Annotated in this window: 53 protein-coding genes, 2 tRNA genes and 9 pseudogenes (2 of these 64 cut by a window edge); 31 read left to right on the plus strand and 33 right to left on the minus strand. The window is 58.5% G+C overall.

Annotation, left to right across the window (positions count from 1 at the left end; all coding sequences use genetic code 11):
- Together JWR98_RS10355 and JWR98_RS10360 are read left to right on the plus strand one after the other, a co-directional pair.
- Window positions 1-171, plus strand: a pseudogene (locus tag JWR98_RS10355) (LysE family translocator) (it extends 470 nt beyond the left edge of the window).
- Window positions 172-290: 119 nt separating this feature from the next.
- Window positions 291-818, plus strand: a complete 528-nt coding sequence (locus tag JWR98_RS10360; protein WP_042944321.1) for a DUF4142 domain-containing protein — start codon at window positions 291-293, stop codon at window positions 816-818.
- A gap of 52 nt (window positions 819-870) precedes the next feature.
- On the opposite strand, the gene JWR98_RS10365 is transcribed toward JWR98_RS10360, so the two are convergent.
- The 11 genes and pseudogenes from JWR98_RS10365 to JWR98_RS10415 all read right to left on the minus strand — a co-directional run bounded on the left by JWR98_RS10365 (window position 871) and on the right by JWR98_RS10415 (window position 7,978).
- Window positions 871-1,278: a low affinity iron permease family protein gene (locus tag JWR98_RS10365; protein ID WP_078731966.1), complete on the minus strand. Its 408-nt coding sequence runs from the start codon at window positions 1,276-1,278 to the stop codon at window positions 871-873.
- A 273-nt stretch (window positions 1,279-1,551) separates the two neighbouring features.
- Entirely contained in the window at window positions 1,552-2,052 is a 501-nt protein-coding gene (locus tag JWR98_RS10370) for a methylated-DNA--[protein]-cysteine S-methyltransferase (protein ID WP_205489956.1), read from the minus strand.
- 101 nt (window positions 2,053-2,153) lie between these two features.
- Window positions 2,154-2,399, minus strand: a complete 246-nt coding sequence (locus JWR98_RS10375; RefSeq protein WP_341869742.1) for a hypothetical protein — start codon at window positions 2,397-2,399, stop codon at window positions 2,154-2,156.
- Between the two features lie 171 nt (window positions 2,400-2,570).
- Window positions 2,571-2,933: pseudogene (locus tag JWR98_RS10380) on the minus strand (type II toxin-antitoxin system HicB family antitoxin).
- Between the two features lie 33 nt (window positions 2,934-2,966).
- Window positions 2,967-3,272, minus strand: coding sequence for a DUF6482 family protein (locus JWR98_RS10385; RefSeq protein ID WP_205489957.1), 306 nt, complete (start codon window positions 3,270-3,272; stop codon window positions 2,967-2,969).
- 21 nt (window positions 3,273-3,293) lie between these two features.
- Window positions 3,294-3,818, minus strand: coding sequence for a DUF3833 domain-containing protein (locus JWR98_RS10390; protein ID WP_205489958.1), 525 nt, complete (start codon window positions 3,816-3,818; stop codon window positions 3,294-3,296).
- Between the two features lie 199 nt (window positions 3,819-4,017).
- Window positions 4,018-4,091: transfer RNA gene (locus JWR98_RS10395), tRNA-Gly, on the minus strand.
- Between the two features lie 112 nt (window positions 4,092-4,203).
- A pseudogene (locus JWR98_RS10400) lies at window positions 4,204-5,087 on the minus strand (alpha/beta fold hydrolase).
- A 305-nt stretch (window positions 5,088-5,392) separates the two neighbouring features.
- A complete protein-coding gene (locus JWR98_RS10405; RefSeq protein ID WP_205489986.1) occupies window positions 5,393-6,085 on the minus strand; it encodes a pseudouridine synthase in 693 nt (230 codons plus the stop codon).
- A complete protein-coding gene (locus tag JWR98_RS10410; protein WP_042944323.1) occupies window positions 6,075-6,287 on the minus strand; it encodes a cysteine-rich CWC family protein in 213 nt (70 codons plus the stop codon). Before JWR98_RS10410 ends, JWR98_RS10405 begins: the two co-directional genes overlap by 11 nt.
- 68 nt (window positions 6,288-6,355) lie before the next feature.
- Complete coding sequence (locus tag JWR98_RS10415) at window positions 6,356-7,978, minus strand: methyl-accepting chemotaxis protein (protein WP_078731973.1); 1,623 nt, start codon at window positions 7,976-7,978, stop codon at window positions 6,356-6,358.
- A gap of 318 nt (window positions 7,979-8,296) precedes the next feature.
- On the opposite strand from JWR98_RS10415, the gene JWR98_RS29370 reads away from it, so the two are divergent.
- A complete protein-coding gene (locus JWR98_RS29370) occupies window positions 8,297-8,683 on the plus strand; it encodes a hypothetical protein (RefSeq protein WP_078731974.1) in 387 nt (128 codons plus the stop codon).
- Between the two features lie 55 nt (window positions 8,684-8,738).
- Here the strand turns inward: JWR98_RS29370 and JWR98_RS10420 are convergent, their stop codons facing one another.
- Complete coding sequence (locus tag JWR98_RS10420; RefSeq protein ID WP_205489959.1) at window positions 8,739-9,851, minus strand: enoyl-CoA hydratase/isomerase family protein; 1,113 nt, start codon at window positions 9,849-9,851, stop codon at window positions 8,739-8,741.
- A 136-nt stretch (window positions 9,852-9,987) separates the two neighbouring features.
- Between JWR98_RS10420 and ung the strand changes: the two genes are divergently transcribed.
- Window positions 9,988-10,680 carry a uracil-DNA glycosylase gene (gene ung / locus JWR98_RS10425; RefSeq protein WP_078731976.1) on the plus strand — a complete coding sequence of 231 codons (693 nt, stop codon included), beginning with the start codon at window positions 9,988-9,990 and terminating at the stop codon, window positions 10,678-10,680.
- Between the two features lie 61 nt (window positions 10,681-10,741).
- Here ung and JWR98_RS10430 read toward each other — a convergent pair.
- The 5 genes and pseudogenes from JWR98_RS10430 to JWR98_RS10450 all read right to left on the minus strand — a co-directional run bounded on the left by JWR98_RS10430 (window position 10,742) and on the right by JWR98_RS10450 (window position 16,114).
- Window positions 10,742-11,778 (minus strand): annotated as a pseudogene (locus tag JWR98_RS10430) (AbrB family transcriptional regulator).
- The gene (locus tag JWR98_RS10435; protein ID WP_078731977.1) at window positions 11,771-13,285 is read right to left on the minus strand and encodes a tripartite tricarboxylate transporter permease; all 1,515 of its coding nucleotides are present in this window, start codon (window positions 13,283-13,285) and stop codon (window positions 11,771-11,773) included. Before JWR98_RS10435 ends, JWR98_RS10430 begins: the two are co-directional and overlap by 8 nt.
- Before the next feature lies 1 nt (window position 13,286).
- Complete coding sequence (locus tag JWR98_RS10440) at window positions 13,287-13,745, minus strand: tripartite tricarboxylate transporter TctB family protein (protein ID WP_078731978.1); 459 nt, start codon at window positions 13,743-13,745, stop codon at window positions 13,287-13,289.
- Between the two features lie 59 nt (window positions 13,746-13,804).
- Entirely contained in the window at window positions 13,805-14,788 is a 984-nt protein-coding gene (locus JWR98_RS10445) for a Bug family tripartite tricarboxylate transporter substrate binding protein (RefSeq protein WP_078731979.1), read from the minus strand.
- 33 nt (window positions 14,789-14,821) lie between these two features.
- A complete protein-coding gene (locus tag JWR98_RS10450) occupies window positions 14,822-16,114 on the minus strand; it encodes an OprD family porin (protein WP_205489960.1) in 1,293 nt (430 codons plus the stop codon).
- Between the two features lie 235 nt (window positions 16,115-16,349).
- On the opposite strand from JWR98_RS10450, the pseudogene JWR98_RS10455 reads away from it, so the two are divergent.
- Together JWR98_RS10455 and JWR98_RS10460 are read left to right on the plus strand one after the other, a co-directional pair.
- Window positions 16,350-17,022, plus strand: a pseudogene (locus tag JWR98_RS10455) (response regulator).
- Window positions 17,015-18,400: a sensor histidine kinase gene (locus JWR98_RS10460; RefSeq protein WP_003172470.1), complete on the plus strand. Its 1,386-nt coding sequence runs from the start codon at window positions 17,015-17,017 to the stop codon at window positions 18,398-18,400. The pseudogene JWR98_RS10455 and the gene JWR98_RS10460 overlap by 8 nt, the downstream one beginning before the upstream one ends.
- On the opposite strand, the gene JWR98_RS10465 is transcribed toward JWR98_RS10460, so the two are convergent.
- Window positions 18,401-19,222, minus strand: a complete 822-nt coding sequence (locus tag JWR98_RS10465; protein WP_078731980.1) for an HDOD domain-containing protein — start codon at window positions 19,220-19,222, stop codon at window positions 18,401-18,403. It abuts the gene before it with no gap.
- 37 nt (window positions 19,223-19,259) lie between these two features.
- Window positions 19,260-20,201 (minus strand): CAF17-like 4Fe-4S cluster assembly/insertion protein YgfZ, encoded by a 942-nt coding sequence (gene ygfZ, locus JWR98_RS10470; RefSeq protein WP_205489961.1) that lies wholly within the window; start codon window positions 20,199-20,201, stop codon window positions 19,260-19,262.
- A gap of 140 nt (window positions 20,202-20,341) precedes the next feature.
- On the opposite strand from ygfZ, the gene JWR98_RS10475 reads away from it, so the two are divergent.
- Window positions 20,342-20,596: an FAD assembly factor SdhE gene (locus tag JWR98_RS10475; RefSeq protein ID WP_078731982.1), complete on the plus strand. Its 255-nt coding sequence runs from the start codon at window positions 20,342-20,344 to the stop codon at window positions 20,594-20,596.
- Window positions 20,580-21,026, plus strand: coding sequence for a protein YgfX (locus JWR98_RS10480; protein ID WP_078731983.1), 447 nt, complete (start codon window positions 20,580-20,582; stop codon window positions 21,024-21,026). Before JWR98_RS10475 ends, JWR98_RS10480 begins: the two co-directional genes overlap by 17 nt.
- Here the strand turns inward: JWR98_RS10480 and nadB are convergent.
- Window positions 20,995-22,610 (minus strand): annotated as a pseudogene (gene nadB / locus JWR98_RS10485) (L-aspartate oxidase). The gene JWR98_RS10480 and the pseudogene nadB sit on opposite strands and share 32 nt — an antisense overlap.
- A 460-nt stretch (window positions 22,611-23,070) precedes the next feature.
- On the opposite strand from nadB, the gene rpoE reads away from it, so the two are divergent.
- From rpoE to JWR98_RS10505, 4 genes and pseudogenes are all read left to right on the plus strand, one after another.
- Entirely contained in the window at window positions 23,071-23,652 is a 582-nt protein-coding gene (rpoE, locus tag JWR98_RS10490) for an RNA polymerase sigma factor RpoE/AlgU (protein WP_003172477.1), read from the plus strand.
- Between the two features lie 32 nt (window positions 23,653-23,684).
- Window positions 23,685-24,272, plus strand: a complete 588-nt coding sequence (locus tag JWR98_RS10495; protein WP_003172479.1) for a sigma-E factor negative regulatory protein — start codon at window positions 23,685-23,687, stop codon at window positions 24,270-24,272.
- 16 nt (window positions 24,273-24,288) lie between these two features.
- Window positions 24,289-25,250 (plus strand): annotated as a pseudogene (locus tag JWR98_RS10500) (MucB/RseB C-terminal domain-containing protein).
- A 234-nt stretch (window positions 25,251-25,484) separates the two neighbouring features.
- Entirely contained in the window at window positions 25,485-26,924 is a 1,440-nt protein-coding gene (locus JWR98_RS10505) for a DegQ family serine endoprotease (RefSeq protein WP_078731986.1), read from the plus strand.
- A gap of 67 nt (window positions 26,925-26,991) precedes the next feature.
- On the opposite strand, the gene JWR98_RS10510 is transcribed toward JWR98_RS10505, so the two are convergent.
- Window positions 26,992-28,425 (minus strand): M48 family metalloprotease, encoded by a 1,434-nt coding sequence (locus JWR98_RS10510; protein WP_205489962.1) that lies wholly within the window; start codon window positions 28,423-28,425, stop codon window positions 26,992-26,994.
- 96 nt (window positions 28,426-28,521) lie between these two features.
- Here JWR98_RS10510 and JWR98_RS10515 point away from each other — a divergent pair, with 96 nt between their 5' ends.
- Together JWR98_RS10515 and JWR98_RS10520 are read left to right on the plus strand one after the other, a co-directional pair.
- On the plus strand, window positions 28,522-28,761 hold the full coding sequence (locus tag JWR98_RS10515) for a sulfurtransferase TusA family protein (protein WP_003172483.1): 240 nt from the start codon (window positions 28,522-28,524) through the stop codon (window positions 28,759-28,761).
- Between the two features lie 31 nt (window positions 28,762-28,792).
- Window positions 28,793-29,863 (plus strand): AI-2E family transporter, encoded by a 1,071-nt coding sequence (locus JWR98_RS10520; protein WP_003172484.1) that lies wholly within the window; start codon window positions 28,793-28,795, stop codon window positions 29,861-29,863.
- Window positions 29,864-29,908: 45 nt separating this feature from the next.
- Here the strand turns inward: JWR98_RS10520 and JWR98_RS10525 are convergent, their stop codons facing one another.
- A complete protein-coding gene (locus JWR98_RS10525) occupies window positions 29,909-30,382 on the minus strand; it encodes a peroxiredoxin (protein WP_078731987.1) in 474 nt (157 codons plus the stop codon).
- A gap of 10 nt (window positions 30,383-30,392) precedes the next feature.
- Window positions 30,393-30,953: a glycine cleavage system transcriptional repressor gene (locus tag JWR98_RS10530; RefSeq protein ID WP_003172487.1), complete on the minus strand. Its 561-nt coding sequence runs from the start codon at window positions 30,951-30,953 to the stop codon at window positions 30,393-30,395.
- 272 nt (window positions 30,954-31,225) lie between these two features.
- Between JWR98_RS10530 and dapA the strand changes: the two genes are divergently transcribed.
- From dapA to JWR98_RS10565, 7 genes are all read left to right on the plus strand, one after another.
- Window positions 31,226-32,104 carry a 4-hydroxy-tetrahydrodipicolinate synthase gene (gene dapA, locus JWR98_RS10535; protein WP_003172489.1) on the plus strand — a complete coding sequence of 293 codons (879 nt, stop codon included), beginning with the start codon at window positions 31,226-31,228 and terminating at the stop codon, window positions 32,102-32,104.
- A 17-nt stretch (window positions 32,105-32,121) separates the two neighbouring features.
- Window positions 32,122-33,237 carry an outer membrane protein assembly factor BamC gene (gene bamC / locus JWR98_RS10540; protein ID WP_078731988.1) on the plus strand — a complete coding sequence of 372 codons (1,116 nt, stop codon included), beginning with the start codon at window positions 32,122-32,124 and terminating at the stop codon, window positions 33,235-33,237.
- Between the two features lie 4 nt (window positions 33,238-33,241).
- A complete protein-coding gene (locus JWR98_RS10545; RefSeq protein ID WP_078731989.1) occupies window positions 33,242-34,000 on the plus strand; it encodes an MBL fold metallo-hydrolase in 759 nt (252 codons plus the stop codon).
- 27 nt (window positions 34,001-34,027) lie between these two features.
- Window positions 34,028-34,741 (plus strand): phosphoribosylaminoimidazolesuccinocarboxamide synthase, encoded by a 714-nt coding sequence (gene purC / locus JWR98_RS10550; RefSeq protein WP_003172493.1) that lies wholly within the window; start codon window positions 34,028-34,030, stop codon window positions 34,739-34,741.
- Window positions 34,742-34,824: 83 nt separating this feature from the next.
- Window positions 34,825-34,914: transfer RNA gene (locus JWR98_RS10555), tRNA-Ser, on the plus strand.
- A 416-nt stretch (window positions 34,915-35,330) separates the two neighbouring features.
- The gene (locus JWR98_RS10560) at window positions 35,331-36,194 is read left to right on the plus strand and encodes a hypothetical protein (RefSeq protein ID WP_205489963.1); all 864 of its coding nucleotides are present in this window, start codon (window positions 35,331-35,333) and stop codon (window positions 36,192-36,194) included.
- 20 nt (window positions 36,195-36,214) lie between these two features.
- Window positions 36,215-36,565, plus strand: coding sequence for a hypothetical protein (locus JWR98_RS10565; RefSeq protein ID WP_225908662.1), 351 nt, complete (start codon window positions 36,215-36,217; stop codon window positions 36,563-36,565).
- Window positions 36,566-37,155: 590 nt separating this feature from the next.
- Here JWR98_RS10565 and JWR98_RS10570 read toward each other — a convergent pair.
- On the minus strand, window positions 37,156-37,770 hold the full coding sequence (locus JWR98_RS10570; RefSeq protein WP_205489965.1) for a recombinase family protein: 615 nt from the start codon (window positions 37,768-37,770) through the stop codon (window positions 37,156-37,158).
- Window positions 37,771-37,960: 190 nt separating this feature from the next.
- Here JWR98_RS10570 and JWR98_RS10575 point away from each other — a divergent pair, with 190 nt between their 5' ends.
- Entirely contained in the window at window positions 37,961-38,347 is a 387-nt protein-coding gene (locus JWR98_RS10575) for a hypothetical protein (RefSeq protein WP_205489967.1), read from the plus strand.
- 508 nt (window positions 38,348-38,855) lie between these two features.
- Here JWR98_RS10575 and JWR98_RS10580 read toward each other — a convergent pair.
- A complete protein-coding gene (locus JWR98_RS10580; RefSeq protein WP_205489968.1) occupies window positions 38,856-39,146 on the minus strand; it encodes a helix-turn-helix domain-containing protein in 291 nt (96 codons plus the stop codon).
- Between the two features lie 103 nt (window positions 39,147-39,249).
- On the opposite strand from JWR98_RS10580, the gene JWR98_RS10585 reads away from it, so the two are divergent.
- Complete coding sequence (locus tag JWR98_RS10585; RefSeq protein WP_205489969.1) at window positions 39,250-39,570, plus strand: hypothetical protein; 321 nt, start codon at window positions 39,250-39,252, stop codon at window positions 39,568-39,570.
- 702 nt (window positions 39,571-40,272) lie between these two features.
- Here the strand turns inward: JWR98_RS10585 and JWR98_RS10590 are convergent.
- Window positions 40,273-40,821, minus strand: coding sequence for a hypothetical protein (locus JWR98_RS10590; protein ID WP_205489970.1), 549 nt, complete (start codon window positions 40,819-40,821; stop codon window positions 40,273-40,275).
- Window positions 40,822-41,057: 236 nt separating this feature from the next.
- Between JWR98_RS10590 and JWR98_RS10595 the strand changes: the two genes are divergently transcribed.
- The 3 genes from JWR98_RS10595 to JWR98_RS10605 all read left to right on the plus strand — a co-directional run bounded on the left by JWR98_RS10595 (window position 41,058) and on the right by JWR98_RS10605 (window position 42,879).
- Window positions 41,058-41,987: an FRG domain-containing protein gene (locus JWR98_RS10595; RefSeq protein ID WP_205489971.1), complete on the plus strand. Its 930-nt coding sequence runs from the start codon at window positions 41,058-41,060 to the stop codon at window positions 41,985-41,987.
- 68 nt (window positions 41,988-42,055) lie between these two features.
- The gene (locus JWR98_RS10600; RefSeq protein WP_205489972.1) at window positions 42,056-42,397 is read left to right on the plus strand and encodes a hypothetical protein; all 342 of its coding nucleotides are present in this window, start codon (window positions 42,056-42,058) and stop codon (window positions 42,395-42,397) included.
- Window positions 42,398-42,549: 152 nt separating this feature from the next.
- On the plus strand, window positions 42,550-42,879 hold the full coding sequence (locus JWR98_RS10605; protein ID WP_205489973.1) for a hypothetical protein: 330 nt from the start codon (window positions 42,550-42,552) through the stop codon (window positions 42,877-42,879).
- 515 nt (window positions 42,880-43,394) lie between these two features.
- Here JWR98_RS10605 and JWR98_RS10610 read toward each other — a convergent pair.
- From JWR98_RS10610 to JWR98_RS10625, 4 genes are all read right to left on the minus strand, one after another.
- Entirely contained in the window at window positions 43,395-44,879 is a 1,485-nt protein-coding gene (locus tag JWR98_RS10610) for a tyrosine-type recombinase/integrase (protein WP_205489974.1), read from the minus strand.
- A gap of 343 nt (window positions 44,880-45,222) precedes the next feature.
- Window positions 45,223-46,449, minus strand: a complete 1,227-nt coding sequence (locus tag JWR98_RS10615; protein WP_078731990.1) for an MFS transporter — start codon at window positions 46,447-46,449, stop codon at window positions 45,223-45,225.
- 458 nt (window positions 46,450-46,907) lie between these two features.
- A complete protein-coding gene (locus tag JWR98_RS10620; RefSeq protein WP_078731991.1) occupies window positions 46,908-47,279 on the minus strand; it encodes a helix-turn-helix domain-containing protein in 372 nt (123 codons plus the stop codon).
- 3 nt (window positions 47,280-47,282) lie between these two features.
- The gene (locus tag JWR98_RS10625; RefSeq protein WP_078731992.1) at window positions 47,283-47,585 is read right to left on the minus strand and encodes a type II toxin-antitoxin system HigB family toxin; all 303 of its coding nucleotides are present in this window, start codon (window positions 47,583-47,585) and stop codon (window positions 47,283-47,285) included.
- 308 nt (window positions 47,586-47,893) lie between these two features.
- Between JWR98_RS10625 and JWR98_RS30160 the strand changes: the two are divergent.
- The 3 genes and pseudogenes from JWR98_RS30160 to JWR98_RS10635 form a co-directional block, all read left to right on the plus strand.
- Window positions 47,894-48,661 (plus strand): annotated as a pseudogene (locus JWR98_RS30160) (MCP four helix bundle domain-containing protein); the annotation flags it as partial.
- A gap of 48 nt (window positions 48,662-48,709) precedes the next feature.
- Window positions 48,710-49,519 (plus strand): methyl-accepting chemotaxis protein, encoded by an 810-nt coding sequence (locus JWR98_RS30165; protein WP_425273178.1) that lies wholly within the window; start codon window positions 48,710-48,712, stop codon window positions 49,517-49,519.
- Between the two features lie 82 nt (window positions 49,520-49,601).
- Window positions 49,602-50,503 (plus strand): annotated as a pseudogene (locus JWR98_RS10635) (LysR family transcriptional regulator).
- Here the strand turns inward: JWR98_RS10635 and JWR98_RS10640 are convergent.
- Window positions 50,495-51,253, minus strand: a complete 759-nt coding sequence (locus tag JWR98_RS10640; RefSeq protein ID WP_205489976.1) for a substrate-binding domain-containing protein — start codon at window positions 51,251-51,253, stop codon at window positions 50,495-50,497. The pseudogene JWR98_RS10635 and the gene JWR98_RS10640 overlap by 9 nt on opposite strands.
- Window positions 51,250-52,557, minus strand: coding sequence for an MFS transporter (gene tcuC / locus JWR98_RS10645; protein WP_205489978.1), 1,308 nt, complete (start codon window positions 52,555-52,557; stop codon window positions 51,250-51,252). The genes JWR98_RS10640 and tcuC overlap by 4 nt, the downstream gene beginning before the upstream one ends.
- A gap of 254 nt (window positions 52,558-52,811) precedes the next feature.
- On the opposite strand from tcuC, the gene JWR98_RS10650 reads away from it, so the two are divergent.
- On the plus strand, window positions 52,812-53,735 hold the full coding sequence (locus JWR98_RS10650; protein ID WP_078731997.1) for a LysR substrate-binding domain-containing protein: 924 nt from the start codon (window positions 52,812-52,814) through the stop codon (window positions 53,733-53,735).
- Between the two features lie 55 nt (window positions 53,736-53,790).
- The gene (locus tag JWR98_RS10655; protein ID WP_078731998.1) at window positions 53,791-54,156 is read left to right on the plus strand and encodes a 5-carboxymethyl-2-hydroxymuconate Delta-isomerase; all 366 of its coding nucleotides are present in this window, start codon (window positions 53,791-53,793) and stop codon (window positions 54,154-54,156) included.
- Window positions 54,157-54,168: 12 nt separating this feature from the next.
- Here JWR98_RS10655 and JWR98_RS10660 read toward each other — a convergent pair whose 3' ends face one another.
- Window positions 54,169-55,121 carry the 3' portion of a LysR family transcriptional regulator gene (locus JWR98_RS10660; RefSeq protein ID WP_205489980.1) on the minus strand. It continues 28 nt past the right edge of the window, so 953 of the gene's 981 nt are visible here — the last part of the coding sequence; its start codon lies off the right edge, out of view; its stop codon occupies window positions 54,169-54,171.

A 55,121-nucleotide genomic window follows, 5' to 3' on the forward strand; every position in this document is an offset into this window, starting at 1 on the left:
CCTGCTGGCCTACGCCATTCTGATCGGTGTGGTGGGTGCCCAGCGGGTGCGGACGTGTACCAGCGCAATGAAATCCTCATCACTCGGCTGTGCGGCGTGATGTTTATCGGCTTCGCCATCAATGCCCTGGCCCACGCATTACCAGGCCTGTTTGGCAGCAAACCCGCCTGAGGAGTCGATGACCGTTCGTCGTACTGGCAAGTTTTTTCTAAACCTTTAGCGTCCTGAAAATTCGAATTCAGGGCGGGGTGTGTTCCCCCGCGCCAATTTTTGCCCTGGAGGAACCCATCATGAGCCGCATGGCTATCCGGTTACGCACCGCCAGCTTCGCGATGCTGCTGGGCCTCGGCGCCAGCAATGCTTTCGCCCAGTCGCCTGCTGAATTCATCGAGCAGGCCTCGGCCAAAGGCATGGCCGATATCGAAACCAGTCGCATGGCTCACGCCAAGACCTCATCCAAGGAAATCAAGGACTACACCATCGAGGTGATCAACGAGCGCACCCTGGCCAACCAGCACTTGGCGGCCATCGCCAAGAAGCTCGACCTGCCTGTGGCTCCGCGCGAAAAGATCGTCGACAAGGCCGAAACGCTGATGCCTGAACTCAAGGACGGCGACTCCTTTGACGCGGCCTACACCGCGCAACAGGTCAAGGAAAACGAAGACGCCATCGCGCTGTTCAAGCAGGAAGGCGCGGCATCGGACGTTCCGGAAATAAAGGCCCTGGTGGATGAGACCCTGCCCAAGCTGGAAGAGCGCCTGCAGAAGGCGCGTGCCTTGGCATCGACCTACGGTAAAGGTCATCAAGGCGACGGTTGATCCTTGAGTACAAATACAAAACGCGGTTGGAGCCTCTCCAACCGCCGTTTTTTTAAGCCTGGTTCAGGTCGGTCTTGGCGGGCGTTGCGTCGTTGCCGTTAAGACTCAACGTGTCGGTCTTGCCGATTTCACGGTATTCCTCACGCAGTTTTTCCAGGGTCTTGCGGTCCAGGCCGTCTAGGCTCAGCACTGCGTTCTGGGCATCCTTGGTGACGCGCAGCAGCTCGTCGATCTTGATGTGCAGAATGTCGTTATCGCGGTTCTGTGTGTTCTGGATCAGGAACACCATGAGGAAGGTGATGATGGTGGTCGAGGTGTTGATGATCAGCTGCCAGGTGTCGTTGTAGTGAAAATACGGCCCGCTCAGGCTCCACGCCAGAATCAACCCCACCGCCGTGTAGAACGTCCGGGGGCTGCCCGCCCAGCGCGACAGCTTTTGTGAGACTGCGGAGAATTTCATGACCGGTTTCCTCAAAAGTGGTTGATGAAAATACTGACCGCAGTCCTGGGCTGAAATTTCTTTTTACAAATAGCCAGCTCACTGACGCTGTAATTCTTTCTCCTTGGAACCTGTTAATGGTGCGTATGGGTAGAGCCTGTCGGGATGACGCAAGGGGTGCGACGTTGGACCAGATTCGCCGTACCTTGCTGCCGGTCCAGGTAGTGGTTCATCGGGTTTGAGCGTTTGTTCGATGACCAATCGTTTACTCGCGGTCCGATCGCGGCTGCATGATCAGAAGGGCAGTTTTACCTGGCCGCGCTCCTCGAGCGTTAACAGATACTGCTTGGCCTCAAGCCCTCCGGCAAAGCCGGTCAAGGTGCCCGAGGCCCCTATTACCCGATGGCAAGGTGCAATGATCGAGATTGGATTGCGCCCATTGGCGGCGCCGACTGCACGCACGGCTTTGGGGTTGCCGATCTGCTGGGCGATCTGGGTGTAGCTGCGGGTTTCGCCAAACGGGATGGTCAGCAGTGCTTGCCAGACTTGCTTCTGAAAATCGGTACCGGCGAAGTCCAGTTCCAGCTCGAACCGGTTGCGCGTGCCAGCGAAGTATTCGTTCAATTGGCGCTGCGCTTCCAGCAGTACCGGACTGTCGTTGGCTTCATGCAATGGGCCCAGGCGTACGCGGTTGGCGCGTTCTGTTTCCCACAAGATGGCGCAAAGTTTGCTATCGCGCGCCACCAGCGTGAGTTGGCCGACGGGGGAGGGCATGAGCGTGTATTCGCAGGGCATGGGCGGCTCCTCAAAAGGCTGGTGCGAAAGCTGATGTCGCCACTGTAGTTGCATTCCCTCGGTGGGAAACTACGTTTCTTGCGATCAAATTCCCTTTGCGCTTAGAAATTCCAGTAAACCCAACTGGAGAAAGGCGGGTACCAATAAAGCCGGGAAATATAATACAGACCCATCGGCAGTGACGCGGTGCCCATCCCGGCGAACGAGAAGGTATTGAGTAGGGTGGCAATCAGTGCCAGCCAACTCACGCGGCGGCTTGCGAAACGCCCGGCGAACCACACGCCATAGGCCGATGCTGCGAGGGATGCCAGGGACAGTAGCAGACCCAGTGGGTAAGGTAACCTCACCAAGGCGACCAAAAAAGGTAAACCAGCACCCAGCCCACCACCTGGCGCAGTATGGGTTTTGCCGTGTGTTGTTCAGGTTCGAGCATTGCAGTCGTCCCGTTCTATGGGCTGATAAGCCGGCATTATCGGGGTACCGGCTGTTTGCTGCTGTCGGATTTTGCTGGCGAGGTGTTACCTGTCCTGTTGCAATGCCTTGAGCGCGGCCGACGCCAGAAAACCCGAGCGGCTTTTTTCTTCAGGGTGGTGCATCACGTATTCATCGATACGGTTCAACAGATAGCCCGGCAAGGTGATGTTGAGTTTCTGCGCCTTGCCCAGGTACTTGGTGACATCGATATCGACGATCGCCCAGGTGCAGCCGGCGTAGTGCGGGTTGGCGGCATGCACGGTGACTTTTTGCGCGCCTGGAATCGGCGCGCCGTCTTCCGCCAGAATCTCGAAGTGCCCTTCGATCGCCTCACGGGCCATGGCCATGGCGTCGTCAAGATCGTCGCCAGCCTAGTAGCAGCCCGGAATGCTTCCCAGGCCGCCCATACCAAGGGGAAGGGGAGCCGATACGCAACGATCTTAAAAGGGCGCCGCCAGCGAAAACGGAATGCGCAGCGCACCAATAGCCCCGTCACGCACACCGCACATTTCATCATGCACGCACTGCTGCACCAACACACAGGGAAACGCTGGAACATGCTGCAACAGGTCGCGTAGATGAGTGCTGGAGCGCAGACGCAGGGTCTTGCCGTTATGATCCAGCAGAGTCTTTTCGCCGTGCTCCAACTTCACCCGCGCAATATAGAAACCGCCCTCCAGCGATAGCAATTGCAACTCTTGTATTTCGCCTTTTTCGGCCAGTTCGCTCAGCGTCTGCACATTCATCTTTCACCCTCGCTTCGCACGTTATTGGCGACGAAAGAACAACGTGACCTGACCCCATTCCACGCCGAACTTGGACATGCTCGAACGGTTGATCATCGTGTCCTCGTCCATCAGGTACATCCAGTCGTCGAAGCTCACCTCGTACACCGAGCCATCCACCGGCAGGTTCAGACGATAGCGCCAACGCAGCGCATTACCGGCCACCTCGCCGCGGGCTTCGCCGACCACATCACCCGCCCGTCCGCGCCAGCGCCCCGGGCCATCGGGGGTGAGCGTCCATACACGCTGCTGGCGCGTGCCGTCGCTGTACAGGAAGCGTTCGTCGAGAATCAGCGTGTTACCTTCGCGTCGGCTGGCAATCTCCACCTCGAAGCGCTTGGCCACTTCTCCCGAGCGCTTCTCGAAGATGCCCCAGGCCTTGACGGGTTTGCTGAAGAAGCGCTCCAGGTCCAACGTCGGTCGCTGGTCGGCATAGTGTTCCACCCCAACGCCTGTGCAGCTGCACAGGCCGAGTAGCAGCAACAGTGAAACCAGAAGACGTGGCATGGCCGGGCTCCTTGATCACGCGACGGGATGCCGGTGTTCAAGGCTTGATGGTTGTACAAAAATATAATTTTGTATAGGTTTTGCTCCGAAAAAACCAGGCCAATGGTCTGAACTCAGATTTTGCCCATAAAAAACCGACCATCAGGTCGTTTTTTATGCGTCCCCGTCAAGAAAATCAAGACGCGAAAGCGAAATGGAGTGGAGCGGGTAGAGGGAATCGAACCCTCAACTAAAGCTTGGGAAGCTTTCGTTTTGCCACTAAACTATACCCGCTCAGAGCGGCTGACTTTGTACCAGATGTTCGCCAGAATTTGAAGTTTTTCTTTGAAAATGTGCAGGTTGCGGCGAAGGCGCTCGTACCGTTGCTCCCTCGCCACATGCCCTCTCACATCGCAAACGCATGCTGCGTCTGGCCTTGGCTGTAGCGCAATCGGCTGACCTGCCGTTCTGACTTCAAGAAGCCCACCACCGCGTCTCGACTGTCCCGGCACGCCGCCTTATGCTCCATATCCAGAAAATGCCCCGTCGCCGCTATGGTGCTGAAGCTGCTGTTGGCCACATGCTGGCCAAACAACTTGGCGTCCTGAGCGCTGGTGTATTCGTCCCATTCGCCGTTGAGGAACAGCACCGGAATGTCGATGGCCTTGGCCGCCTTCAGATAGCACAACCGATCGCTGTTGAGCACTTGGCTGATATGGAAGTGCATCTGCCCGTATTCGTGCTCGGCCAGGCTGCTCACATGCTTGTAATTGAAGCGCTTGAACAGCGAAGGCAGGTGCTTGCCGATGGTGCTGTTGACCAAGTGGCCGACGCGGTCGCGGTCGAGGTTGCCGAGGTAATCGACGCCGCGCTCCAAGTAGTCGCGCATGGGCGCGTTGATCACTGGCGAGAACGAGCTGATCACGGCCTTCTCTACACGTCGCGGACGCTGGGCGAGCGCGATCAGGGTGCGGCGCCGCCCCAGGAGAACGACAGCACGTGTTCGGCGGCGAAGTGCTCGATCAGCTCCAGGAGGACCTGGCCTTCGACTTCTTTCGTCAGCATGTGCTCATGACGGTTATGGATTTTGGAACGCCCAGCGTAAGGCTGGTCATACAAAACCACATTGAATTGCGGGTGCAGGCTTTTCACGGTTTGGGCGAAGGAGGCCGTGGTGGCCATCGAGCCGTTGACCAGGATAATGGTCTTGGCCGCTGCGTCCGCGCGATAGAACTCCGTGTAAACCCGATACTGACCCTGTATATCCAACACAGCGATTTCTGGCCTCATGTCGTAAGACTCCTGGCAAGCGGGTAGGGCGCGCAGAACACTCTGCACGAGCTTTGTGACAGGTAGGCATACGCCTGGAAGATGAGGGCCCATGCCGGTCCGATGAAGGCTGGCCGACGGGTGTTGTTATGGCGGGCTGTTTGCCTGGAAGGCCCGTGGATCAAGCGCGGGCGAGGGCAAGGTGTTTCTTGGAGGTTATAGGTGACTCGCCAGTCATGTCATGGCGGCTGATTGGGAGTCAAGCACAGGCTCGGGATGTCGCAAGTCGCACAAATGGTTTTTTGCCATCGGCGGCCGAACGGTCGTCAGATCCGTCTGATTTCCTCAAGACTCAACGCTCGATATTCACCCGGCGCAAGCGCACTGTCCAACTCAAGCGGCCCCATGCGTTCGCGATGCAGGCCGATCACTTTGTTGTTGAAGTGTCCGAACATGCGCTTTACCTGGTGATAGCGACCTTCGATGATGCTCAAGCGCGCGGTCGTCGGCCCCAGCAAGGCCAGTTCGGCGGGTTGGGTGGTGAGGTCTTCAAACGCGAAGTACAGGCCGGCGGCAAACGTCGGCGCGTATTCGGGGCCGATAGTGTCCTCGGTGTGCACCCGGTAAACCTTGGGCAGTTTGGTCGTCGGTTGCGTGAGGCGCCGCGACCACTGGCCGTCGTTGGTGATCAGCATCAGGCCGGTGGTGTTGAAGTCCAGACGGCCGGCGATATGCAGCTCGTCTTTATCCGGCTCATCCAGCAAGTCCAATACGGTCGGGTGCTGCGGGTCCGACGTCGCACTCACGCAACCCTGCGGTTTATGCAACATGAAGTAACGCGCCGGTTTACCCGCCTGAATGACCTCATCGTCCACGCGCACACAACTGAAATCACGAACGTCGTGGTGCGGATCGCTGACCGCCACGCCATCGACGCTCACCCGCCGTTCAACCAACAGGAGGCGCACTTGCCGACGATTGAACCGGGGCAAGTTGCTCAGGAAGCGATCAATCCGCATTGCGGCCACGCAGCTGTTCGTCCACCTGGGCGCAGCGCGGGCACAGGCAGGCGCTGTTGCGCAACTCATCGGGCAGCGCCTGGAGCACCGCCGGGTCGATAGTGACGCTGTAGCACCAGCAGGCCTGGTCGGCGGTGCGCGGGTCGGCCAGGGTACAGTCGTTACGGGCGCCGCAGGCGGGGCAAAGGCTTGGCGTGGTCATGGGGCGGGCGGCATCGGGCAGGGTTCACTCGGACCTGCACGATACAGCGCCAACCCACAACAGGCTACTTACAGCTGGAACTTGCTGACCAGCACGTTGAACGAGGTGGCCAGGCGCGACAGGTCCTGGCTGGAGGCGTTGGTCTGGTGGGCGCCGGCGGCAGTCTGGGTGGACAGGTCCTGAATGTTCAGTAGGTTACGGTCCACTTCACGGGCGACCTGAGCCTGTTCCTCGGAGGCGGACGCGATCACCAGGTTACGCTCGTTGATCTTCGCCACGCTGGCGGTGATGCGCTGCAACGCCTCGCCGGCATTTTGCGCCAGGCTCTGGGTATTGTTGGCCCAGCTCAGGCTTTTGTTCATCGCCGCCACGGCGCCATCTGCACCGACCTGGACGGCACCGATCATTTTCTCGATGTCGACCGTAGACACCTGGGTGCGATGGGCCAATGCCCGCACTTCGTCGGCGACCACCGCAAAACCACGACCTTGCTCACCGGCGCGGGCCGCTTCAATCGCCGCGTTGAGCGCCAGCAGGTTGGTCTGGTCGGCGATGGCGCGGATCACATCGATGACTTTGCCGATCTCGCGGACCTGATTGGCGAGGTCCTCGACCGATTGCGTCGATTCATTGATCTCCACCACCATCGAACGCATGCCGGACACGGCCTGTGCCACCTGCTCGCGGCCGTCCTCGGCTTCGGTGGTGGCCTGGCGCGAGGCTTCGGAAGTAGACACCGCGTTGCTCGCGACTTCGTCCACCGCCGCAGTCATCTGGTTCACCGCGGTCGCCGCTTGTTGAATTTCATCGTTCTGGCGGGTCAGGCCACGGCTGCTCTCATCGGTGACCGCGCTGAGTTCTTCGGCGGCCGATGCCAATTGGTCGGAGGCATTGGCGATTTCCATCAGGGTGCTTTTCAATCCGCTCTGCATGTCGGACAGCGCCATCAGCAGTTGCCCGGCTTCGTCGGTGCGCTCGGTGATGATCGCTTGGGTGAGATCGCCCTTGGCAATGCGCTGTGCGCTCTGCACCGCCTGAGCGATAGGGCGGGTGATCAGCCGCGTAATCAGCACACCAATGATGATCGCGATAATGAACGCCAGCACGATACCGCTGATCATCCAGGTCAATGCGCTGTTGCGCAGTTCATCGGCGGCGATGGCCCCTTCCTTGATCTGCCGATTGTTGGACTCGATCATCACGCGGATCAGCTCGCGCGCCTGGCGAAACAGTTCATTGTTGGTGGTATTGAGCTGTGTGCGTGCCTGTTCGAGCTGACCGCTTTCCAGCATTGACATGATGCGATCCGAGCTGCTGATGTAGGCCGGCCAGATCTGGTCGAGCGTGTCACCCGCTGCCCGTTCGTCATCTTCCAACGAGGTGGCGCGGTAGGTGGCAAAAGCCGCCTGGCTGCGTTTGAGTTCGTTGGCGATGTCCTGGCGAACGCGGTCGCGGTCCTGCTGGGGCACATCGCCCTTGCTGGCATCCATCAATCGGTACAAACCACGGTTATGGGCGACCAGGCCATTGAGGGTCGCGGCGGTATTGCTGACCGACAATAAATTGTTCGAAAACGTCTTTTCCAGAGCGTTGGCGAGGCGCACGACGCCCTTGATACCCAAAAGACCAACCCCGAGGGTGACCAGGGCGCACAGTAAAAATGAAAGCAGCAGTTTGGTTGAGATCTTCATGAATCGAATCCGGCCAGGTTAGCGAAGGGCTTACGCTAGAGCCTCCCTGGTCTTGCGTAGCATCATAATGACATCATCGCAATCCGATTAGTTTCGATCCAGAAAAATTTACTTAATCGTTAAAGCAGCAGGTTAGTTGGGCGCTATAGGCTGCGCATGCTTCGTGCGGGGAAATCAACGTTCTGCATTGATGTATCAAGTTGTTACCAGAACGCACCAGATTCGGTTTTTGATGTCAGATATTTCGTCATTCAGTGAAAGCTGAATGCCGCCCTCCCGCGTCGCTGGAGGTGCTCTTCCGCGGTCCAGGAGGCCGCCATGTATCGACGACTGCTGCTCAGCGCTTTACTCGGTCTAACCCTTTCAGCTTGTGTGCCCTATTACGATGGAGGCGATGGAGGTCGCAGTTACTACCGTTCCGAGGTCTACACGTCGCCGGCACCGGCCTATTACTACGGCGGTGGCTCAGCGTATCAATATCGCCGGGACTATTACCCGTCGCCGCGCTATTACGCGCCTGCGCCACGTTACTATTCGGCGCCGCGTTATTACCAGCCGGCACCACGCTACTATCCGTCGGGACCCCGAGTCGGTTACCGGCCTTATCCGAACCAGGGCTGGGGGGATCGCTGGGGCAACGGCGGGCATGGACGCGGGGGCGATCGTGGTGATCGTGGCGATCATGGTCGGGGCGGCCATCGTTGACAGGTCTTGAATGCAAAGCGGCGCATGAAGCGCCGCTTTTTTATGCGCCAAGGTTTCAGTAGTCGGACAGATCCGCCAGCGGGTGCCGGCCCTCCCAGGCTTTGTTGAAGTGCGCCTGCACCACTGCATCCGGGAGCGTATGAATATCCGGCCAATGCCAACGGGGCGTCTGGTCCTTGTCGATCAACCGCGCACGCACCCCTTCGCTGAACTCCGGGTGACGGCAGCAATTGAGGCTCAGGGTGTATTCCATCTGGAACACCTGCGCCAGTGACAAATGACGGGCGCGCTGGATCTGTTCCCACACCAGGTGCGCGGTCAGCGGGCAGCCTTCGCTGAGTGTCTTGCCGGCGCGGCTGAACAGCGGGTCGGCGTGATCGCGCAATTGGCTCAAGGCGCGCCAGGCGGAGCGCACGTCACCCACGTCCAGCCACTCGTCGATCTGTGCCCGGCGCGGCAGCCATTGGGCCTCGGGTCGTTGATCGACGGCTTCCTGGGCCATGGCCTTGAACAGGCTGTTGAGCTGCATCGCGGTCTGTTCCTGCCAGTTCAATTGCAGCAGGCCTTCGATCAGTTCGTCTTGTTGGTCGTCGCGCAGGAAGCGGTCGGCCAGGCCCAGGTCCAGGGCGTCACGGCCGTTGACATGGGCACCGGTGAGGCCCAGGAACAAGCCGAGTTTGCCCGGCAGGCGTGAGAGGAACCAACTGGCACCCACGTCCGGGTAGAGGCCGATGCTGATCTCGGGCATGGCCAAGCGGCTGCTCGGCGTGACGATACGCACCGCGGCGCTTTGCAGCAGGCCCATGCCGCCGCCCAATACGTAACCGTGGCCCCAGCAGATCAGCGGTTTGGGGAAGGTATGCAGGCGGTAATCGAGACGGTATTCCGCCGCGAAGAACTGCGCGGCCAGGGCGGGCACCTCGCCGGGTTGTTCGCGGCAGGCCAGGGCCAGGCTGCGCACTTCGCCACCGGCGCAAAAGGCCTTGGGGCCGTTGCCGCGCAATAGCACGCAGGCGATGTTAGGGTCTTTGGCCCAGGCATCCAGGCGGTCGCCCAGGGCCAGGATCATCGGCAGGGACAGGGCATTGAGGGACTTTTCAGCGTCGAGGCTGGCGATGCCGACACGGGCACCGTCGCTGCCGGTCAGCTCTTCGAAGTGCAGGTTCATCGTGACCTCAATCGGGAAGGTGAAGGATGAGTATGATCGCTTGGCAGGAAAGTGCCGGTGGTGTGTCAGATCAATTGACAACCGGGGCCGGCTTTCCTAGGGTTCGCCTCATTATTTTTTACAAGACAACTCGATCATGACCGAAGGCGACCGTATCAAACTCGAACCCAGCTGGAAACACGCCCTGCGCGATGAGTTCGACAAGCCCTACATGAGTGAGCTGCGCGAATTCCTGCGCCAGGAACATGCCGCCGGCAAAGAGATCTACCCGCCGGGCCCGCTGATCTTCAACGCGCTCAATTCCACTCCGCTGGACAAGGTCAAGGTGGTGATCCTCGGCCAGGACCCTTACCACGGTCCCGGGCAGGCCCACGGCCTGTGTTTCTCGGTACAACCGGGTGTGCCGGCACCGCCGTCGCTGGTCAATATCTATAAAGAACTCAAGCGCGACCTGAACATCGACATCCCCAACCACGGCTACTTGCAAAGCTGGGCCGACCAGGGCGTGTTGATGCTCAACACCACCATGACCGTGGAACGCGCCAACGCCAATGCCCATGCGGGCAAGGGCTGGCAGTTCTTTACCGATCGGATTATCGAAGTGGTCAGCGCGCATCAACCACATTTGGTATTTTTGCTGTGGGGCGCCCATGCGCAGAGCAAGCAGAAGCTGATCGATGCCACCAAGCACCTGGTACTGACGTCGGTGCACCCGTCCCCGTTGTCGGCGTATCGCGGGTTTTTGGGCTGCGGGCATTTCAGCCGCGCCAACAAGTTTCTTGAGCAGAATGGCGAGACGCCGATTGAGTGGCGGTTGCCGGCGCTCTAAGGCCAGGCACATTCAAATGTGGGAGGGGCAAGCCCTCTCATATTTGAACTGCCTTGAGGGGCTAGAATTTTTCTGGCTGGCGATTCCAGTGCCGGAACAACGGCTCCGCCAGAAACAACACAAACAACAAGCGCATCACCTGCATCGCCGTCACTAATGGCACCGACAGTTGCAGGGTCTCGGCCGTGAGGCTCATCTCGGCAATCCCGCCGGGCATCATGCCCAAGGTCAACGAGCGCAGGTCCAGGTGGGTGAGGGCGCTCAAGCCCACCGCCGCCAACGTCGCCAGCGCCATGGTCAAGGCCGTGCCGATCAAGGTGCGCCCCAGAAACGACGGTGCGCTGCGAAAGAACTGACGATTGAAGTGGCAACCCAGGCCGCTGCCGATCAGCCATTGGCCGATCTGGCTGCCGCCGTCGGGCAGGCCGATGTGCAGGTCCCACACCACACTGGCGGTGGCGCTGACCAACAACGGTCCGAACAACCACGGGTTTGGCTGACGCAAACGCTGCCAGCCCCACGCCACCAGCGCGCCGACGGGAAACAGCAAGGCCAGCCAGGCCCAGCTCACCGGCGCCGGATGAAACTGCGGTGCACGCCCCCCAGCAAATACTTGAAGATCGCCGGCACACACAGCACCACCACCAGCACCCGCAAACTCTGGCCCGCCGCGACACGGCTGAGCACTGCGCCATTGCGCGCGCCGAGGTTGACCATCTCACCGGAACCGCCCGGCATGCTGGAAAAAAACGCGGTGGCGCGGTCCTCACCGCTGCGGCGCATCAGCCACACACCGACCACGCTCGACAGGCTGGTGACCAGCGCGCCGAAGAAGATCAGACCGAAGTGGCTCATCACCTGCTCGATCACCAGCGGCGTGAAGTGCAGGCCAATGCCGATGCCCACCACCCATTGGCCGCATTTGCGCCCGCCGGGTATCTCGGCCAACTGCCAGGGTGTGAGGCAACGCACTAGAATGATCGCCAGCAACGAGCCGACCATATACGGCAACGGCCAGCCGACGAGACTGGCCAGGTAACCGCCGGCCAGGCCGACCAGCGGTGTTGCCCACCAATGTTTAAAGGTGACTTCAGACATCGGCCAGGGCACGACGCTGTTGCGCACGTTTACGCCAGATACGCAGCAGCGGCACCAACAGCATGATCGCGGTCAGCACCCAGACGCCAAAGGTGATCGGGCTCGACCAGAGGATTTCCAGCGCACCGTTGGAGATCGACAGCGCCCGGCGCAGGTTCTGTTCCATCAGGCCGCCGAGGATAAAGCCCAGCAACAGCGGCGACAGCGGGAAGTCGAGCTTGCGCAGGATGTAGCCGAAGATGCCGATGGCGATCATCAGGAACAGATCGAAAGTGGTGGCGTGCACGGCGTACACACCGATCGCGGTGATGATGGCGATCACCGGTACCAGTGCCCAATTCGGCACGGCGAGGATGCGCGTAAAGATGCGAATCATCGGGATGTTGAGGATCACCAGCATGATGTTGGCGATGAACAACGACGCGATCAGGCCCCAGACGATGTCCGGTTGCTGTTGGAACAGCAGCGGGCCGGGGGTGATGTTATACAGCGACAGTGCGCCGATCATCACCGCCGTGGTACCCGAACCGGGTACGCCGAGGGTCAGCATCGGCACCATGGCGCCGCAGACCGACGCGCCGATGGCGGTTTCTGGCGCGGCCAGGCCACGCATGTCGCCTTGGCCGAACTTGCCGCTGGCACCCGCGATACGTTTCTCGGTCATGTAGGCCACGGCCGAAGCCATGGTCGCACCGGCACCCGGCAAGACGCCGATGATGAAGCCTGACACGCCGCAACGGATATTCACGGTCAACACCGACAAGGCTTCCTTGACGTTGAACATCATGCGTCCGGTGGCTTTCACCGCTTCCTGGCCGCGATGGGTTTTTTCCAACAGCAGCAGAATTTCACTGATCGAGAAGAGGCCCAGTACCAACACCACGAACTGGATGCCGTCGGTCAGGTGGATGTTGTCACCGGTAAAACGGTACACGCCACTGTTGGCATCGATGCCGACGCACGCGAGAAACAGGCCGATCAGCGCCGATAGAAAGGTCTTCAGCGGTTTGTCACCGGCCATGCCGCCCAGGCAGACAATCGCAAACACCATCAGTACGAAATATTCCGCCGGGCCGAAAGCAATCGCCCATTTGGCCAGCAGTGGGGCGAACAGCACCATGCCGCAGGTGGCGATGAACGCGCCGATGAAAGAGCTCCAGGCCGACAACGACAGTGCCACGCCGGCCATGCCTTTGCGGGCCATCGGGTAGCCGTCGAGGGTGGTCATTACGGTGGAGGCTTCACCCGGGATGTTCAGCAGGATCGAGCTGATGCGGCCGCCATATTCGCAGCCCAGGTACACCGCTGCCAGCAGGATCAGTGCCGACTCCGGCGGCAGGCCCAGGGCGAAGGCGATCGGGATCAACAGCGCCACGCCGTTGATCGGGCCCAGGCCCGGCAACAGGCCGACCACGGTGCCGATCAGTGTGCCGCACAGCGCGGTCACCAGATTGTAGGGGCTCAGCGCGATGCCGAAACCCTGGCCCAAATAGCCAAAAGTATCCATATCAGTTCTCCAGAACGTCGAGCAGACCGAGGGGCAGCGGTACGTCCATGGTTTTATCGAACAGCAGATAAAGACCGACGCTCATCAAGGTGATGATCACCGCACCGGGCAACCAGCGGCCGCCGTACAGCCGTGCCATCGGAATGCCGATCAGCATGCTGCTGAGAATGAAACCCAGGGATTCGAAAGTGCCGGCAAACACCAGCAACAACGCTACACAGATCGCGATCTTGATCAGCGTCGGTCGATCCAGCGCGGGTTCATCGTCGGTGTGTTTGGTCGGTTGCGGGCGAATCAGCATATAAACAAGCGCCAGACCCATCAGCCCGAGCAGCAGCAATGGGAAAGCCCTGGGGCCTACGGGTTCGTAGGAAAAGGCCGCTTGATAGGGCCAAGCCATCAGTGCCAGTCCGGCACAGGCCAGTAACAGCACGGCCGCGAAAATGCGTTGGAAGAGCATGGGAAACTCCTGGGCCACGTCTTCGCTGTGCAAAGACGTGGCGCGCGAACAGGGGGCGATTACTGGATCAGACCGAACTCTTTGGCCAGCACTTTGTAGTCAGCCACCTGTTTCTTCACGTAGGTGTCCAGCTCCGGACCGGTCATGGCAAACGGGAACAGCTCGCGCTGGTCACGCAGCTTGTCGAACTCGTCGGAGGCCAGCAGTTTGTCGAAAGCGGCTTTCCACCAGGCGTAGTCTTCATCGCTGACTTTTGGCCCGAGGTAGAAACCGCGCACCACCGGCCAGACGATGTCGTAGCCTTGCTCCCTGGCGGTCGGAATATCTTTCATTTCCGGCTCGTCCAGGCGCTTCTCGGCGAACACCGCCAGCAGGCGCATGTCGCCGCTCTGGATGTGCGGCATGGAGTCGGAGATGTCGGTACTGCCCACCTGGATATGCCCACCCAGCAGGGCCGTGGCGATTTCGCCGCCGCCTTCGAGCGCCACGTAGCGCAAGTCACGCGGGTTGATCCCGGCCGCCTTGGCGATCAGTGCGGTTTGCATCCAGTCCTGGCTGCCGACGGTGCCGCCGGAACCGATCACAACTTTGCTCGGATCTTTCTTCAGGGCCTGTACCAGGTCGTCGAGGGTCTTGTAAGGCGAATCGCTTTTCACCGCGATGGCGCCGTAGCTGGTGCCGACCGCCGCCAACCAACGCACGGCGCTTTCGTCGAAACGTCCGAATTTGCCCTGGGCCAGATTCAACAGCGAACCGCTGGACCACGCCACCAGGGTGCCGCCATCCGCAGGGCGCTGCGCCACCACCGCGTTGTAGGCCACCGCGCCCACGCCGCCGGGCATGTAGGTCACGCGCATTGGTTTGCTCAGCAACTTCTCGTTGACCAGCGCGCTTTGCGCCAGTTTGCAGGTCAGGTCAAAACCACCGCCGGGGGAGGCCGGGGCAATGCATTCCGGGCGCTTGGGCTCATCGGCGGCCAGCAGTTGGCCGGCGAACAGCATGCAGCCGGCGGCGAGGGCCAATTTACGCAGTGAAGGGGTCATGGTGATCTCCATCGTTGTTGTTATTGGGTCTATTTACCAGAGGGCGACGCTGTAGCTGACCAGCACACGCATTTCGTCCGCATCACGGGCCGAATAGTTGGAGCGGTACGTGGCATTGCGCAGGCGCACGGCCACGTCCTTGAACGTACCGGTTTGCACCACGTACTTGATCTCGGTGTTGCGCTCCCACTCTTTGCCGGTGTCGCCGTTCTTGAGCTTGATGTTGTCACCCGACAGGTAACGGCTCATGAAGCTCAGGCCCGGAATGCCCAGCTTGGCGAAGTCGTAGTCGTAGCGCGCCTGCCAAGAGCGCTCCTCGGCGCCGGCAAAGTCGTTGATCTGCACGAAGTTGACCAGGTACGGGTCGCTGCCATCCACATACGGGAAGGCGCTGTCGCCGGACATGTGCTGGTAGCCGGCGCTGAGCTTGTGGCCATTGAGGGCATAGCTGAACAGGCCGTTGAGGGAGGTGTTGTCGATCTTGCCGCCACGGGCCGCGCCGGTGTCATCGCTGATGGCCAGGCGCAGGTCGGCGGCGAAGGTGCCGGGGCCCATCGGGCGCGCGGCGACCAGGCCGAGGAAGTGCTGGCGGTACACGTCGTCGAGCTGGGCGAAGTGGTAGCTGCCGGTGATCTTGTCGGCGAACTTGTAGTCCACGCCACCGAAGTTGAAGTGCTTGCCAGTGGCACCGCTGAGAAAACGGCTGTTCTTGTTGTTGAGCGCGATGTCTTCGTAATTGCTGTCGTCGCGGTCCTTGGCCTTGTCCAGGCGGCCGCCGGTGAACGTCAGGTTTTTGAACTCCTTGGAGGTCAGCAGGCCACCATTGAACGTCTGCGGCAGAATGCGCCCGTCGTTGGGCTTGAGAATCGGCAGTTCAGGCATCAGCGAGCCGATTTTCAGCTCGGTGGCGGAGATTTTCACTTTGCCGGTCAACCCCAGCTTGGAGTATTCGTCGGCGGCGCGGCCATCGTCGTGGGTGGGCAGCAGGCCGGTGCCGGTGCGGTCGGGGCTGGAGTCGAGCTTGACGCCGAGCATGCCCAGCGCATCCACGCCAAAACCGACGGTGCCTTCGGTGTAGCCCGATTGCAGGTTGAGCATGAAGCCCTGAGCCCATTCGTCGCGCTTGGATTGCTGGGCACTGGTGCCGTCGCGAAAGTCGCGGTTGAAGTACATGTTGCGGGTTTCCAGGGTCGCGCTACTGTCTTCGAAGAAGGCAGCCTGGCTAAGCGGCGAAAAGCCGGCAAGGGCGGCGGCACTGGCGAAGGCGGTTTGGGTCAGGCGGGAAAAACGAACAGGCGGACAAGCCTGGGGCTGTGTCGACAGCATCGTGGTGCACTCCGTTATTGTTCTTATTTTGACGAAAACGCATCGAGGCGTTTTTCGGGCGCTACGGTTGAGGTAGCTGGGCAGGCAGGGTCTACCGTGTCTGGATGCTAAAGGGCGAAGCTTTCACTAACCTTTCAATCGCCTTTCAATGTTTTCGGGCTTCACAGGCCAGGTGGCGCCTGTAAACTGCCCGGCAAAGCGTGGCGCCGACCACCCCCGAACGAGGTAGAAATCCATGCGTGTCCTCTTGGTTGAAGACCACCTGCAGCTCGCCGAAAGTGTCGCCCAGGCGCTCAAGAGCACGGGGTTGACCGTTGACGTGCTGGCACGATGGCGTGGCCGCGGACCTGGCCTTGAGCAGTGAGGATTACGCGGTCGCCATCCTCGATGTGGGCCTGCCGCGCATGGATGGTTTCGAGGTGCTGGCGCGCCTGCGGGCGCGTGGGAAAAATCTGCCGGTGTTGATGCTGACCGCGCGCAGTGACGTGAAAGATCGCGTGCATGGCCTGAACCTGGGCGCCGATGACTACCTGGCCAAGCCGTTCGAGTTGACGGAACTGGAGGCGCGGGTCAAGGCGCTGCTGCGCCGCAGCGTACTGGGCGGCGAGCGCCAACAGACCTGCGGTGTGCTGGTATACGACCTCGACACGCGACGGTTCACCGTGGGCGGCGAGTTGATGACGCTGACCTCCCGCGAGCAAGCCGTACTGGAGGCCTTGATCGCCCGCCCAGGCCGCGTGATGAGCAAGGAGCAGCTCGCCTCTCAGGTGTTCGGCCTGGACGAAGAGGCCAGCCCGGACGCCATCGAAATCTACGTGCACCGCCTGCGCAAGAAACTCGACGGCCAGCCCATCGCCATCGTGACCTTCCGCGGCCTCGGCTACCTGCTGGAAGCCCGCGATGCATAAGCCCAGCAGCCTGCGCTGGCGCCTGCTGTGGAACCTGGCGCTGCTGCTGGTGTTGTTGATGCTGGCCAGCGGCATGAGTGCCTATTGGAACGGTCGCGAAGCCGCCGACACCGCCTATGACCGCACCCTGCTGGCCTCGGCGCGGACCATTGCCGCGGGCCTGACCCAGGTGGACGGTACCCTCAGCGCCAACGTGCCCTATGTGGCCCTGGACACCTTCGCCTACGACAGCGCCGGGCGGATCTATTACCAGGTCAATGACATCCACCAAAAGCTGATCTCTGGCTACGAAAACCTGCCGGGCCCACCGCCCGGCACGCCGCGAACCGATGACTATCCGGCGCTGGCGCGGTTTTACAACGCCAAGTATCAGGGCCAGCAAGTGCGGGTAGTGAGCTTGCTGAAGGCCGTTTCCGAACCGAATATGAACGGCATGGCGGAGATCCGCGTGGCCGAAACCGATGAAGCGCGGGTGAGCATGGCCCGCAGCCTGATGGCTGACACCTTGCTGCGCCTGGGCATGCTCGCCATCGGCGCGTTGTTGCTGGTGTGGTTTGCCGTGAGTGCTGCGCTGCGCCCGCTGGAGCGCCTGCGCACAGCGGTGGAAGAACGCCAGCCCGACGACCTGCGGCCGTTGCCTCTGGTGGAGGTGCAGCATGAATTCGGGCCGTTGGTGCGTTCCCTCAATCACTTCACCGAACGCCTGCGCGGCCAGTTCGAGCGCCAGGCGCAGTTTATTGCCGATGCCGCCCATGAGTTGCGCACGCCGTTGGCCGCGCTCAAGGCTCGGCTGGAGCTGGGCTTGCGCGCTGAAGACCCCGTCACGTGGCGCAGCACTCTGGAAACTGCCGCCCAAGGCACTGATCGGCTGACCCACCTGGCCAACCAATTGCTGTCCCTGGCCCGCATCGAAAACGGTGCGCGGGCCATTGCCGAGGGGGGCGCGCAGTTGCTCGACCTCAGCCAACTGGCGCGGGAGCTAGGCATGGCCATGGCGCCCCTGGCGCATGCGCGCGGCGTGGCGTTGGCGCTGGAGGCTGACGAGCCGGTATGGCTGCGCGGCGAGCCGACGCTGCTTAACGAGTTGCTGAGTAACTTGGTGGACAACGCTCTGGCGCACACGCCGCCCGGCGGCAACGTGATTCTGCGAGTAACGGCGCCGGCGGTGCTGGAAGTGGAAGATGACGGGCCGGGTATTCCGGCGGACGAACGCGACCGGGTGTTCGAGCGCTTCTATCGGCGCAGCCAGCAAGGCATGGGCACTGGCCTGGGGCTGGCGATTGTCGGTGAAATCTGTCGGGCGCACCTGGCGCAGATCAGCCTGCACGATGGCGAGCGGGCGGGGTTGAAGGTGCGGGTGAGTTTTATCGCCGGTTGATCAATAAAACATCGAGCGTGCTTCATCCAGCTCGATGCGCAGCTTCTCGCTGTAGGGATCAATTTGCAGTTTCTTCATCGCCGGCACGCTTGAGACATCCACTCTTGCCAGCGGGTGCTCTGTGCCGCGATGGCAATACAGCATGGCGATCTGTACCAGGTCGATATAGTCGAGGCTGGCGGAGTCGCGCTCCAGGTTCAGGTACTGGCCCGGCAGTTTGGCCAGCATTTCCGGAAAGTCCCAGCCACTGAGCAGTTTGTCACCCAGCACCGGGTGGATGCTGTCGATCACATGGTTGAGGCTGACCGGGTCTGAGAGCAGTTCGTAATGGTCTTCGGCGTAGGTGAGGATCGGCAGCACGCCAATCTGATGCACCAGGCCGCCCAACGCTGCCTGGTCCGGCTTGAGCTGGCTGTGGCTGCGGCACAGGGCGTAACTGACGCCCGCCACCTCCAGGCTGCGGCGCCACACATCGCGCATTTTTTGTTCGACGGTTTCGGAGCGGGCATGGAAGATCTGCTCCATGACCAGGCCGATGGCCAGGTTGCTGCTGTAGTTGGTGCCCAGCCGCGTGATGGCGGTGTGCAGGTCGGTGACTTCCTGGGTCGCACGCAGCAGCGGGCTGTTGACCACTTTGATCAGGCGCGCAGACAGCGCGGTGTCGCGACCGATCACTTTGCTCAAATGGCTGATGCTGATTTCCGGGTTCTCGGCGGCCTGACGGATGTTCAGGGCCACCTCCGGCAATGTCGGCAGAACCAGGTCATCGTTGTCGATGGCCTTGACCAAAGCCTGTTGGACTCTTTCCTCCAGCTTGTTCATTCATGTTCTCTAGGGTGTTGCAAAAAAGGTACGGCGATTAACGCTGGATCTCTCGATCGCGGTCGAGTGTATAAGGCAGTTCAAGCAGTTGCAGGCCGGGACCTTCGAGTGTGCCTAGGTACACATCGCCACTATCGGCTGCTTCGGCCTGCAAGACCGCCAGAAGTTCAATCGACAGGTCAGCTTTTGCGGCAATCACCACTTCGCCGATTGCACTGTTATGGCTGGGGGAAAACAACGGCGTACCTGGCTCGGGCATCTGGGCAGCATCGAGTTTCAAGCGATACAGGCGGCGCTTGAGTTTGCCCAGGTACTGCATGCGCGCGACGATTTCCTGGCCTGTGTAGCAACCCTTCTTGAAGCTGACGCCGCCCACGGCTTGCAGGTTGAGCATCTGCGGGATGAACAGTTCGCGGGTCTGTGGCATGACCTGGCCGATGCCGGCGCGGATCTGGCCCAGCAACCAGTCATTCAGAGGCGCTTCGTCCAAGTGTGCGGCCAACTGGCTGCGCACGGTGTCGGCGCTTTCGGCAGGTACCCAGAGTTCCGCGCGGCCGGGGGAGACACGAATGGCGATCAGGTGTTCGGCGCGGGCGACGCTGTCCGTCTCGGCGGGTAGCCCAAGGCCAAGCCCGGTGAGCAGGTGATCGCCATTGGCTACACCGAAACGCACCCAGGCGGCGCTTTCGTCGGTGAGTTTGGATTTGGAGAACACGGCATACTTTTTCAGGTCAGCCAGTTGGGGGTCCAGCAGCTCGCTGGCCATGGCCAGCAACACACCGTCACCTTGCAATACGATGCGAAAGCTCGACTGCATGCGGCCTTTTTGCGTGCAGCGCGCACCGAGGCTGGCCTGGGTATCGCTCAGGTAATTGAGATTGCAGGTCAGTTGGCCCTGCAGGAACTTGGCAGCGTCGGCGCCGCGGACGGCGAGAACGCCTTCGTGGGACAGGGGGCAGAAGAAAGCAGAGTCGGCCATGGGTCATCGCAGGTCAAAAAGTCATGGGTGCATCATAGAGGGGCGCCCGGCAAATGGATAGTTTCCAGATGGGGCGACCAAAGCCGAGTGTTCCCTCGCAGTCGGGCCTGTATACTGGCGCGCTATTTGAGGAGCGTTCCATGGTCGAAGAAGTAGAAATCAATCGCCTCTACTGGCACAGCCGTCGTGGCATGCTGGAGCTGGACGTGTTGTTGGTGCCTTTCACCAAAGAGGTATACGCGACGCTCAATAAAGTGGATCGCGACCTTTATGTTCGGCTGCTGGAATGTGAAGACCAGGACATGTTCGGCTGGTTCATGGAGCGTGCCGAGTCTGAAGACCCGGAGCTGCAGCGCATGGTTCGGATGATCCTGGATCGTGTCCAGCCCAAGTAATCATTTTGAATGCCGCTGGCAGGCCTCGCGGCTGCTGCTGGTGGCGTATCTGATTGCCCAGTTGTTTGCGCTGGGCGCGTGGCTGTTTATCGAGGTGCCGTTCTCAAGCCTGGGTGTGCTGGTGTGCCTGGCGCATGCCGCCTGGGTGTTGCCACGGCATGTCCTGCTGACGCATCGTTCATCGATTCGTGGCCTGCGCCGTGATGAGGCGGGCTGGCAGCTGTTCAGCGCTGAGCGCGGCTGGCACGGCGTGCAGTTGCGCCCTGACAGCCTGGCGTTGCCGCTGATTGTGGTGCTGCGCTATCGAGTGCCGGGCGAATGGCGCGTGCGCTCGATCTGCGTACCTTGCGACGCACAGGTCGCCGATCTGCACCGGCGCCTGCGGGTACGCCTGAAGTTCAGCCGGCGTAGGTGGTTGGCACCAGAATAGTGTCGCGTGCTTCGGGCAGCATCTGCGGGTAGTCGAGGGTGTAATGCAGGCCCCGGCTTTCCTTGCGTTCCATGGCCGAGCGGATCATCAGCTCGGCCACCTGGGCCAGGTTGCGCAGCTCGATCAGGTCGCGGCTGACTTTGTAGTTGCTGTAGAACTCGTCGATTTCATCCAGCAGCAAGCGGACCCGGTGCTGGGCGCGCTGCAGGCGCTTGTTGGTACGCACAATCCCGACGTAGTCCCACATGAAGCGCCGCAGCTCATCCCAGTTGTGGGCGATGATCACGTCTTCGTCCGAGTCGGTCACTTGGCTGGCGTCCCAGCGGGGCAGGGCGGCCGGCACGGGATGTGCGGCAGTTGTTCGAGAATATCCGCCGCGGCCGAGCGGGCGTAGACGAAACATTCAAGCAGCGAGTTGCTGGCCATGCGATTGGCACCGTGCAGGCCGGTGAAGCTGGTTTCGCCAATTGCGTACAGGCCCGGCACATCGGTGCGGCCGTGCTGATCGACCACCACGCCGCCGCAGGTGTAGTGCGCGGCCGGCACCACGGGGATCGGGCCTTTGGTGATATCGATATTGAAGGTCAGGCAGCGCTCGTAGACCGTGGGGAAGTGGGTCTTGATGAAGGCTTCGGGTTTGTGGCTGATGTCCAGGTACACACAGTCGATACCCAGGCGCTTCATTTCATGGTCGATGGCGCGGGCGACGATATCGCGCGGAGCCAGTTCGGCGCGCGGGTCGAAGCGCTGCATGAAGCGTTCGCCATTTGGCAGTTTCAGGTGCGCACCTTCGCCTCGCAGCGCTTCAGTGATCAGGAAACTCTTGGCCTGCGGGTGATACAGGCAGGTGGGGTGGAACTGGTTGAACTCCAGGTTGGCCACCCGGCAGCCCGAGCGCCAGGCCATGGCGATGCCATCGCCGCAGGCGCCGTCGGGGTTGCTGGTATAGAGGTAGACCTTGGCCGCGCCACCCGAGGCCAGAATAGTGAAGCGGGCGCCGTAGGTGTCGACTTCGCCGCTGATGCGGTTGAGCACGTAGGCGCCGAGGCAGCGTTCGCCCGGCAGGCCCAGGCGTTTTTCGGTGATCAGGTCGACCGCAACGCGCTGTTCCAGTAATTCGATGTTGGGGCGTTGGCGAGCCTGGTCGAGCAGGGTCTTGAAAATCGCCGCGCCAGTGGCGTCGGCGGCATGGATGATACGGCGATGGCTGTGGCCGCCCTCACGCGTCAGGTGAAATTCGAAACCGCCGTCGTCAGCGCTCGCGTGTTCATCGCGGGTGAATGGCACGCCTTGGTCGATCAGCCATTGGATCGCCTCGCGACTATGCTCGACGGTAAAGCGCACCGCGTCCTCGTTGCACAGGCCACCGCCGGCGTTGAGGGTGTCTTCAACGTGGGATTGCACCGTGTCGGTGTCGTCCAGCACGGCGGCGACCCCGCCTTGCGCCCAGAAGGTCGAGCCATTGGCCAGGTCGCCTTTGCTCAATACTGCAATGCGCAGGTGGCCGGGCAGCGTCAGCGCAAGACTCAAGCCGGCTGCGCCGCTGCCGATCACCAAAACATCGTGTTGAAACTGTTGGCTCATTTGGAGGATTCCGCAAAAAGCGATCCGAAGGGGTGGCGCAAACAGGACGCCTGGATCGGCGAATCAAAGGGTCACACGGGCCACTAGTATATAGAGGGGGGGAGCGGCACAATAGCCGTGCATTCGTGGCAATGTGAGATTACGGTGCGCAGCTTGGGTAAATCGACTGGTTATTGAAGCGGGAACTTTTTGCATGAGCCCCGACTCAATAGCAGGTTGCCTGAAAGCTGGGAAATGTTGAGTTTATTGGCCCGTCGGGAGCATTGGACGCGTCAGAAACCGGCGACAAGATTATTCGCGCAGCCGGCGTTGCCCGCGCTGCGTTTTTCGTGTGTGCCAAATCAGTGCATGCCGGAAACTTGCTTGAGGGGGGAGAACTTTTGCGAAAAGTCCGAGTCTATGTTTGCAAGCCTGATCGTTTAGTTATGCAAGCCTCCTTCAAGTACAACGAGGAGTGTTCATGCTAACCCAGGAAGAGGATCAGCAGCTGGTCGAGCGCGTACAACGCGGCGACAAGCGAGCATTTGATCTGCTAGTGCTGAAATACCAGCACAAAATTCTCGGGTTGATCGTGCGGTTCGTGCACGACACCCATGAAGCGCAGGACGTTGCACAGGAAGCCTTTATCAAGGCGTACCGTGCACTGGGCAATTTCCGCGGTGACAGTGCGTTTTACACGTGGCTGTACCGCATCGCCATCAACACGGCGAAGAACTATCTGGTGTCACGCGGACGCCGCCCACCGGATAGCGATGTAAGTTCAGAAGACGCTGAATTTTACGATGGAGACCACGGCCTCAAAGATCTCGAGTCGCCGGAGCGTGCATTGCTGCGCGACGAGATCGAAGGCACCGTTCATCGCACGATTCAGCAACTGCCAGAAGATTTGCGTACGGCGTTAACTTTACGTGAATTCGATGGTCTGAGTTACGAAGACATTGCGAGCGTCATGCAGTGTCCGGTGGGGACTGTAAGGTCACGGATTTTCCGGGCCCGGGAAGCCATCGATAAAGCCTTGCAACCGTTGTTGCAGGAAAACTAGAGACAGCGGCGACAGCCAAGAGAGGAACCGCCATGAGTCGTGATGCCCTGCAGGAATCGCTGTCCGCAGTGATGGATAACGAAGCGGATGAACTGGAACTTCGTCGAGTGCTCAATGCATTTGATGATGCCGAAACCCGTGATACCTGGTCTCGTTACCAAGTCGCTCGGGCGGTGATGCACAAGGATCTTCTAATCCCTCGTCTGGATATTGCTGCGGCCGTTTCTGCTGCACTGGCTGATGAAGCCGTTCCGGCAAAAGCTGCTCGTGGTCCATGGCGTAGCCTGGGTCGTCTGGCGGTCGCTGCCTCGGTGACTGTTGCCGTATTGGCCGGTGTTCGCCTGTACAACCAGGATGAAATAGCCGGTGCCGAACTGGCCCAGCAGACTCAGCAACCGGTCATGGCCGGCCCGCAAGTCAAAGGCCCAGCGGTCTTGGCCGGCTACAAGGAAAGCTCCGACACCACCGGCCCTATGGCTAACGGTGTGTTGCAAGGGCAATCCGGGTGGCAGGACCAGCGTCTTCCAGGCTACCTGCGCCAACATGCACAGGAATCGGCTTTGAAAGGCACTGAAAGCGCTCTGCCATACGCACGTGCTGCAAGCCTGGAAAACCGTTGATCCGTTAAGGGGCTCTATGCGCGCCATATCGCTCCTTACGCTTTTGCTCAGTGGCTGGTTTGCACTCCCCGCCCATGCCGACGAAGCCCAAGACTGGCTGACAAGGCTTGGGCGAGCAGAGCAGCAGCAAAGCTTTCAAGGCACGTTCGTCTACGAGCGTAGTGGTAGTTTTTCTACCCATGACATCTGGCATCGCGTCCAGAATGGTCAAGTCCGCGAGCGCTTTTGCAGCTTGATGGATCTGCCCAGGAAGTCGTGCGGGTCGATGGCCGAACTCAATGCGTCAGCGGCACCCTCGTGGCCGGCTTGGGCAATTCGCGTAACGACTCCTCACGTGTGCTTGACCCACAAAAACTCAATCAATTCTATGAACTGGCCGTCATCGGCAAGTCCCGCGTGGCCGGTCGTAATGCGGTCATTGTGTCGATCACGCCGCGCGATCAATACCGTTATGGTTTTGAGCTGCATCTGGATCGTGACACCGCGCTGCCGCTCAAATCCCTGTTGCTCAATGATCAGGGGCAGTTGCTGGAGCGTTTCCAGTTCACACGTTTGAACACGTCTACGGTGCCTGATGATCGCGACTTGCTGCCCAGCAAGGAATGCGTACCTATTTCCGTGGCCGACAGCCAGGCACCAGCAGTTGAGCCCGCCGAGACCTGGCATCTGGAATGGCTGCCGCCGGGGTTTCAGTTGACCAACAGCAGTGCCCGTAAAGACATCCACACCAAAACGACAGTCGACAGCCTGATGTATGAAGATGGATTGGCTCGATTCTCGGTGTTTCTTGAGCCCATCAGTGATGTGAGCGTGACCGAAACTCGCACGCAACTGGGCCCGACGGTGGCGGTGTCCCGTCGTTTGAACACGGTGGATGGCGAAATGATGGTGACGGTGGTGGGCGAAATTCCTATCGGGACCGCTGAACGCATCGCGCTGTCGGTGCGCGGCGAAAAAAAGGCACCCACCAAACCGTGAGGTGTTAATCCTATGTTCATCCTGCTCTTTCACCGTGGCTCTACGCCAATCAGGCTACCGAGAGCATGAAATGTCTGGATCAGCATTTTCACTTGCAAAAACCTCTCATGTTTTTTATAGGTCAGGGCTTGTCGGCTCTGGCCTTGTCTTGTTCGCGGAACAAAGACGTCGGTCGCAGTTTCCGGCGTTTCCTGAACCCTGTCGCTCAACCCTGCTCGTCGTAACGGGAGCTGTATGTCGATACCACGTTTGAAATACTACCTATCCATAGTCGCCACGGTACTGGTACTGGGCCAGGCTGTGACCGCACAAGCGGTCGAATTGCCTGACTTTACTCAACTGGTTGAGCAAGCCTCGCCTGCCGTGGTGAACATCAGTACCACGCAAAAGCTGCCGGATCGCAAAGTCTCGAACCAGCAGATGCCAGACCTCGAAGGCTTGCCGCCGATGCTGCGCGAGTTCTTCGAACGAGGCATGCCTCAACCGCGTGCCCCTCGTGGCGGCGGTGGTGGTCAGCGTGAAGCGCAGTCCCTGGGCTCGGGCTTCATCATTTCACCGGATGGCTACATCCTGACCAACAATCACGTGATTGCCGACGCCGACGAGATCCTGGTGCGCCTGGCCGACCGCAGTGAGCTGAAAGCCAAGCTGGTGGGCACTGACCCGCGTTCCGATGTGGCGTTGTTGAAAATCGAAGGCAAGGACTTGCCGGTGCTGAAGCTGGGCAAGTCCCAGGACTTGAAAGCCGGTCAATGGGTCGTCGCCATCGGATCGCCGTTTGGTTTTGACCACACCGTGACCCAGGGCATTGTCAGCGCCATCGGTCGCAGCCTGCCCAATGAAAACTACGTGCCGTTTATCCAGACCGACGTGCCGATCAACCCGGGCAACTCCGGTGGTCCGCTGTTTAACCTGGCGGGCGAAGTGGTGGGCATCAACTCGCAGATCTACACCCGCTCCGGTGGTTTCATGGGCGTGTCGTTCGCTATCCCGATCGACGTGGCCATGGACGTTTCCAATCAGCTCAAAAGCGGTGGCAAAGTCAGCCGTGGCTGGTTGGGTGTAGTGATCCAGGAAGTGAACAAGGATCTCGCTGAGTCCTTCGGCCTCGACAAGCCGGCCGGCGCCTTGGTTGCGCAGATCCAGGACGGCGGTCCGGCTGCCAAGGGCGGCCTGCAGGTAGGTGACGTGATCCTGAGCATGAACGGCCAGCCGATCATCATGTCGGCAGACCTGCCACACCTGGTCGGTGCGCTCAAGGCGGGCAGCAAAGCCAAGCTGGAAGTGATCCGTGACGGCAAGCGCCAGAATGTGGAGCTCACCGTCGGTGCCATTCCTGAAGAAGGCGCGACCCTGGACGCTTTGGGTAACACCAAGCCGGGCGCAGAGCGCAGCAGCAACCGCCTGGGCGTCGCCGTGGCCGAGTTGACCGACGAGCAGAAGAAGACGTTCGACCTCAAGAGCGGTGTCGTGATCAAGGAAGTGCAGGACGGTCCTGCCGCCTTGATCGGCCTGCAGCCGGGCGACGTGATCACCCACCTGAACAATCAGGCGATTGAGACCACCAAGCAGTTCACCGACATCGCCAAGGCGTTGCCGAAGAACCGTTCGGTGTCGATGCGTGTGTTGCGTGAGGGGCGTGCCAGCTTCATCACCTTCAAACTGGCTGAGTAACCGTCAGGTCCAATAAAAAGCCCCGCCTTCGTTAAACGAGGGCGGGGCTTTTTTGTGGGTGATGGGTTTAGCCCATCATCCCTTTGACCAGGCGTTCCTGCTCGATCAGCTCGCGCTGGCGTGCATCGATGCGTGACGACAGCGGGAAGTTGCTGCCGGCGCGGCGTTTGGCGAAATCCAGTTGTTGGATCGCCTGCTGGAAATCACCCACCAGCGCGAAGTACTCGGCGCGGGCTTGATGCAAGCCGATGATGTTGCCGGACAAACCTCGCGTTTCGGCAACCTGATACCACACATCCGGATCATCCGGACGGGACTTGAGCAGGCCATCCAATGCCTTTTCCGCGTCGGCGGTGCGATTTTGCTTGAGCAGCAGGTCTACTCGCATCTGATTCAGCGGATAGTTGCCTGGGTACTGGGTCAGCATCCGATCGGTGCGTTGCTGGGCATCGGGTAGATGGTTGTTATCGATATCCAGCTGAATTTGCGCCAGGTTGTAGGTGATGTCGTTGGGCGCCTTGGCCAGCAACGGTTGCAGGCTGTCCCGTGCCTGCTTGAACTGCGAGGCTTTGATCTGGGCGATGGCCAGGCCGTAGCGCGCCACATCGTTTTTCGGGTTCTCGTCCAGTTGCGCCTGGAATCGCTTGGCGGCAAGTCCTGACGTGTCCTCATATTGCAACTGCACCCGTGCGCGAATGAGTTGATAGCGCAGGCTGTCTTCCTTGCCGCCGGGCTTGGCCTGTTCGGCGCGGTTACGGGTGTCGGCGATCCGCGATTCGGTGACCGGGTGCGTCAGCAGGAACTCCGGTGGCTTGGCGTCGAAGCGGTATTGACGCCCCAGGCGCTCGAACATGGTGGGCATTGAGCGAGGGTCGTAGCCGGCCTTTTCCAGGTTGACGATGCCGATGCGGTCCGCCTCCTGTTCATTCTGCCGAGAGAAGCGGCGCTGTTCCTGGATCGCGGCGGCCTGAGTGCCGGCAATCGCCGCAATACCAGCATCGCCGGCACCTGCGGCCGCCGCAATGATGCCGCCGAGCAGGGCTGCCATCATCGGGATCTGCATGCGTTGTTGCGCTTCAACGCCACGGGCGAAGTGACGTTGGGACAAGTGCGCCAATTCATGGGCCAGTACCGAGGCGTATTCCCCTTCGGTCTGGGCATTGAGGAACAGGCCGCCGTTCACGCCCACGATACCGCCCGGCGCGGCAAAGGCGTTGAGTTGCGGGCTGTTGATCAGGATGAACTCCAGGCGCCGGTCATTGACCTGGCTGGTCTCCACCAGTTTGTACACGCTGGTTTCGACGTAATCCTTGAGCTGCGTGTCGTTCAGCTGGGAAACCTGCCCGCGCAGGTAGGCCAGCCAGGCACGGCCCAGTTGATATTCCTGTTGCGGCGAGACAATGGCAGAGCTGGCGTCGCCAAGCGACGGCAGGTCGTCAGCGAAGCCTGGGGAGGCCAGCAGGCAAGCCAGCGTCAGCAGGGTGGGGCGCAAAAAAGTCATGCACAGAGCCTTTCGACAAAGAGCTTACTGTAGCCGGACACTGAGCTTCGGACCAGATATTCTAAGCACCCCCGAACGCTTGCCCGGAGTAAAACCATGACCGACGCTGTCGCCTTTGATGCCGAACTCGATGCCAGCGGCCTCAACTGCCCGTTACCCTTGCTCAAGGCCAAGCTGGAGCTCAATCGATTGGCCAGTGGCGCCGTGCTCAAGGTGATCGCCACGGACGCAGGGTCGCAGCGTGACTTCCGCACATTCGCCAAGCTGGCCGGCCACACCCTGTTGCACGAAGAAGATGTCGCCGGTGTGTACCGCTACTGGTTGCGCAAGGCCTGAGTCGTTCGCCCCTACCGCCCGAGGTTGATTGATGTTCAAAGTGTTACGAGACTGGATCCAGCGCTACTTCTCTGATGAGGAAGCCGTGGTGCTGGCCGTCCTGCTGTTTCTGGCCTTTACGGCTGTGCTCACCTTGGGCGGCATGCTCGCGCCGGTATTGGCGGGGATGGTGCTGGCGTACCTGATGCAGGGGCTGGTCACTACCCTGGAGCGTCTGCGCCTGCCGGGCGGAGCGGCGGTGGGGTTGGTGTTTGCCCTGTTCATGGGCTTGCTGGTGGTGTTTATCGTGGTGGTGCTGCCGCTGCTGTGGCATCAGTTGATCACGCTGTTCAACGAGTTGCCGGGCATGCTCGCCAAATGGCAATCGCTGTTGCTGCTGTTGCCGGAGCGCTACCCGCATCTGGTGTCGGACGAGCAGGTGCTGCAGGCCATCGAAGTGGCGCGCGGTGAAATCGGAAAATTCGGGCAATGGGCGCTGACCTTTTCCCTGTCCAGCCTGCCGTTGCTGGTCAATATCATGATCTATCTGGTGCTGGTGCCGATCCTGGTGTTTTTCTTCCTCAAGGATCGCGCGATGATCGGCCGCTGGGTGAGCGGTTACCTTCCGCGTGAACGGGCGCTGATTACTCGGGTGGCTGAGGAGATGAACCGCCAGATCGCCAATTACATCCGGGGCAAGGTCATCGAGATCATCATCTGCGGTGGCGTGACTTACATCGCCTTTATCGCCCTGGATCTGAACTACGCGGCGCTGCTGGCATTGCTGGTCGGCATTTCAGTGGTGGTGCCGTATGTCGGCGCGGTGGTGGTGACGGTGCCGGTAACCTTGATTGCCCTGTTCCAGTGGGGCTGGAGCGACCAGTTCATCTACCTGATGGCGGTATACGGCATCATCCAGACACTGGACGGCAACGTGCTGGTGCCGTTGCTGTTTTCGGAGGCGGTCAACCTGCACCCGGTGGCGATTATCTGTGCGGTGTTGTTGTTTGGCGGGTTGTGGGGATTCTGGGGCGTGTTCTTTGCGATTCCCCTGGCGACGCTGTTCAAGGCGGTGCTGGATGCGTGGCCGCGACGTGAGCCGGTGGTGGCGCCGCTGCTGTAACGCTCTCACCCTTTGTAATGAGCGGGACAAGCCCGCTCACTACAATCAGGCCTTGTTCAGCGCCTGCGCCGCCGCCAAAACGGCATCCACATGCCCCGGCACTTTCACGCCGCGCCACTCCTGGCGCAGTACACCCTGGCTGTCGATCAGGAAGGTGCTGCGATCCACGCCCAGGTATTCCTTGCCGTACAGCTTCTTCAGCTTGATCACATCGAACAGCTGGCAGACCGCTTCATCCTTGTCGCTGATCAGCTCGAAGGGGAATGCCTGCTTGGCCTTGAAGTTCTCATGGGACTTCACGCTGTCGCGCGATACGCCGAACACCTCGGTGTTGGCCGCCTTGAACGCCGCGTACTGGTCACGGAAACCCTGGCCTTCCGTGGTGCAGCCGGGAGTACTGTCCTTGGGGTAGAAGTAGATCACCACTTGCTTGCCTTTGAGGGCGTCGAGGCTGAAGGTCTGGCCACTGGTGGCCTGGGCTTCGAAATCGGTGACCGGTTTGTCGATGACTACCGCCATGAAAACTTCCTTACATTGGGTTTTGTGGGCGCCATGGCTCGATCAGTGCGTCGAGGTTCAGGGCATCGGCGAAATCCAGGAACTGGTCGCGCAACCAACTGATCTGCACGCCGGCCGGCAAGGTCACGGTAAACGTGGCGTTGAGCATGGTGCCGCCGGTTTGCGGGGCCTGGTAGGTATCGCAGGTCAGGTTTTCCAGTTCGACGTTATGGTCGATAAAGAACTGGCACAGCTCATTGACGATGTCCGAGCGGTAGGCCGAGCTGACGTAGGCCACGTAAGGCAGGGCCTGCGGGCGGTTCTCCAGGGCGGCGCTGCGCACCACGTTGACGGTGAAATCATGCTTCTTGGCCAGGCCCGGCAGGCCGGTCTCAAGGCGCGCGAGTGCATCCCAGGTGCCAGAGATCTGCAGGACCAGCGCGCTGCACTCGCCGTGGCGGGTCAGGCGGGACGTCACGACGGCGCAGCGGTTTTCATGGCTGGCGCGGCACAGGACGTTGGTCAGCTCCATGGGGTTGGCGCCGAGGGCACTGATAACAAGGAATTGTTCGCGAACTGTGGGGGTGGACATGCAGCCTTCCTAAACGATGAGCGGTCGATACTGTGAGGGCCGTATCGATCAAAGGATGAAGGGTAGCGAAAAGCGTCGTCAAGGGATAGGAGGTGGCGTTTTCATTGCGTGATTGGCTGGATTCCACCGCGTTGAAAGCCGTGCTCTGGCCCGATGATGGCATTGCCCATCGTTTAGTTGCGCCAGAACGCATCCTCAGGCGGTACTTCGCTTGTGCAAGCATCTTGGCGCCAGTACCATTACGGCTCTCTTTTTCCGGCAGGAGCGGTTGCATGATTGCGGGCAGTATGGTGGCACTGGTCACACCCATGGATGCACAAGGTAATCTCGACTGGGACAGCCTGGGCAAACTGGTGGACTTTCACCTGCAAGAAGGCACCAACGCCATTGTGGCCGTCGGCACCACAGGTGAATCGGCGACGCTCGATGTGGAAGAACACATCAAAGTGATCGAGTTCGTGGTCAAGCGTGTTGCGGGCCGTATCGCGGTCATCGCCGGCACCGGCGCCAACTCGACGCGTGAAGCCATCGAGCTGACCCGAAACGCCAAGAAAGCCGGCGCCGATGCCTGCCTGCTGGTCACCCCGTACTACAACAAGCCGACCCAGGAAGGCTTGTACCAGCACTTCAAGACCATCGCCGAAGCCGTCGATATCCCCCAGATCCTCTACAACGTGCCAGGCCGTACCGCGTGCGACATGCAGGCCGCGACCGTCATTCGCCTGTCCACCGTGCCGAACATCGTTGGCATCAAGGAAGCCACGGGCGACCTGCAGCGCGCCAAGGACATCCTGGCCGGTGTAGGCAGCGACTTCCTGCTGTATTCCGGTGACGATGCCACCGCTGTCGAGCTGATCCTGCTGGGCGGCAAGGGCAACATCTCCGTGACCGCCAACGTGGCGCCGCGAGCCATGAGCGACATGTGTGCCGCCGCCATCGCGGGTGATGCCGTGACCGCCCGGGCGATTCACGAGAAGCTGATGCCGCTCAACAAGACACTGTTTATCGAATCCAACCCTATCCCCGTGAAATGGGCATTGACTGAAATGGGCATGATGCCGGACGGTATTCGTCTGCCGCTCACCCGCCTCAGCGAAGCCTGTCACGAACCGCTGCGACAGGCCCTGCGCCAGTCCGGCGTCCTGGTTTAATTGAGGAAGTACTACGCATGAAGCGATTGGCCGGACTTTCCGCACTTGCCTTGATTATCTCCAGCACCAGTGGCTGCGGTTGGATCTGGGGCCCGGAAGGCTACTTCCGTGACCGCGGCAGCGATTACCTGGAAGCACAACCCACCAAGCCGATGGAATTGCCGCCGGGTGTCAACGTCGCCAAGCGCCTTGACCCATTGCTGCCGATTCCGCGCAACGTCGCCGACGACACCGCCAAGGGTGAGTACATCGTGCCGCGTCCACAGCCGATCTCGGCCGTGGCCGATGCCAGCGACTACAGCCTGCAGAAGAGCGGCGACTCGCGCTGGATCGTAGCCCAGCGTCCACCCGCCGAAGTCTGGCCGGTGGCCGTGCAGTTCTTCCAGGACAACGGTTTCCGTATCGACGAACAGCGTCCGCAGACCGGTGAATTCACCACTGCCTGGCAGCAAGGCAGCGAGCTGTCCGCCACCGTGGCCAAGCGTCTGCAGGCCAGCGGTGTAGCTGCCGACAGCGAAGCCCGTGTGCGCGTGCGCATCGAGCCTGGCGTGCAGCGCAATACCAGCGAAGTCTACGTGGTGAGCGCCGAGCGTCCTGCCGGCAGCACCGCCAACGTCGATTTCACCAACCGCTCGGTCAACACCGGCGTCGACTCGGCACTGGTCGACGAGATGCTGGCCAGCATGAGCCGTATCTCCGAGAAGGGCGGTTCCGTTTCCCTGCTCGCCGCGCGTGATTATGACACCCCGAGCCGCGTCAGCCTCACCGAGGACGGCAGCGGCAACGTGGTGCTGAGCCTGGGTGAAGACCTGGACCGTGCCTGGGCCAGCGTGGGGCGCGCCTTGGAGCAAGGCCCTTGGCGTGTTGAAGACATCAACCGCAGCCTGGGCCTTTACTACATCAACGTGGCTGAAAAGGCCGAGCGCAAAGACGACGAGCCTGGTTTCTTCGGCAAACTGTTCGGCAGCAAGCCGACCAAGGAAGAAGTCGAGACCCGCGCCGAGCGTTATCAGGTTCGTTTGAGCAAGGTTGGCGAAAGCGTGCAAGTCACCGTCGAGAAGAATATCAACACCGTTGCGCCAGCTGAAACAGCGCGCAAAGTGTTGGGCGTGATTCAGGACAACCTGGGCTGACCCGATGCGTTTTGCTGTTCTCGGTAGCGGTAGCCAAGGGAACGGCACGCTGGTTGCCCATGACGATACGTACGTCCTGGTGGATTGTGGTTTCTCGTTAAAGGAAACCGAGCGGCGCCTGCTGCGCCTGGGGGTTCACCCCGCGCAGTTGAGTGCGATTCTGGTGACCCACGAACATGCCGACCATGTGCATGGCGTGGGTTTGCTGTCTCGGCGCTACAATCTTCCGGTGTACTTGAGTCGCGGTACCTTGCGCGGGATGCGCAAACCCATTGAACCTGCGGGGTTCCTGGCCGGTGGCGAGCAGCTGCAGATTGGTGCGTTGAGCATCGATGTGATTGCCGTGGCGCACGATGCCCAGGAACCGACGCAGTATGTATTCAGTGACGGTGAACGACGCTTCGGCGTGCTTACCGATCTGGGCTCCTATTGCACCAAGGTGCTGGACGGTTACCGGAACCTCGATGCCTTGATGATCGAGTCCAACCACTGCCGAGACCTGCTGGCTCGCGGTCACTACCCGTACTTTCTCAAGCAGCGGGTGGGCGGCGAACTGGGACATTTGAATAATCACCAGGCGGCGTACCTGGTGTATGAGTTGGGCTGGCAGGACCTGCAGCACCTGGTCCTGGCCCACCTGAGCAGCAAGAACAACCTGCCGACGCTTGCCCGGCAATGTTTTGTCGACACCCTCGGGTGCGACCCGGACTGGCTGCAACTGGCCGATCAAGATTCAGGGCTCGACTGGCGACACATCGCCTAGCCCACCTCACTCAAAGCGGAGCCCATCATGGAAAAACGTGAAGAACTCTACCGCGGCAAAGCCAAGTCGGTATACAAGACCGACGACGCCAACCGCCTGATCCTGCTGTTTCGCAACGACACCTCGGCGTTCGACGGCAAGCGCATCGAACAGCTGGACCGCAAAGGCATGGTGAACAACAAGTTCAACGCCTTCATCATGCAGAAACTCGAAGAGGCCGGCATTCCGACCCAATTCGACAAACTGCTGGGCGACAACGAGTGCCTGGTGAAGAAGCTGGACATGATCCCGGTCGAGTGCGTCGTGCGTAACTACGCCGCCGGCAGCCTGGTCAAGCGCCTGGGCGTCGAAGAGGGCCTCAAGCTCAACCCTTACACCTTTGAACTGTTCCTGAAGGACGACGCCAAGGGCGACCCGTTCATCAACGAATCCCACGTCGTGGCATTCGGCTGGGGCACCGCTGAGCAACTGGCACGCATGAAGGAGCTGTCGCTCAAGGTCAACGACGTGCTGAGCAAGTTGTTCGACGACGCTGGCCTGCTGTTGGTGGACTTCAAGCTGGAATTCGGCGTGTTCCACGACGGCTCCATCGTTCTGGGCGACGAGTTCAGCCCGGACGGCTGCCGTCTGTGGGACAAGGACACCAAGAAGAAGATGGATAAAGACCGCTTCCGCCAGGGCCTCGGTGACGTTATCGAAGCTTACGAAGAAGTCGCCAATCGTCTAGGCGTACCGCTGTAATCGACGCAAGCATCTGATAGCACGGAAAAAAATCGCTTCGGCGCTTTGCATCCTCCGATCTTGCTGTTATGATGCGCGCCGTTGGAGAGATGCCAGAGTGGCCGAATGGGACGGATTCGAAATCCGTTGTACCTTCACCGGTACCTAGGGTTCGAATCCCTATCTCTCCGCCATATCCAGAAAACCCCTGTAATTCAATGAGTTACGGGGGGTTTTCTTTTTGGGTTGTACTACTCGTTTGTACTACTCAATCTGCCCGCTGGCTGCCCTAAGTGCTGAGTTATTTTCTCCAGTACGGATTCGGGGGCCGCAAAACTGATCTTCCCTCCCTCAAGTTTGACCTCAGTCTGAGCAAGCTCTGTCTCGTCAAGGAAGCCTGCAAGCCTCTTTTGTGTAAGCTGCACGATGCCAGCGTTGAGGTCAAAATTGCCGCTACGACGGATAGGCATTGTTCCTGTGCTCCCCAGTGGATGAGCCTTCAATGTAGCAGTATTTTCTGTGCTATTCGGCAACTGATGGCGGTTTGCAATGCTTGCGGATAACCTCATCACCTGTATGAACGCACTGTCAACAGATCAGTAGGTGACGAATGACCGACAAGACATTTGTACAAGAAGAGTTTGATAAGCTACTTGAAAAGATCACCAATGCTGACGTTTATAAAAGGCAAACTGCAAAAATCTTTGAGTACCGAGAAGCCAGGCTGATAGAACAGCATCAGCAGCTTCCTGATTGGGTAAACCGAGAAGAACATGGGCCAGCCTACTTCGTTAGGTACAAATCACCTTCGACGGCAGTAGAAACAACAATAACAACCAAAACGTACAAGTTAGACGACCAGCTTGAACTCAATACACTTCACAAGCTTAAAACCTACCAATGGCTTTTGGCAGAGGCATATGAAGTGTTTGAGGACTTTATTGAGAGAGTTTACGCCGACTGCGGGATAAGAGGCAGCAGCCTATGGGTGCGGCCTGATGGTTGGAAGCACGACGGGTCCAAAGACCTAAGCCACTACTACAACCCACGTCGTAAAAGCAGTGGCACGCCATTCATACAACTCAAGGCACTTCGTGAGCGATCCGCACACTTTCGCGAATACGAAGCGAGAAAAGGAAATCACTACCGAGTTCAATTCGTTCTGATTGAGAAACTTCGACATCTCATCGTGCATGAGGGTGGCTATTGCGAGGACTTTAACAGTCTGATGAGTTTGATACAAAAAGAGTTGGTTGATGTAAGCATGAAGGGTGTTCGCTCCTACGTTGAGTCATACCTCATTCCGCACCGTGGGGCCAAGCTGATTGATCTTCTTGAGTTGCCTGTGGAAGACGGGCCGGGCGCCCTAATTGGAGCGTACCACGATGTAATGGGTGGTTTCTTCACCACGTTGATCGAGTATGCCTTGTTGATCAAAGAAAGCATTGAGCTTGAAGAGCAACCGGTAACATGATGAACAGAGCGAGCACCGGCATGAAAACACTTGCAGCAGGGATTGCACTCAGTGGGTTGCTGGTTAGTCAGGCGGCAATGGCGGTGATCTACACTGAAGAGCCTGATCCTGCTTACGAAGCTCTTTCGCAATCCGCATTCTGCATGAATCACTTTTATTACCGCACCTCAAGCTATCTAGGGCATCAGGCCGGGTTTGCTGCTCAAACGGCGCTCGCATCTCAGATAGAAAAGTTGCACGATGGGGCTAAAGTTGCTGATGCGATTAGGATGGCTTTCAATGCGGCTGATCGTTCGAAGAATGATGAAAGTGTGCCATTTATTTGCAGGCAGTTTATTCCTCAAGATCATGGGATGAGCGAGTCCAACTAAAATACTTCCTATCGCACAGTGCTGATCAGCCTAAGTAGTTTTGGCTGAAAACCACCCCCGCCGCCTGGAGAGAACTTGCACTCTTCTAAACGTCACGAATCTGGCTGGGAAAAATAATGGGTGGGGCGTCTGGAAAACGGGGTTAAAGCGACACCCTCTTAACGCGAGCACGGCCACCCTGTTTTGAAAGCTGAGCTTTTCTAAAATAAGAGACGAACACCCTACGCCCGGCCTACCTTTTGTGGCTGGCTATGGCGCTGTTGGTGACGTGTGATCAGGTTGTATTGGGCGAGATGTGGTGTTGTATCAACGCGTCTTGTCGGGGCTGTAGGACGCTCTGTGACAGTGTGCGTTCACTACCTGAGTTGATGACATGACGATGCCCACTCGATGGTGGGCTACGTGTTAGTTACCGGGTGAATTCGCTAGCCACTGACATTGAAGCGCGTCAGTGGAAAATGGCTGTAAGCCCTGATATACGTGGTCTGGAGGCGAATCCATTCCGGTAGAATGTCTACTACTGTCGTGGAATCAGACTTCCTCAAGCTGGGGCTGGGGCCAGGTTCAACGAGTGATTAACTGCGCCTGAATCAGTCTGGTTTGGCGACACGCTGAACAGTGGAAGTAGCGCAACCAACGGTCTTGGCGGTCTTACGCAGTGACATACCAGAGTCGAGACAAGCCTTGATCCGGTCGTGCAAAGCTTCGTCGGTCTTGCGGCCTGTATAGACGCCATTCGCCTGAGCTTTCTCAATACCATCCTTTTGACGGCGGCGACGGTCTTCATAATCCTTACGGGCTACCGCTGCCAGCATATCCAGCAACATGTCATTGATTGCGGTGAGCATACGCCCGGTGAAGTCGTCACCCTTACGGGCTGGCTGCATCGACTGGTGAGAGGTTGGCAGGTCGAGTGCCACAACCAATACGCCCTTGGCTTTGAGTTCCGCACGTAGCTTCTGCCAATCAGCCTCATTCAAGCGTGACAGGCGGTCAACCTGTTCAATCAGGAGGATGTCGCCAGCTTCGCAGTCACCCAAGAGGCGGAACAACTCAGGACGTTGCAGCGTGCTACCACTTTCGTTCTCGATATACCACGACGCTACACGTTGACCGCTCTCAGCGGCGAAAGCCTTCAACTGATCTTTTGCACGGGTGGCGTCTTGTTCAGTGGTGGACGCACGAAGGTAGCCGCGAATGTACATGTCAAGTCTCTCTGCACCGTTTTGGATGTACCGATCATAGGTGTACTCGTTAGGGTGGTCAATGAGACTTATTCGGTACAGTCGGGATAGGCGACGGACGGTACTCGCAGGGGTATACCCAATTGAATACGGATGGTTTCTGAGTACCTGAACCGCTTACCATGAACATTCGTCAATCAGGGAGCTGACCATGAGCAAGATTCATTCGCTGACCATAAACGTTGAAGGGAAATCTGCGGAACATCTGAAGAAGCTGCTCGAACTTGCGCTTTTCGAGCTTCAAGAACTCCAGCAACAGTCAGGGCGAAAACGCGATGGCGATTCTCTGCCCCTGCAAATGAGCGGAGATATGGGTAGCTACACGCTGGAATACAAGTTGGGATCACACGCACTCGTTGCTGCACAAGCAGACCTGATCGCACAGGGCTATCGAAAAACTGACGTTACTGAGTGGAGAACTGACAACTACAGCGTGTTTGAGCATGACGACAAGCCTCCCGTACGACTTTACTTGGAATCAGTCAGAGTCGATGAGCACGACGTTCAAGAACACGAAAAGAACAACTTTTCCTTTTAACGACGTCATTGTTCAGGTCTTCGATGTTCTTGGTCATGACTATCGTCGGAGCTTGAGAATTCCAGCGGTGATGGCTGACGCGTTCGCATCGAGAGTCTGCAATGCGTTGAGCGCATTGTCGCAGGTGTCACTTTCCCCACTAGCTTTAGCCCAAAGGGACAATTCTTCGATTGCAGCAGCTATGGCGTGCTGGTTGTGCCAAAGGAGGTTAACACGTCCGCTGTTGCTATGCGGGCATCTGTGTTGTCTAGCATAGAGGGCGTCCTTGAGGGCGTGAGGGAGTGAGGGCGTCTTATGGCACCCTCACGGTGCTGCTATTTACCCTTTGGTTTCGTTGGTTTCTTCGGCGGTGGGATCGTCTCTACCGTTGTGGTGTTCGGACGCCGTTTTGCCTCGTCGATAGGGATAAACTCCCCGGTCTTTGAGTCCCTGCCACGTTTGTTAACCATGTGCTGCTCCTAATGGCTTATCGCCATTTTGGCGACATGATCAACGCTAGCTTAGGTTGCTAGTTCCGCAAGGGTTCAAGCTGACGGGGGATGTCGTTCTGTCGTTCCTCCCACAATGACTTTTCAAACTCTACGACCAGCTCGGTAAGACCAATCCCCAGGACTTCACACAAGTCGCGAAGCTGCACGATATCCAGGCGGCGTGTCCCGCTCTCAACGTCACTCATGAACGACTGTGGACGTCCCAGAGCCTTTGAACACTGTACTTGAGTCATGCCAGCCGCCTTCCTGTGTTTCTTCAGTAGGGTCAGCAGGACTGCGTGTTCGGGTTTGTAGATCGTCTTGGGCATGGCTGGAAAACTGCGATATGAGCAGCCTCCAACCTATATCTGGTTTTCAGATATCTGAATTTGGGATATTGTGGTCTCTACCTTTCGTACCAAGGAATGCTTGATGAACACCGTTACTCGTTTGCTCTTCCTACTGCCCTTATTCGCATCTGCTGCCGCCATGGCAGACACCTACCCAAAGCGAACGCTCGTTGCTGGTTCGATGGTTTGCTGCAAGGCTGGTGATTGGACCAAGATGGTGGAAGCGTCGCTTGATCAGGATGAAGATGAAGCTGGTCGTCTGATTGAGTCAGGTAAGTGCAGAACGATCTCTACTGCTACCAAGGTGAATTTCATCGAAGGTCCTAAGGATGGCGATAAGTCAGCATTGATTCAGCTTCCTAGTGGCAAGACTGCCATGACAGCCAATGGTTGGTTACGTTGATTTCTGCTCCAGAAAGGCGCTGAGCCAACAACTACTGCACACCAACTTCCAATCGAACAAGGACGATTCATGAACGACCAGCTTTACTATCTGAACAGTTCAGAAGAGGAAGACCAATCACATCTTGCACCTGCTGCTTTGCATTCCTTCCTGCAGACTGTGGCTATTTGTCTGGGGCATAACCATGCGTGCTAATGACTGGCACAATCGCAAGATCGACAAACAGATCAAGCAAAATCTGCAACGGCAGCGATAGGGCTAAGCCCTACAGGGTGGGGGATTGTGACATAGGTCGGTTTCCCGCCCAGCGTGGGTTTGTGCAGTCATCATTTCACCATACTGGAAGTCCACTACCGACCTCCGGTCAATCTTCGCACCACTGAAGCTGCAACCTGTACGTCAGTACAGATGGATATCCCCATCAAAAAAAACACATAAAAACCAAACCAGATGAGCTTGCCGCTCTTGATGGTATGGTGCAGAGAGCATCAACGGAGTTGGAAGGGTAGCCCCGTGTCGTACCGACACAGGATGATTCCTTTGATCTTTTGGGGAATTGATTTTCATCAATTATGTTCCCCAGTAACCCTTGTAAGTCGGTGGCTTCGACCTGCGGTCATAGGTCAGTCGTGCTCAAAGCTCGTGCTCTCAACGAGTAACAGCTTCAAGGTGTAAAAGCTCTTATCTATATCCTGCGGTAATTCAAGCAGCGTCCCAGTTGTGCCAGTCCCCGTCAGAGTGCATGGCAAAGTCCAGTTCGAAATCCCAGTCGTCAACGTAGTGCTGATGCTGATCCCATTTCGCCTGTAGACGTCTCTTCAGCAACGGATGCTTATTCAAATGCCGCTCGATGCTTCCAATCGCGATACGTGCCGCTGCTGCAAGGTACTGTGCTGTGCGCTCGGTGATTGGCTCGCAGTGATTGTTGAGGAATCGAGGTAAGATTTCAGCCGTTGAGATGGTATCTAGGCAGATCACCTTTCGAACATGTCGAGGCCGAACGTTCAGCTTGCCATTGCTGGAACTCACGCCAATGTATACGCCTGCCATCACGGCGTCATCAATGAAGGACAGTCCACTCGCCATAGCCATACGGATGAGGTGCGCTTGAGGATTGGGCCTCACTTTGGGCTTGGGGCCGCGCTTGGCCTTGGGCTTGTCTCGGAGGGTATCTTGGGTGTTGTCGAAATCTTGGTTGGCAGCAGCAGTGCCGGGTGCGAGGTGTAAAACGAAGGGCGTAGCAGATTGCATGGGGTTCTCCTGTAGTCAGTTCGATATGTGGGTCACTTCCTTCGGCGTCATCGCCGGGCTGGTGTTGGTCGCCGTTATTGGCGAGGTGAGGATACTACTCTCAGATTGCCACCATGTCAACCGAAACATATTGACACGGCATGCGTGAATGCTGTACCGGCCAAGCCAGCGATTGAAGACGCTGCCAAATCGCCAGTACACTGAGGCACGACCAATGGAACTGGGGACAAGGAACGATGGCAAGCCCAATCGAAAAACCGTTTGAGACTGCGCGTGAGCTGATTGATTTCGTGTCACCACTCAACTCTATCTGGGATGAGGCACGATACATTTTCAGAGGGCAAGCAAGCGACCACTACAAGCTCACACCCTCAGTGTGCCGGGGCGGGGAAGGATCGTTTGCATATGGCTCTCCAAGAAGGATGCTTGATAAATCGAGTTCAGGCCAAGTTGGGTTTGAGCTGGAAATCCTTAAAAGATTTCTTGAAGGCTGCGATAAAGCTGGTCTAGTCGTGCCGGGATACTCAGAGCAAGTCAAAAGGAAGCTCTCAGATCATCCGTTCTTGTTTCCTGAGTCTTTCCTACCATGGCCCCCTGAGCAGCTATACGAAATCATGGCTGTCGCCCAGCACTATGACGTGCCCACTCGCCTTCTAGACTGGACTGAGAGAAGCTTCGTCGCCTGCTACTTTGCAGCGTCTTCAGCCAACTTTGAGCTAGATAACCCGAATATGAGGATTGCGATTTGGGCACTAGACACCACGTATCACGATAGCTGGAACACAGTAAAGATCATCAGGACGCCGGGCGGAACTAGCAGGAATCAAGCGGCTCAATCTGGTTTATTCACAACTCACAATGTCAAGACGTATGGCATTGGTGACGAATATCAAACTGAATCTCTTGATGACGTTGATGAAATTTACAGTCGTGCTAGAAGTCTCAGACCACTCATCAAAATGACATTACCAGTCAGTGAAGCTCCTGAGCTGTTAGAAATGCTCTCTAAGCTCGGCGTTGATGGGTCTACGCTTTTCCCCGGTTACCACGGCGTTGCTAAGATGGTGAAAGACTGGGCTAACCTTGAGGTAGGTGTGAGGATGTCTCAATCAGCTATAGACGAATACAACGCTGATAGCTATGACCATGATCCTGACTTCCACTGAGTACTAAAGAGCCGGTCTTGGCATCAAACCATCAAATTAACTAAAGCTTAACATCGAAAGGAAACGAAATGATTAGAGCATTACTGACCCTCGATCTTCTAAAGTCAGAAGATGAACGCACAGAGTTCTATGCCATCTTAAGAAAAAAGAAATGGCAGAAGACCAAAGATGTTGAAACGGTTTGGACTTTGACATTTAAGAATCTAGACCCAAGCATTGAAGGAACACTCAAGAAGGCAAAGAACGCAATTCGAGACACCCTCTTAGAGACTGTTAAAGACCTTAAGCTCAAGGAGGTTTCCTATATAGTTCAAATTGGAAATCATCGCCCCATAAGTCGCGTAATCAGAAAGAAAGATGGTGAATACAAGTGCTTCATCAGAGAGCTATACCCACCTAAAAAAGACTAAACCATAAACCTGGGAAATACACAACATGAGTCGCAGCGAGTATCAAACCATTAAATTTCATCTGCGCTATTGAAAAGCCATCATCACCCCCCATGTCTTGGTAACACCGTACCTCGCGGTTAACTGAGCTACACAAAGAAAGGATGCGTCGCATGTTGAAGATAATGCTCTCGCTGGACCTAACAAATGCCAAGGATAACCGTGCTGAGTTTTACAAAAACCTAGAAGAAGCCGGATGGAAAAAGGCTAAAAACGTTGATACGGTTTGGCTCAAAGAAACAAAAGATTACAACCCACAAGATTCGCAGTCTTTGCTTAATATCGAAAGAGAAGAGATTGCCGATCCTCTGGTCAAGGCACACAAAAAACTTGAGCTCGACAAGGTCTACTACGTTGCGCAATTTGGTAACGCAGCATTCGTTAGTCGCGTAATAGAAAAAAGGAACGGAGTGGTCAAGGCTTACGGTGAAAACCTGTTCTAATTCCGTTCCGACTGTAGAAATCCGGTGATTGCACTTGCCGGGTTTCACACCACTGCCAATCCAGACACACTTTTACCCGGTGTAACCCAGGCGTTGTGAGTGTCAAATGGAATCCCGTTGAATGTCCACGTTCCGCTGATTGTGTTTTTGCCTTTCCATGCTGTTAAGCAGCATTGATGCTCAACATCGGACCCAGAAGACTGATGGTTCAAAAGCCGCAATATTGGCCGTTTCACATCCACGGTTACGAGATCACGATTTTACGGATTAGATGGGATATGTTGAAGACCGTATGGCGGTGCCTATTCTTACAAAACCTATTTTCGGTGAATAGAACGCTATCGGCTTAGCACAAACAGCCATATAAGCCCGTAAACACTGGACAAGATGTATATGGGGTCTCTGATGTTGACGACTCTGCTGCGCGTTTCGAATAAGTTAACAAAGGTTTTTAACGAGTTTTCGGAGCAGCAAACTACCTCCGTTTGTCGAGGGGGGGCGCCCAAACCGGATGGTCAAATGGTGAGGGAAGGGAGTTTGGAGATTGCTGCCAGCTTCTGTGCCGTGCTCGCACCTTGTGAGTAAACATCGAAGGTCACGATTCCAGTTTCATGACCTACCAATTCAGCGATTAGCGTACCTTGCACTTCAGCCCTGACTAGCTGAGTGATGACCGTTTTACGGATCGAATGGAATACGTGTTGGGCACCGTAACCTTGAGCTTCCTTGAGCCTGCCAAACGCCTTAGAGAGCGCGTCAGACCGTATGCCGTACTTGTTTTTGCTATCGGAGGGGATGAGGAAGCCGTCTTTCGAATCCTCCTTCAAACGCTCAACAATGCTCGACAGGGCAGGGTGTACAGGTACGACACGGATGCCCGCTGCGGTCTTCGAATCAACAATGTCGAAGCTCTCGATTCCATCCGGCTCAATCAGGTGCTCAACCCTTAACTGGCAAAGCTCTTCAATTCGGGCGCCTGTGTACGCACCCAAGAGGATCAAGTCGGCCAGTGTCGTGTGGTCAGCGGCTAGTGCAGCAGCGTGAAGCTCTGCAATTTCTTTTGGCTGGAAGTCTTTTCGCTGACGGTCTGCACGTTCCTTACCACGGGTTTGCGGTAGCTCATGGTTTTCGAATGGGTTGGCCTTATCCTTGAAGTCTTCACGCCAGCGAATGTCATGCTTTATTGCCCACTTCCAGAATACGTTACCTGCTAACAGGTACTGGGTGAGGGTCTTGCTCGCCAACTTGAGGGAGTCGAGCCACGCAGACACGGCGTCGAAGTCGAGCGGTTTCCCTTCTTTAGCCAGGTACGCGGAAAGCTTTTCTAGTTTGGACTGCTGCTGATCTATCGTCTTGGTCGCGACATTCCGCGCTTCACGGTGCTGACGGAAAGTGGCGATACGCGGCTTGGTGATCGGAGACTTGACCTTATGGGCAGTCGGGTCATTCAGGATCGCTTGCACCTCTTTGGCTTCAGTCGCTGTAAAGTCATTCTTGTGAGCAATCAACCCGCCCCACATCTCCAGCACCATCTTATGAGCGAGGTCGTGAGCAGCTAGTTCACCATCCTTTCCCTGCATGGCGTAAACGGTTTCTGCTTCAGCTTGGCGACGGCGCCCAGTCTCGGTATCGCTGAAAACGAACTGCCGAAACTCTTCTAGGAGAGCCGGATCAATGTCCAGCAATGGTGCTTTCGTTTCGCCAAGGGCCGTGTCGATCTTGAGTTGGCGGATGATCTGGTTGAAGTCCTGAGCATCCTCTGCAACACGGTCTTTCCAACCATCACCACGGCGGCTTCGCTTGTCACGTGCTGCCTTGATTTGGGCTTTCCAACCAGCGAGAACGGAGAGGCGGAGGGTCATGGCTTCGGATCGAAGGCCAGTCTTCAGTGACTGGATCAGGACTGCTTTTCCTCCCATCGCACTCTGTACATCAGCGGGGACGGCAAGGCGGACGTACCAAGTGGATTCGCCCTTCTTCTGGATCAAATTGTCAGCCATGGAGACGCCACTGTAGAATGAGAGGTATACAACGAATTGTACTACTCATTTGTACTACTATTGAAGCTGTAAGCCGCGTATTGCCGTGGTTAAAGGGGTTGAGGGTAATGTATGGTGAGTCCCTATCTCTCCGCCATTACATAGAAAAAGCCCCGTAGCTGAATAAGCTACGGGGCTTTTTCGTTTCTGATGGATATCAAACCTGCTGCTAGCTCAAGCGCTCAGCCGCTTTCTGATAAATCTGATCAGGACCTCTATAAGCGATTACCAGGTTTTTCCAAAATCGTGAGTGGTTGCCTGCCGAGCTCAACGCTCAGCAGGCTTTTTAACCTGTTCCGTCTCTTCAGGCCGGTTGCGCCACCAGGCGGTTGCTGATGTTACGTCCCAGCACCAACACTGTGACAAAACCTACGCCTACCAACGCCGTCGCCAGGCTCAACAGCACCGAGCTGCCCAATTGGTCGACGATCCGCCCGCCGAAGAACGAGCCCAGGGCGATAATCACTTGGAACAATGCGACGAACAACGGCATGCCACGTTCGACATCCTTGGGCGCCACCACGAACATCCAGATACTGGCGCAGGCCGGGAAGGCGCCGAAGGCAAAGCCCCATAGGCCGATCAGCATCGCGGCGCCGGTCATGCCGGTGGCGAAGTAAGGGAACAGGGCGGTGCTGGTGCCGATCATCAGCGCGACCAGCATCAGGGTGTGACGTACGCTGCGGTTAGCGGCGAAACCGGCAAAAATATTGCCGAACACCCCAGCCACGCCAAACAACAGCAGCAGTGAACCAATCGTCGGCCCATCGAAGCCGGAACTGTATTTGAAGAACGGCGCGACATAGGTGTAGGCGGCAAAGTGCGCAAGACCGATCAACAATACTGCGATCAATCCGACCCGAGCGCGTGGGTTGATAAACAACGCCGGCAGGTCGCTGACGAGAATGGCTTTTTCCGGGTTGAGTCGCGGTAGCAGGAAGACCTGTGCCAGCAGTACGGGGATGCCCACCAGCGCGGTCACCAGGAAGGTCATGCGCCAGCCCATCAGGCCGCTGAGCCAGGTGCCGACGGGCACGCCCAGTACGGTGGCGAGGGTGACGCCCATCATGATGATCGAGGTGGCTTTCGCGACGTCCACTCCCTTGGGGGCCAGGCGGCCGCTGAGGGCGATAGCCGTTGCCCAGAAGCCGCCGATGCTGATGCCCAACAATACGCGGCCCAACAGCAGCAGGCTGAAATCACTGGCGAACGCCACCACTGAGTTGGCAATGATCATGATCAGCGTCAGGCCGATCAGCAGGTAGCGACGGTCCATGGCGCCAATGATCACTGACAGCAACGGAGCGGCGAGGGCGGCCATGATGCCGGGCAGGGTCACCATCAGGCCAGCATGGCCAGCCGTGATACCGAGGTCGCTGGCGACATCGTTGAGCACGCCCACCGGCAGAAACTCACTGGTTACCAGGGCGAAAGCGCCCACAGCGACGGAGAGAATCGCCAGCCACTGCTGTTTGACGCTCTGTTGATTATGTTCGGGAAGGCCGCGAGGGGCCTGGCTGGCACTTGGCATGGATTTGAGTTCCAGAAGGGATGTCGCCTGGTGTCAGGCGCGGTGAAGAGAATAAGCGGGAATTATATGAATCAGGCTCTGCGTTCACGCAGGCGGTCGTTTCGATAGTAATCATCAGTGCTATCGATGTGTTTGTTTTGCCAAGGGCTGAATATCAGGTATGAGGAGGCGGGCTTAACACATCAAATCGATAAATCTTGTTGTGAGTGATATCTTTATGCCATCACGCATCGTGACAGGCATGGAGATGGGTATGAAGAAGCTATCAATGGTGGTTTTGCTCATGGTGTTGGCGGCAAGCCCGATGTTTGCAATGGGTTGCCCGAAGGGCACCCATCCGGTTGGTGGGACGGGGTCGCATCATAAGGGTGGAACCTGCCAGTAGCCAAAGAAACCTGCCGAACTCAGTTTTGCGCGCTGTGTGATCGCGTGATCGCACGGCCCATCATCGTCTTCCTTCACGCATGCTTGCCGGGTCTGATCAAGCTTTGCGCCGGAATGCCAAACATTTCGTGCAATTTCCAGATCATCGGCAAGGTCAGTGCTCGCTTTCCGTTCAGCACTTCATAAACGCGATTCTGACGGCCAATGGCGGGTACAAGATCTGCCGCTGACAGGCCAGACTGCTCCATTCTGAAGCGAATGGCATCGACCGGATTGGGCAGGTCTACGGGAAAGTTTTTCGCTTCATAGGCCTCGATCAAGGTGATCATTACGTCAAAATAATCGCCTTGCGGCGTGCCCGGTTCAGGTTCGTTGTCGAACAGCGCAGAGACCGACTTGAGCGCGTTTTTGTAATCTTGTTCGGTATGGATGGGGCGGATGTTCATGGGTTACTCCGTTTCAACGGTATCGGCGTCAATCGCGTCGTACTGCTTATGCGTACCGACGAACTTGATATAGAGAGCGCCATAGCGATAGGCCACGGCGACCACGAGCCTGTAGTCGTTACCTTTGATGTTGAAGACGACCCTTCGACTCTTGAGAATGCTGGCACTGCGAAATTGTTCTTTGATGTCAGTCGGATTTGACCAGGTAGCGTTTTTTGCCTCGTCTATCCAGGCCAGGAGCGGCTGCTCAGAATCCGGGTATGTTTGCCAAAAAATCTTCAGTTGACTGATTGCGACAATTCTCATGCAAAAATCCTAGTCCCGTCCTGGGACTTTTTCAAGGGGCGTTATTGATGCGGGCTGTTTTCCGGACGGGCGTCATGGGCCCTCAGGTATCGCTCCACATAAAGCGTTCCCTTTGTATCCGTGAACGGTTAGTCCTTTAACGCTCTCAGTATTGCCGTTGGTAGCGTTTGTGCTCATCGACAGAGCGAATTACTCACCGATATTCACGACTTCTTATTTCCTATCTCACACCGCCCTCAAGTCCTCACCCGCGCGGCCGAAACGTTGTCATACGATGTCTTACCCCTAATAAGAGTGCGCCCCCAAAAATGTCCCTTCGCAGCCTGTCCATCGCCCGCCGTGCGGGTCTGGGTTTTGCCTTGATCGCCCTGCTTGTGGCCCTGTTGGGGTTTTTTGCGCTCTCCAATATGGCGAGTATTCGCGCCAGTGCGGTGCAGGTGGAAAGAGGGCTGGTGCCCAAGATGCGGCTGGTGGCGGATATTCGCGAAATCATGCTGCGCATCCGGACGATTTCTTTGCGTATGGCGTTGGACCCCAACCCCGCGAGCCTCCCGCAGTACCGCAGCCAGATGGACACACGCAGCCAGGATCTGACGAAGAGGCTGACGGACCTGGACGCGGTGATCGACACACCGCAAGTCCGTGCGCTCTATGACCAGTTCCAGGTCTCGCTGCGTCAGTACCAGCAGGGCTTGGCGCAGTCGTTCGTGCTGGCCGACAAGCAGCAGGGCGCTGAACTCAACAAGCTGCTGCTGGTGGACATGAAAACCGTGGTCGACGGCTCCGGCGCGCAACTCAACGCACTCGCCGACTACTACAACGCCCAGGTCAACGAGCAGGGCCAGGCGGCCGAGTCGCAGTACAGCCGTTCACGCACCATGGTCTTCGGTTTCGTGATTCTGGCGGGCCTGAGTACGATAGCCCTGGCCTGGCTACTCACGCGCAGTATCGTGCGTCCGCTGGGGCAGGCTATGCGCGCGGCGGAAAACGTCGCACGGGGCGACTTGACCCAGACCGTGGAGGTCAGCGGAAACGACGAGGTGACGCGTTTGCTGGTGGCGCTGCACTCCATGCAGGGCAGCCTGCGCAGTACCCTGCAATTGATTCGCCAGTCGGCGGCACAAATGGCCGCTTCCGCCACCGACCTCAATGGCATTACCGACCAGAGCAGCCGCAGCCTGCAACAGCAGACGGCCGAAATCGAACAGGCGGCCACGGCGGTCAACGAGATGACCTCGGCTGCCGAAGAGGTGGCGCGCAATGCGATGTCCACCTCCGAGTCCACCCGCCTTTCCAATGAAACCGCGCGCGAAGGCCAGCACCGCGTCGGTGAAACGGTCAGCGCGATTCAGGCCCTGAGCAGCAATATCGGCGAGACCTCGACCCTGGTGCAGAGCCTGGCCGAGCAATCGCGGGATATCGGCAAGGTGCTTGATGTGATTCGCTCCATCGCCGAACAGACCAACCTGCTGGCCCTCAACGCCGCCATCGAAGCTGCGCGTGCCGGGGAGTCCGGCCGTGGTTTCGCGGTGGTGGCCGATGAAGTGCGTGCGCTGGCCCATCGCACCCAGCAATCGACCCTGGAAATCGACCAGATGGTGACGGCGATGCGCACCGGCTCCAATGATGCCTTGACGTCGATGCAGTCGAGCACCCAGCGTGCCGGCGACACCCTAACCCTGGCCGAAGGGGCAGGGGGCGCCTTGAGCCAGATCACCGACTCCATCGACCAGATCCACCAGCGCAACCTGGTGATCGCCAGCGCCGCCGAGGAGCAGGCGCAGGTGGCCAAGGAGGTCGACCGCAACATCGTGAATATTCGCGACTTGTCGGCACAGTCTTCGTCCGGTGCCGGGCGGATCAACGGTTCAAGCCAGGAGCTGGCGCGGTTGGCGGTTGCGCTCAATGAAGCGGTGGCGCGGTTTCAGGTGTAGGGCGCAAATGGGCAGCGGTGTCGATGGCGTCTCAACAGCGCCCATACGATAATCGCTGCACCTCGACCACCTGGCCCCTCCCGTGATCATCAACTTCGACCTCAACGACCTCCAAGCCTTCCGCGCCGTGGTAGACAAGGGCAGTTTTCGCGGCGCTGCCGAAGCCATCCGGATCTCGCAACCGGCGCTCAGTCGACGCATCGAAAAACTCGAAGCCGCGCTGGATGTGAAGCTGTTCGAGCGCACCACCCGCAGGGTCAGCCTGACCATGGTCGGTCGCGCGTTTCTGCCCCAGGTCGAGCGCATGCTCGACGATCTCGACATCGCCCTGATGGGCATCAGCAACGTCGCGTCCACGCGCATGGGCAATGTCACCATCGCCTGTGTGCCGTCGACCGCGTATTACTTCATGCCCCATGTGATCTCCGAATTTCACAAGCTGTATCCGAAAATTCGCCTGCGGGTGCTGGATGCCAGTGCTGGTGAGGTGTGCAAAGCGGTGGAAACCGGCGAGGCGGATTTCGGCGTGAGTTTCAGCGGCAGTCTGGCTGATGAAGTGGAGTTCGAATTGCTGCTGCAGGAGCGTTATGTGCTGGCTTGCCGGCGTGATCACCCGCTGGCCGAGCGCGACAGCGTCACCTGGACCGAGGCCTACGAACACGACTACATCACGGTGGATAAAACCTCGGGCAACCGCTTCCTGCTGGACCAGGCCCTGCGTGGCATACGCGTAAAAAAACCGAGTATCTGCGAGACGCACCACGTGACTACCATGATCGGGCTGGTGGAGGCCGGGCTGGGCGTGGCGATGGTGCCGTCGATTGCGATGCCGGCGTGCGAGCACCCGATTCTGGTGAGTGTGCCGCTGGTAGAGCCGCAGGTGATGCGCAACGTGGGCTTGATCAAGCGCGCGGGCGGACGTTGCCGCCCGCGGCGCTGGAGTTGGAGCGGTTGGTGCGGGAGATGCCGTTTCGGTCAGCGTGACACCGAGTCCAGGCCGGTGGATTGCACCGCCGGTTGGGCCTCGGGCGAGGCCAGGAACTGCAGCAGTTCCCGGGCCTGGGCCGGGTGTTCGGCGTTCACCGGAATACCCGCCGCAAAGCGCGTCACGGACTGCACGTCTTCAGGGATTTTGCCCACATAAGTCACGCCCGCTACCGGTAATAATTCCGCCACCTGTTGCAGGCCCACTTCGTAGTCACCCTTGGCGACCTGCTCGGCCACCGGCAGACGTTCGATCATGGTGCCTTTGGCGGGCATGCCAAGTTTCTTGAACAACTCTTTCTCGACATACACACCGCTGGCGCTGTCCGAGTACGCCACGGACTTGGCGTTGCTCAGCACCGCCTTCAACTCGGCATCGGTGCCGATCGCCGGTTTGGCTGCGCCTTCCTTCACCACCAGGCCGATGCGCGAGTCGGCCAGTTCCACACGGGACGCCGGGTCGACCTTGCCTTGTTTGATCAATTCATCCAGGGCATAACCGACCATGATCACCACGTCGGCGTGTTCGCCCCGAGCCAGGCGGTTGGGAATCGCTTCCGGCGCCTTGCCCATCGATGGGCCGAGGATGGTCTCCAGGGTGTCACCGCTGTGTTTGGCGTATTGCGGGCCGAGCAGTTTATAGGCCGCTGTGAAGCCGCCGGAAGTCATCACTTTGATTTCTTCGGCCTGGGCCGTCAGCGCCAGGGCGCCAAAAGCCAGGGCGGTCAGCGTCTTGAACAGCGCCTTCATCGCAGTGCCTCCTGCATCACTTGGCCACGGCTGTTGGCGCGGCGATACAGAGCCAGGGTCGAACACAGCGCGCACAGCGCGGCGAACATCATCCAGTAGGCCGGCGAGGCTTTGTCTTCGGTGATGTGGATAAACCAGGTGGAGATCGCCGGGGTAAAGCCACCGAACACGGCGGTCGCCAGGCTGTAGGCCAGGGAGAAGCCCGCCACGCGCACTTCCACCGGCATGATTTCGGTGAGGGCCGGGATCATGGCGCCGTTGTACATGCCATAGAGGAAGGAGAACCACAGCAGGGTTTCCAGCATGTGGGCGAAGCTCGGTGCATTGACCACGTAGGACAGTGCTGGATAAGCCGTGAGAACGGTTAGCACAGTCATGGCAACCAGTACCGGCTTACGGCCGAAGCGGTCGCTCAAGGTGCCGCCGATCGGCAGCCATACGAAGTTCGACACCGCCACCAACAGGGTCACCAGCAGGGCATCGGACGTGCTCAGTTGCAGCACGGTCTTGCCGAAGGTCGGTGCGTACACGGTGATCAGGTAAAACGCGGTGGTGGTCATTGCCACCATGAGCATGCCACCGATGACCATGGTCCAGTTTTTCACCAGGGTCGCCATGACTTCACGCATGGTGGGACGATGCTGACGCTTGGCGAATTCTTCGGTTTCCTGCAGGTTGCGCCGCAGCACGAAGATGAACGGGATAATCACGCAACCGATGGCGAACGGAATGCGCCAGCCCCAATCGGCCACCACGGCGGGTTCCATCCAGACGTTCAGGCCATAGCCCAGTGCGGCGGCGACCACGATGGAAATCTGCTGGCTGCCCGACTGCCAGCTGGTGTAGAAGCCTTTGCGGCCCGGAGTGGCCATTTCGGCGAGGTACACCGACACACCGCCCAGTTCCGCACCGGCTGAAAAGCCCTGCAACAGACGGCCCAACAGCACCAGCAGCGGGGCCCACAGGCCAATGGTGTGATAACCCGGCACCAGCACGATCAGCAGCGTGCCGCTGGCCATGATCGACAGGGTCACGATCAGCCCTTTGCGGCGACCGACGTCATCAATGTAGGCACCCAGAATCACCGCACCCAATGGACGCATCAGGAAGCCTGCGCCGAACACGGCGAAGGTCATCATTAATGACGCAAACTCATTAGCGGCGGGGAAGAACGCGGCAGCGATATAGGTGGCATAGAAGCCGAACAGAAAGAAGTCGAACTGTTCGAGGAAGTTGCCCGAAGTGACGCGGAAAACCGCACCCACTTTGGAGCGGGCAGAATCAGGCTGAGCAGGGCTAGTCATGTTGTTGTGTCTCCAGCGTTCTTTTTAAAGTGCTTGTTTCGCTTAAGACTACGGATAGTGGCTGACACATTTAGAAATGATAAGTGAAAGATTTGGATTTATTGATGCATGCAGATTATCAATCGCTGAAGCCGTTCACAGTCGTCGTTCTTGTTCGATGCCTGAGAGCGTGCCCCATTGATCGTGAAGGCACATAGACGCAGCCCGTCGGCCTTTCTACACTGCCGCTTGTCGTGGGTTAGGGGCAGGCGCCGATGAATCGCAATGAATTACGCAAGGCCGACATCAACCTGATGGTGGTTTTCGAAGCGCTGATGCTTGAGCGCAACGTGACCCGGGTGGCCGAGAAGCTGTTCCTGGGCCAGCCGACCATCAGTTCGGCGCTCAACCGTTTACGTACGCTGTTCAACGACCCGCTGTTTATTCGTGTCGGCCACCGCATGGAACCCACTGCACGGGCCGAAGAGATCATCCAGCACCTGTCGCCGGCGCTGGACTCGCTGTCGTCGGCCCTGAGCCTGACCCACGATTTCGACCCGTCCATCAGCACCATGACGTTTCGCATCGGCCTGTCCGACGATGTCGAGTTCGGCCTGCTGCCGCCGCTGTTGCGCGCGTTGCGCCAGGAGGCGCCGCAAGTGGTGTTCGTGGTGCAGCATGTGGACTACTGGCGTATCCCCGACCTGTTGGCCTCCGGCGATATCACCGTCGGCATCACCCAGACCCGTGGTCTGCCGGCGAATGCCAAGCGCAAGTTGCTGCGCCATATCCGCCCGCGCCTGTTGCGTGCCGATGCCTCGGATGCGCCGCTGACCCTCGATGAATACTGCTCACGCCCCCACGTGCTGGTGTCGCACACGGCCAACGTGTCGGGGTTCGCCGATGAGTGGCTGGCCGAGATCGGCCGCAAGCGCCACGTGGTGTTGTCGGTGCCGCAATACAGCGCGTTGCCCGCCTTGCTGGCCGGCACCGATCTGATCGCCAGCCTGCCGGACTACACCGCCGAAGCCATGGCGGTGTCGGGCAACCTGTTCTGTGAGCCATTCCCGTTCGAGACGCCGACCCTGGATTTATCCATGGTCTGGCTCAGCCATGTGGACACCGACCCGGCGGAGCGTTGGGTACGCTCGCGGCTGGAAGCGTTTATGAGTGATCGAAACCTGGTGGCAAAGGCCTGAGCTATTTATCCGTGGTATATGTAGGAACCGTCCTATAAAAACCTCGGAGCCCGCCATGCCACACCTGCACTTGGAATACACCGCCAACCTGACGCAACTGGACACCGACAAGGCCCTGTTGCGCTTGAACCATGCGTTGGTGGCCTCCGGTCAGTTCGGCGCCGAGTTCGACATCAAGAGCCGGGCCGTCCAGGTCGACAGCTTTCGCGTGGGCACCGGCCTCAACGAGCGTGGGTTTGTGGCGGCGCGCCTGGCCTTGCTCAGCGGGCGTTCGCCGCAGGTCAAACAGCAATTGTCGCAAAGCTTGCTCGCGGTGTTGCAGGACCTCGGCCCATGGCCCGAGGGCGTGCAGGTGCAACTGAGTGTCGAATTACGCGATATGGATCGCGATACCTATAGCAAGGCGGCAGTCGGGAGCTAGTAGCTGCAAGCTTCAAGTTAAGAGCGATGGGGGGCTGTGGCTTGCAGCTTGCAACTTGCAGCTTGCATCTACGGTCCCACACACCTTCACCACCTGTTCGCGAAACCAGGTATTGGCGCTGTCCTGCTCACTGGTTTCGTTCCACTGCATCTCCAGCGTGAACCCCGGTAGCCCGTTGGGCGCTTCGCAGTGGCCGAACACCGTCGTCGGCGCCAACAGCTTTTGCACTCGGCGGGGCAGGGTGACGATAAAGTCGGTGCCGGTGATCATCTTCAACGCCGCGCTGTAACTGTTGGCCCGGGCGATCACCTGGCGCTTGTGGGCATGGCGCGCCAGCCAGCCATCGATCATGTTGCTGTCCGAGGTCCACGGCGTGGGGAAGACGTGACGCCGTTCGACGAAGGATTGCAGGCTGAACGCCGGCTCCCGGGGCGCCGAGCGTTTGTCGAAGACGCACACCAGGTCGTCCTCCAGCAGCATCTGGGTCTTGAGGTCTTTGTGAGCGCGATGAAAGTGCGGGCCGAAACAGATCGCCAGGTCCAGGCGACCTTCGCGCAGATCGTCGACGGGGATGTCGGTTTCCAGCTTGTGCACATTGACGATCACTGGCAGGTCGGCGCGGTCGAAGTGCTTCAACAGGCGCGGCAGGACCAACTGTTCGAAGTATTCCGGGGCGCACACATTGAAGGTCACCGCCTTCTGGGTCGGGTCGAACGCCTGGCTGCCGGCGTGGCACAGGTTGATGCTTTCGAGGATCTTCTGCACATGGCCATACATACTGGTGGCCTTGTACGTCGGGCGCATGCCCGCGCGCGTGTTGATAAACAGCTCGTCTTCAAAGCTGGTACGCAGCTTCTTCAGGCTGTAGCTCACGGTGGACTGGCTGACGAACAGCGTCTCTGACACCTCGGTCACGCTGCTCTGGTCGTAGACGGCGATGAACACCATCAAGTCCTGCATATCGA

Origin of the sequence: Pseudomonas lactucae (assembly GCF_016937615.1) — a bacterium.
GTDB classification, from domain to species: domain Bacteria; phylum Pseudomonadota; class Gammaproteobacteria; order Pseudomonadales; family Pseudomonadaceae; genus Aquipseudomonas; species Aquipseudomonas lactucae.

Bases quoted from the DNA above. Each gene is read 5' to 3' on its own strand.
- dapA (WP_003172489.1), top strand. From the start codon at position 31,226: ATGATTGCGGGCAGTATGGTGGCACTGGTCACACCCATGGATGCACAA.
- JWR98_RS10520 (WP_003172484.1), top strand. From the start codon at position 28,793: ATGTTCAAAGTGTTACGAGACTGGATCCAGCGCTACTTCTCTGATGAG.
- JWR98_RS10440 (WP_078731978.1), bottom strand. From the start codon at position 13,745: ATGCTCTTCCAACGCATTTTCGCGGCCGTGCTGTTACTGGCCTGTGCC.
- JWR98_RS10565 (WP_225908662.1), top strand. From the start codon at position 36,215: ATGAAAACACTTGCAGCAGGGATTGCACTCAGTGGGTTGCTGGTTAGT.
- JWR98_RS10370 (WP_205489956.1), bottom strand. From the start codon at position 2,052: ATGCCCTGCGAATACACGCTCATGCCCTCCCCCGTCGGCCAACTCACG.
- purC (WP_003172493.1), top strand. From the start codon at position 34,028: ATGGAAAAACGTGAAGAACTCTACCGCGGCAAAGCCAAGTCGGTATAC.
- JWR98_RS10505 (WP_078731986.1), top strand. From the start codon at position 25,485: ATGTCGATACCACGTTTGAAATACTACCTATCCATAGTCGCCACGGTA.
- JWR98_RS10450 (WP_205489960.1), bottom strand. From the start codon at position 16,114: ATGCTGTCGACACAGCCCCAGGCTTGTCCGCCTGTTCGTTTTTCCCGC.
- JWR98_RS10560 (WP_205489963.1), top strand. From the start codon at position 35,331: ATGACCGACAAGACATTTGTACAAGAAGAGTTTGATAAGCTACTTGAA.
- JWR98_RS10585 (WP_205489969.1), top strand. From the start codon at position 39,250: ATGAACACCGTTACTCGTTTGCTCTTCCTACTGCCCTTATTCGCATCT.
- JWR98_RS10620 (WP_078731991.1), bottom strand. From the start codon at position 47,279: ATGAACATCCGCCCCATCCATACCGAACAAGATTACAAAAACGCGCTC.
- JWR98_RS10605 (WP_205489973.1), top strand. From the start codon at position 42,550: ATGTTGAAGATAATGCTCTCGCTGGACCTAACAAATGCCAAGGATAAC.
- JWR98_RS10405 (WP_205489986.1), bottom strand. From the start codon at position 6,085: ATGCGGATTGATCGCTTCCTGAGCAACTTGCCCCGGTTCAATCGTCGG.
- JWR98_RS10385 (WP_205489957.1), bottom strand. From the start codon at position 3,272: ATGAATGTGCAGACGCTGAGCGAACTGGCCGAAAAAGGCGAAATACAA.
- JWR98_RS10410 (WP_042944323.1), bottom strand. From the start codon at position 6,287: ATGACCACGCCAAGCCTTTGCCCCGCCTGCGGCGCCCGTAACGACTGT.
- tcuC (WP_205489978.1), bottom strand. From the start codon at position 52,557: ATGACTAGCCCTGCTCAGCCTGATTCTGCCCGCTCCAAAGTGGGTGCG.
- JWR98_RS10435 (WP_078731977.1), bottom strand. From the start codon at position 13,285: ATGGATACTTTTGGCTATTTGGGCCAGGGTTTCGGCATCGCGCTGAGC.
- JWR98_RS10650 (WP_078731997.1), top strand. From the start codon at position 52,812: ATGAATCGCAATGAATTACGCAAGGCCGACATCAACCTGATGGTGGTT.
- JWR98_RS30165 (WP_425273178.1), top strand. From the start codon at position 48,710: ATGGCCGCTTCCGCCACCGACCTCAATGGCATTACCGACCAGAGCAGC.
- JWR98_RS10595 (WP_205489971.1), top strand. From the start codon at position 41,058: ATGGCAAGCCCAATCGAAAAACCGTTTGAGACTGCGCGTGAGCTGATT.
- JWR98_RS10445 (WP_078731979.1), bottom strand. From the start codon at position 14,788: ATGACCCCTTCACTGCGTAAATTGGCCCTCGCCGCCGGCTGCATGCTG.
- JWR98_RS10420 (WP_205489959.1), bottom strand. From the start codon at position 9,851: ATGAACCTGCACTTCGAAGAGCTGACCGGCAGCGACGGTGCCCGTGTC.
- JWR98_RS10615 (WP_078731990.1), bottom strand. From the start codon at position 46,449: ATGCCAAGTGCCAGCCAGGCCCCTCGCGGCCTTCCCGAACATAATCAA.
- bamC (WP_078731988.1), top strand. From the start codon at position 32,122: ATGAAGCGATTGGCCGGACTTTCCGCACTTGCCTTGATTATCTCCAGC.
- JWR98_RS10415 (WP_078731973.1), bottom strand. From the start codon at position 7,978: ATGAAGATCTCAACCAAACTGCTGCTTTCATTTTTACTGTGCGCCCTG.
- JWR98_RS10625 (WP_078731992.1), bottom strand. From the start codon at position 47,585: ATGAGAATTGTCGCAATCAGTCAACTGAAGATTTTTTGGCAAACATAC.
- JWR98_RS10610 (WP_205489974.1), bottom strand. From the start codon at position 44,879: ATGGCTGACAATTTGATCCAGAAGAAGGGCGAATCCACTTGGTACGTC.
- JWR98_RS10495 (WP_003172479.1), top strand. From the start codon at position 23,685: ATGAGTCGTGATGCCCTGCAGGAATCGCTGTCCGCAGTGATGGATAAC.
- JWR98_RS10360 (WP_042944321.1), top strand. From the start codon at position 291: ATGAGCCGCATGGCTATCCGGTTACGCACCGCCAGCTTCGCGATGCTG.
- JWR98_RS10390 (WP_205489958.1), bottom strand. From the start codon at position 3,818: ATGCCACGTCTTCTGGTTTCACTGTTGCTGCTACTCGGCCTGTGCAGC.
- JWR98_RS10545 (WP_078731989.1), top strand. From the start codon at position 33,242: ATGCGTTTTGCTGTTCTCGGTAGCGGTAGCCAAGGGAACGGCACGCTG.
- JWR98_RS10365 (WP_078731966.1), bottom strand. From the start codon at position 1,278: ATGAAATTCTCCGCAGTCTCACAAAAGCTGTCGCGCTGGGCGGGCAGC.
- JWR98_RS10525 (WP_078731987.1), bottom strand. From the start codon at position 30,382: ATGGCGGTAGTCATCGACAAACCGGTCACCGATTTCGAAGCCCAGGCC.
- JWR98_RS10640 (WP_205489976.1), bottom strand. From the start codon at position 51,253: ATGAAGGCGCTGTTCAAGACGCTGACCGCCCTGGCTTTTGGCGCCCTG.
- JWR98_RS10465 (WP_078731980.1), bottom strand. From the start codon at position 19,222: ATGAACAAGCTGGAGGAAAGAGTCCAACAGGCTTTGGTCAAGGCCATC.
- JWR98_RS10460 (WP_003172470.1), top strand. From the start codon at position 17,015: ATGCATAAGCCCAGCAGCCTGCGCTGGCGCCTGCTGTGGAACCTGGCG.
- ung (WP_078731976.1), top strand. From the start codon at position 9,988: ATGACCGAAGGCGACCGTATCAAACTCGAACCCAGCTGGAAACACGCC.
- JWR98_RS10510 (WP_205489962.1), bottom strand. From the start codon at position 28,425: ATGACTTTTTTGCGCCCCACCCTGCTGACGCTGGCTTGCCTGCTGGCC.
- JWR98_RS10575 (WP_205489967.1), top strand. From the start codon at position 37,961: ATGAGCAAGATTCATTCGCTGACCATAAACGTTGAAGGGAAATCTGCG.
- JWR98_RS10475 (WP_078731982.1), top strand. From the start codon at position 20,342: ATGGTCGAAGAAGTAGAAATCAATCGCCTCTACTGGCACAGCCGTCGT.
- JWR98_RS10600 (WP_205489972.1), top strand. From the start codon at position 42,056: ATGATTAGAGCATTACTGACCCTCGATCTTCTAAAGTCAGAAGATGAA.
- JWR98_RS10655 (WP_078731998.1), top strand. From the start codon at position 53,791: ATGCCACACCTGCACTTGGAATACACCGCCAACCTGACGCAACTGGAC.
- JWR98_RS10570 (WP_205489965.1), bottom strand. From the start codon at position 37,770: ATGTACATTCGCGGCTACCTTCGTGCGTCCACCACTGAACAAGACGCC.
- JWR98_RS10590 (WP_205489970.1), bottom strand. From the start codon at position 40,821: ATGCAATCTGCTACGCCCTTCGTTTTACACCTCGCACCCGGCACTGCT.
- rpoE (WP_003172477.1), top strand. From the start codon at position 23,071: ATGCTAACCCAGGAAGAGGATCAGCAGCTGGTCGAGCGCGTACAACGC.
- ygfZ (WP_205489961.1), bottom strand. From the start codon at position 20,201: ATGGCCGACTCTGCTTTCTTCTGCCCCCTGTCCCACGAAGGCGTTCTC.
- JWR98_RS10580 (WP_205489968.1), bottom strand. From the start codon at position 39,146: ATGCCCAAGACGATCTACAAACCCGAACACGCAGTCCTGCTGACCCTA.
- JWR98_RS10515 (WP_003172483.1), top strand. From the start codon at position 28,522: ATGACCGACGCTGTCGCCTTTGATGCCGAACTCGATGCCAGCGGCCTC.
- JWR98_RS10530 (WP_003172487.1), bottom strand. From the start codon at position 30,953: ATGTCCACCCCCACAGTTCGCGAACAATTCCTTGTTATCAGTGCCCTC.
- JWR98_RS29370 (WP_078731974.1), top strand. From the start codon at position 8,297: ATGTATCGACGACTGCTGCTCAGCGCTTTACTCGGTCTAACCCTTTCA.